We start from the raw sequence: 56,801 nt of genomic DNA, 5'->3' as shown, positions 1-56,801 counted from the left end.
GAGGCGCTCCTGCCCGGCGCCGCCTTCGCAGGGGCGCCCCTCGACGGCGGCGACCTCGACGCGGACTGCAGCCTGCCCGCCGCCGTGCGCGCCGAGAGCATCCCCTCGGGCGGCCAGACCTACCGCCTCCTCGACGGCGGAGCGATCGGCTGCTTCCCCTCCGGCGACGACGCGTACGCCCTGGTCTCGGGCACGAGCCCCGGAGGAGCGGACGTCACGGTCGTCGGCGACGCGGCCCTCCTCCGCAACAGCACCGTCGACGAGGGCGGCCGGGCCTCTCTCGCCCTGAACCTCCTCGGGGCCCGCGACCGGCTCGTCTGGTACCGCGCGAGCCTCGACGACCTCCGCGGAGAAGCGGCCGTCGATCCCGCCGATCTCGCCCCGGGGTGGGTCACGCCCGCGATCCTCCTGCTCCTCGGCGTGGGCGTCGCCGCGGCGGTGTGGCGCGGTCGGCGCTTCGGCCCCCTCGCCGTCGAGCCGCTGCCCGTCGTCGTGCACGCCAGCGAGACCGCTCGCGGGCGCGCGCGCCTGTACGCCCGCGGAGGGACGCGGCTGCGTGCCCTCGACGCGCTCCGCATCGGCACGCTGCGGCGGCTCGCCTCGATGCTCGGCCTGTCCGCCTCCGCCGGGGTCGACGAGATCGTGACGGGAGCCGCCGACCTGCTCGGCCTGGACCCGGTCGCCCTGCGCCGCCTGCTCGTCGACGACGCGCCCGCGGACGACCGCGCGCTCGTCAGCGCCTCCGACGACCTCCTCCGTCTCGAGAGCGCCGTGCGCGCCGCCCTCGCTCCGACTCCGCACCCCGCCCGACGACAGGAAGGCCCTCTCCGATGACCGACTCCACCCTCCCGCCGATCGCCGACGACGCGCTGCGCGGCGAGCTCGACCGCGTCCGCACCGAGGTCGGCCGCGCCGTCGTCGGTCAGGACGGCGCGGTCTCGGGCCTGCTCATCGCCCTGCTCGCGGGCGGCCACGTGTTGCTCGAAGGCGTCCCCGGAGTCGCGAAGACGCTGCTCGTGCGCGCCCTGTCGCTGTCGCTCGGGCTCGACACGCGGCGCGTGCAGTTCACCCCCGACCTCATGCCCGGTGACATCACCGGCTCGCTGGTCTACGACGCCTCGACCTCCGGATTCGCGTTCCGCGAGGGCCCGGTCTTCACGAACCTCCTGCTCGCCGACGAGATCAACCGCACGCCTCCGAAGACCCAGGCCGCACTGCTCGAGGCGATGGAGGAGCGCCAGGTCAGCGTCGACGGGCGGACCCTCGCGCTGCCCGACCCGTTCCTCGTCGCCGCCACCCAGAACCCGGTCGAGTACGAGGGCACCTACGCGCTGCCCGAGGCGCAGCTCGACCGCTTCCTGCTCAAGCTCGTCCTCGAGATCCCGCCGCGCGAGGTGGAGGTCGAGGTCCTCTCCCGCCATGCTGTCGGGTTCGACCCGCGCGACCTGGCCGCGGCCGGCGTGCACCCGGTGCTCGACGCGGGCCGCCTGCGCGCCGCTCAGGAGTCGGTCCGTCGCGTCGGGGCGGGCCCCGATGTGCTGGGCTACATCGTCGACATCGCCCGCGCCACGCGGGAGAGCCCGAGCGTGAAGCTCGGCGTGAGCCCGCGCGGCTCGACCGCTCTCCTGGCGGCCTCGCGCGCCTGGGCCTGGCTGAACGGCTACGGATCCATCACCCCGGACCACGTGCAGGCGATGGTCCTGCCGGTCCTGCGCCACCGGATCCAGCTGCAGCCGGAGGCCGAGCTCGAGGGCGTGCGCACCGAGGCCGTCCTCGGCGGCATCCTGCAGCAGGTCCGGGTCCCGGTCTGACCCGTGCACCTCACCGGACGCTCCGTCCTCGTCCTCCTCGTCGGCCTCGTGCCCGTCGTCCTGCTCGGCGGGAGCGCGCAGGCCGCCACCGCCGTGCTCGCGCTCTGGCTGCTCGCCTGGTGCGTCCTGGTCGGCATCGACCTCCTCGTCGCGGGGTCGCCGCGGGCGATCGTCCTGGAGCGGAGCGTCCCGGACCGGGTCCGCCTCGGTGAGCGCGTCGAAGCGGAGCTGCTGATCACGAACACCGGCCGTCGACGCATCAGGGGCGTCGTCCGCGACGCCTGGGAGCCGTCCGCGGGGGCGCTGCGCACCCGCACCGCCCTCCGGCTGCCCCCGGGCGAGCGCCGCGCGGTCACGACGGTGCTCGAGCCCCGCAGGCGCGGCGAGCGCCGGGCGCTGCACGTCACCGTCCGCTCGAACGGGGTCCTGGGCCTCGCCGGGCGGCAGGCGACGCGCTCCGCCCCCGCGACGGTACGGGTGCTCCCCCCGTTCCGGTCGCGCCGGCACCTCCCCTCGCGCCTCGCCCGGCTGCGCGAGCTCGAGGGCCGCACGAGCGTGATGATCCGCGGGCAGGGCACCGAGTTCGACAGCCTCCGCGAGTACGTCCGCGGCGACGACGTCCGCTCCCTCGACTGGAGGGCCACGGCCCGCCGCCGCGAGCCCGTCGTGCGGACCTGGCGCCCGGAGCGGGACCGCCGGGTGGTCGTCGTCCTCGACACCGGGCGCACCTCCGCGGCCCGCATCGCGGACGAGCCGCGGCTCGACACCGCGATCGAGGCGGCCCTGCTCCTGTCGGCTCTGGCGGCCGGCGCCGGCGACCGGATCGACGTGCTCGCGTTCGACCGCACCCGTCGGGCCCGGGTCCACGGCGCCACCGGCAGCGAGGTGCTCGGCCGCGTCGTCGACGCGCTGGCACCGGTGCAGCCGCACCTGATCGAGACCGACTGGTCGGCCGTGCCCGCGCAGGTGCGCGCCCTGGTCTCGCAGCGCTCGCTCGTCGTCCTCCTGACCGCGCTCGACTCGGTCGGGGCGTCCGAGGGCCTGCTCGCGGTCCTCCCCCAGCTCACGCGCACCCACACGGTCGTCGTGGCGTGCGCCGTGGATCCCGAGCTCGTCGAGATGGCGGCCGATCGGAGCGACCGCGCGGCCGTGTACACCGCCGCGGCGGCCGAGCGCTCGCTGAGCGACGCGGACCGCCTCTCCGCCGCCGTCCGTCGGCTCGGCGGCGACGTCGTGCTCGGCACTCCGGAGAAGCTGCCCCCGGCGCTCGCCGACCGCTACCTCGCGCTCAAGGCGGCCGGGCGGCTCTGAGCCCGCGTCAGGCGTCGGCGATGCTCCGGGAGCCGCCGGCCTCGCGGTCGAGGTCGCCGGTCTCGCCCGCGCGCGCCGCACGACCGCCGAGCACGATCATGTACGCGAGGAAGGCGAGCAGCGCCGCCGAGCCGATCCCGATCTTGACGAACCACGGCCACGGGGCCGGCGTCACGAAGCCCTCGATGACCCCGGCGACGAACAGCACGAAGACCAGCCCGATCGCGACGGTGAACAGGCTCCGCGCGTCCTCGGCCAGTGCCTGCCCGCGGGCGCGCGCTCCCGGCGCGATCCAGGCCCAGAAGATCCGCAGTCCCGCCGCCGCGGCGACGAACACCGCGGTCAGCTCGAGCTGACCGTGCGGGGCGATGTAGAGGAAGAAGGTGTCGCCCTCGCCGTAGTGGAACATGACGGCGACGGAGGTGCCCAGGTTCTGCGCGTTCTGCAGGATGATGTACGGCACGTAGACGCCGACGATCCCGAAGGCCACGCACTGCGCCGCGATCCACGCGTTGTTCGTCCAGACCTGGCCGGCGAAGGACGCGGCGGGGTTCTCGGAGTAGTAGTCGACGAAGTCGTTCTCGGCGAAGCGCCGCAGCTGCTCGTCGTCGCCGAGCGACGCCAGCAGTCGTGGGTCGCCGAGGATCCACACCGCGAACAGGGTCGCGATCAGCGCCGTGGCCAGCGCGACCGCGAGGGTCAGCCAGCGGAGTCGGTGCAGGGCCGCGGGGAGCGTCACGACCGCGAAGCGCGCGACCGCCGCCAGCGGGTCCTCGCCCGTCCCGGTGAGCCGACCGCGCGCCCGCGACAGCGAGACCGCGAGCCGGGCGCCCGCGGCGGTCGAGCCGGCCGTCGAGGCTATCGCGGCGAGATCGGCGGAGGCGGACTGGTACCGCTCCACGAGCTCGTCCGCCTCGTCGCCGGTCAGCCGACGCTTGCGCGAGAGCTCGTCCAGGCGGCGCCAGTGCTCCGCGCGAGCGGTCGAGAGAGCGTCGATGTCCATCTGTTTAGATGATAGCCATGGGCACCGATCGGGCGGACGACGACGACGGCCTGGTCACCGGCGAGGCGATCGCCCTCGAGGTGCCCGTCACGAGCTTCGTCCTGCGCGCGTGCGGCGCGATCATCGATCTGATCGCCGAGCTCCTGCTCGCGCTCCTGCTCTTCTACCTGGTCTCGGTCCTCGCCGGCGACGGCGGGCTCGACGCGTCGGCCACCGCGGCGGTCGGCGTCGCCGCCCTCGTGACCTCCCTCGTCCTCGTCCCCGTCGTCGTCGAGACGGCCACGCGCGGACGCTCGCTCGGCAAGCTCGCCGTCGGCGCCCGGGTCGTCCGCGACGACGGTGGTGCGATCTCGTTCCGCCACGCCCTCGTGCGCGGCCTGACCGCCGTGCTCGAGATCGTGATGACGGCGGGCGGTCTCGCCGCGGTCGTCGGGCTGCTCTCGCGCCGCTCCCGCCGCCTCGGCGACGTCCTCGCCGGCACCCACAGCCGGCTCGAGCGCGTGCCCGCGGCGGCTCCGCTGCAGGCCGAGGTCCCGGCTCCGCTCCTCGGTTGGGCGGCGACCGCCGACGTCGCCCGTCTGCCCGACGCCCTCGCGCGGCGTCTCGCCCAGTTCCTCCGGCAGCGCGGCGGCATGACCGAGCCGTCCCGCTCCCGGCTGGCCGCCTCCCTCGCCCACGAGGCGTCTGCCTTCGTGTCGCCGGTGCCCGCGGCGCCGGCCGAGGACTTCCTGCTGGCGGTCGCCGCCCTGCGCCGCGCCCGCGAGGAGCGCGCCCTGCGTCTGGCGGCCGACCGCCTCGAGCGGCTGGCTCCCGTGCTGTCGGCGGGGCCCCGGGGCTTCCCGCCGCGCACGGATCAGCCCTCGATCGACGGCTCGCGGTAGCGGATCACGCTCCAGCCGACGGGCACCGAGAGCCGCCGGTCGTGCTCCTCGCACAGGTCGTAGCCGTGCGGATCGGGTGCGGGGCTGAGCGGGCCGACCGCGACGAGGGAGTCGGCGTAGTCGTAGGTCAGCGTGACGACGGCCGGGGCGCTGCAGCCCGTCCGCGAGCACTGCCGTCCGTTCATCGCGCCCACAGTAGCAATAGGCTGGAGGCATGCCCCGTGCTCGTCGTTCCACCGCCCGTCAGGCGGCATCGGCCCGGGGCGGATCCCGCGACAGGCACGGGCGCGGCATCCGCGGCCCGGTCACCGGGCCCCACCTGCCCCTCCTGCAGACCCGCACGGACTTCTTCGAGCTGACGGTCGGCTCCGCGATCGACTACCTCCGCGGTGCGTGGCCGGACGAGCTCGCGGGCATCCGCGTCGACGTCGCGGCCACCCCCGACGTCGATCCGGCACGCCTGGCGGCCACCGGGATCGCCCGGTGGCGCGTCGACCACTCCGAGCGCCGCATCACGCTCTACCGCGTGCCGATCGAGCGCCTGGCCAAGCTGCACCGGCGCGACGACCAGCACCAGCGGCTGCTCATCGAGAGCTACGTGTTCCGCGCCGTGGCGGAGCTGCTCGGCCGTGATCCGTGGGACATCTCCCCGGACCGCTTCCGCCACCTCTAGGGCCTGCTCCCGGCACCTCCGAGCGGACTCGGCCGCTCTAGTGCGAGTACACCGTGATCGGCGACGAGAGCGGACCGGGCGGCACGATCGGGTAGGCCGCGATCCTCCCGTCGCTCGCGATCGACACCGACGCCTGCACGGGCTGATCGCTCGAGACGACGAGCTGGTCGATGCCCTGATCGACGGTGACGGAGGAGTAGGGCCCGATCTCGACCGTGCGCGAGCCCGACGCCGCGTCCAGCACGACCGAAGCGGTCGTGTCGCTCGCGTTCGCGAGGTGGAGGCGCGCGCCGGGCTCGCCGGTGCTCGCGACTCCGAACGGCGTCGAGACCGAGGTGCCGGAGGCGAACCAGGCGTAATCGGTGCCGGCCGTGCCGGTCGAGGTGGTGCGCCCCGCGGCGACGACGGGCTCGTCCGAGTTCAGGGTGATGCGGTAGGACCCCTCGGCGAGTCCGGACAGCGGCACCTCGCCGACCCGGCCCGCGGGCACCACGACCTGCGTCGATGTGCCCGCTCCACTCGGGTCCTCGTTCGCCACCTCGATCGACACGGTGCTGTCCGCCTCGCCGGGCGCGAGGATGCGCAGGACGGGGCTGCCCGCTCCCCCGCTGCCGTCGTCGCTCGACGTCTCGGCGGGAGGCGAGGCGATGCGGTAGCCCGAGATGACGGTCAGCGTCGACGGCGACGCGGAGGGCGCCGTCGTCTCGATGCCGACAGGGGTCAGTCCCGAGATGGCGGTGCTCTGCAGGCTGGCCGCGATCTCCCCGCCGCGCGCGGTCATCCGCACCACGGGCTGCACGACGTCGGGAGCGAGACCGGCCAGGGGCAGGGCGCGGACCGTTCCGGCCGGAACGACGATCCCGGACGCGCCCGTGGCCTCGAGGGGGCCGTTCTCGCCGTAGAGCGCCAGATCGACGGTGGCCGCGACCTCGCTCGCGTTCGCGAGCACGAGCACCGAGGTGGAGCCGATGTCGGTCGATCCGCCGACGATCCAGCTGTCAGCCGAGGGCTCTGCGCAGCCGAGCGCGCTCAGGCCCGACACCGTCTCGTTCGCGATCGACTGGGTGGTCGCTCCGCCGGGAACCGGATCGGACTCCGCGGGGACGAGGAGACCCGTGACTCCGCTGCCGGGCGCCGCCAGATCGGGCTCGTCGAGGGCCGTCGAGCTCTGGACGACGTCGTCGGGCCACACCGAGGTGCCGGAGCCCTCGAACGCTCGGAGCTCCTCCGGCTGCGTCGCGTCGAGCAGATCGCCGCCGCAGACGAGGGTGCTGTCGGCGGCCACGGGTGTCACGACCACGCCGTCCGCGGCTCGCGTCGCGTCGGGCAGCGGGAGCAGCTGGGGCAGGACGACCGCGGTCGCGGCGAGGACGACTCCGGCGACGCCGGCCGCGGTGCGCAGGGCGCTGCGGCGGCGGCGGGCGGCGGAGGCGCGGCGATCGCGGGGCGGTGCCGGCGCCGCCGTCGCGACGGAGCCGGTGGTCGCGGCTCCGGGCCGGCGGTTCGAACCCGCGCGGGCGCTCCGACGGTCGGCGCGGGAGGAGCGGCCCGAGGGCGGGGTGGCGGGCATGCTCGTCTCCTGGTCGCGGGGGTCAGACATCGTCGGTCCCGTCGTCGAACTGGCCGGTGGCCTCGCCCGGTTCGTCGTCGATCCCGGCCACCGGCGCGCCGGAACGGCCGCGCTCGAGCGAGAGCCCGGTGGGGACCGCCAGGAGGAGCGCGACGAGGAGGATCAGCAGGAGGCCGGCGGTGTAGGCGATGCCGAACGGACCGACGACGTCCTGCGGGGCGGCCTGGGCGCGGCCTCCCTCGGGATCGACGGCGCTCCAGAGCAGGCCGTAGCGGGTGTCGCCGACGGCTGAGAACGCGGCGTTGCCGTCGAGCGAGACCGCGGCGCGGGCACGGACGGCCGAGGCCGCGTCGCCCGCGTCCTCGCTGCTCGCCTCCGTGAGGACCACGAACCGGACACCGAGCTCGTCGAGCGCCGACGCCACGTCGTAGCCGGTGCGCGACACGAGGTTGCCCGCGAGCTCGTCGATCTCGTCGGTGCTCTCGGCCCCCGTCGCGGCGAGCGTCGACTGCAGGTCGAGCGTCGCTCCGGCGCCGCGCTCGAGACGGGCGAGGATCCCGCCGTCGGCCTGCGGCACCAGCACCACGGTGCCCACCCGCGGGTCGTTCTGCGCCTCGGCGGCCACGTAGGCCGGCAGCGAGCGATCGGAGGTGCTCGCGATGGACGAGGTCCCCTGAGGGAAGGCGAGGGCGAACGGGCCGACCGCGAGTGCGGCGGCGACCGTGACCACGAGCGCGGGCGCCAGGCGGAAGGACGGCAGGGCGCCGAGCGAGAGCGAGAAGCCGATGACCAGACCGAGCCAGTACAGGCTGAGGGGCGATCCGCTCCACACGGCCACCGGCTCGGAGCCCGCCGTCGCGACCTGGATCCCCTGCGCGAGGGAGGCGGTCAGCAGTCCGGCGGAGGCGACGCCCACCCCGCCCAGGGCGGACAGGTTGTTCGGCAGGAGCAGGGAGGCGAGCGCCGCCACGATCAACGGCAGCACCAGCACGGCCGTCGCCAGCGGCGCGGCGGCCTCGGTGATCCCGATGTGCGACAGGAGGTCGATCCAGCCGGCGGTCAGCGCCGACGGCACGCCCGCGAGCAGGGAGAACAGGGCGGCGCGTGCCGACGGGAGCGGGACTCCGGGGTCGGCGAGGATCGCGAGCCAGTCCCCGCGGGGTGCGTGGGCAACGACGAGCGGGAACAGCAGGGCGGCCGCCGGGATCGGCAGACCGGCGAAGCGCCCGACGCGCCGACCGGAGGTCGCGAGGATCACGATCCAGATCGCCAGGAGCGGCAGGGACAGGATCGGCGCGCACGCCACCACCGCCGCGGCCAGGAGCGACGCGGTGGCGGACGCCGACCACGAGCGGTAGGCGCCGAAGCCCGCGAAGAAGAGCCAGGGCAGCAGCACGTGCACGAGGATCGGGCCGGGGCGCCCGTCGGACTGCGCAGCGGCGAACGCGGGAGCGAGGATCCAGACGAGTGCGCCGAACGCCCGCGCGAGGGGCCGCGGGGTGATCCGGGCGATCATCAGCCAGGCGCCCATCGCAGCCAGCGGGAACGCCGTCAGGTACAGCAGCACCATCGCGTAGCTGGGCGACCAGAAGGTCAGCGAGCCGAGGACGGCGAGGACGCCGGCGAAGGGGTCCGCCGCTCCGATGAAGCCCGAGCCGAGGTCGCGCCAGCCGTACGCCGCGTTGCGCCACAGCTCGCCGACCGTCGGCGACAGGGTCAGCAGACCGCCGCCGCTGAGGGCCGGAGCCGCGATCAGCGGGGTGTAGACGATCAGGCCCGCGAGCGCCGCGACGAGGACGACCCACACTCCTCCGCTCTGGAAGAAGTGCAGCGGGTGGCGGTCGCGACCGGCCTGCACCCGCACGGCGTCGTGCCGCACGGAGCGCAGCTGCCGCACGGTGTCGAGCGGGATGCGGAGCGGCGCGATCGACTTCCAGCCGACGTTCTTCGAGGAGCGGAGGATCCTGCGGGCGCGGAGCACCTTGGTGCCGCCGAACGCCACGACGACGGCCGCGAGCAGCTCGCCCCCGACGAGCCCCGGCTGCTTGCGCAGCAGCCGGACGACCGCCCGGCCGACGGCGAGCGGCACGAGGGAGAGCCAGTGGAGGACCAGGAGCGCCACGGGCGCGTAGGCCAGGCGGCGGTGCAGCTGGGCGGTGCGGTGCTGGCGCGCCCGGCGGCGCTCGCCTCCGTCGATCCGGCGGCCGTCGGGGCGCTGCAGGCCGATGCGGGCGGTGGTGACCCGCGCGTCCGGCACCCGGCTGACGCGGTGCCCGGCGAGGCGGGTGCGGATCGAGAAGTCGAGGGCGTCGTCGACGACCGGGAGCCCCGGATCGAAGCCGCCGAGCTCCTCCCAGAGGCTGTGGCGCACGAGCATGCCGCCCGCGGCGACCGAGAGCACGTCGGGGTTGGCGTCGTGCTGGCCCTGGTCGAGCTCGTCCTCGACGAGGTGGACCGTGGTGCCGTAGTTGGTGATCGACTCGCCGTAGCTGCGGATGTAGCCCGATCGCGTCCAGTCCATGACCTTCGGGCCCGCGACCGCCACGGACGGTGCGACCTCGACCGCGCCGAGGAGGGCGGCCAGCGCGCCGGGCTCGGGTGCCGAGTCCTGCGCGAGGAGCCAGAGCCACTCGTCCTCCCCCGCCGGAGGCTGCATCACGCGGACGGCGCGAGCCACGGCCTGGCCGAAGGGGAGGTTCTCGGCGACCTGCACCAGCTGCGAGGGACCCCAGGCGGCGAGCAGCTCACCCGTGGTGTCCTTCGATCCCCCGTCCACGAAGACGGTGGCGTCGGGCTGCCGGGTCTGGGCTCGGAGCGCCGCGAGGGTGCGTTCCAGATACGCGGCGCCGTTGCGCGCGACGAGGACGGCGGTTACTCGGGGATACATCGCGGACCACCCTAGGCGATGGTGGCGGAGCACTCGCCAGCGGCTCGCCGCCCCACTGCGAGGGCGCGGATCGAGCGCGCCCGGGTAGGGACTGCCCTACGCGCGCCGGCGCAGCTTGCGGCGCTCGCGCTCGGAGAGCCCGCCCCAGATGCCGAAGCGCTCGTCGTTCTCGAGGGCGTACTCGAGGCACTGCGAGCGCACCTCGCACGAGGTGCAGATCTTCTTCGCATCACGCGTCGAGCCTCCCTTCTCGGGGAAGAACGCCTCGGGATCGGTCTGCGCGCAGAGGGAGTCCGCCTGCCACGAGAGGGCGCCGCCGGGCGCCTCGGTCTCGGAGTCCAGGCCGGGTCGGACCCCGGGCACGCCGAGACGCACCGGGTCGACGAACCAGTCCTCGGGAACCCCTGCGCGGCCGGCCGCTCCCCGGAGCTCCCCGGAGGCGTACCGACCGCCGCGGTCGGAGAGGGTGCCGCCGGGTTCCGAGACTCCGCGTCCTGAGACGCTGTCGGGAATTGCCATGCCGTCTCCTACCCCGCCGGTTCCGATGATCGGCGACCCGCTCCTCCCGGAGGCGCCGCCCACGTAATTACACCGGTGTCATTCCCGCAGGTCAAGTCGCAGACTGTAAACCCTCAACAACCCGTGGAGGGTTCACGACACTCCGGCGTGTCGCAAGCGTGACGCCGGAGTGCCGTTCCTCAGGCGGTGGCGGCGCTCCGGGCTCGCCAGGCGCTGTCGACCATGTCGGAGAGGGAGTGGCGCATCCCCCAGCCGAGGTCGCGGCCAGCCCGCTCGCCCGAGGCGACGATGCGCGGCGGGTCGCCCGGGCGGCGCGGGGCGGTCTCGGGCTCGAAGTCGATGCCGGTCGTCTCGGCGATGGCGCGCATGATCTCGCCGACCGACGCGCCGTCGCCGCTGCCGAGGTTGTAGACCGGCTCGATCGGCTCGCCGGCCGCCAGCCGGCGTGCCGCGGCGACGTGGGCGAGGGCGAGATCCGCGACGTGGATGTAGTCGCGCACGCAGGTGCCGTCGGGCGTGGGGTAGTCGGTGCCGTAGATCTTCGGCGTGCGGCCGGCCAGCAGCGCCTCGAAGACCAGGGGGAAGAGGTTGTGCGGACTCGTGTCGTACACGTCCGGGTAGCCGGAGCCGACGACGTTGAAGTAGCGCAGCGACGCGTGCCGGACGCCCCACGCGCGTCCCGCGTCGGCGAGCAGCCACTCGCCGATGAGCTTGGACTCCCCGTAGGGCGACTCCGGGCTCTTCGGGGTCTCCTCGGTGACGAGGTCGACGTCGACCGCGCCGTAGACCGCCGCGCTGGAGGAGAAGACGATCGAGGAGACGCCCGCGCGCTCCATCGCCGCGAGCACGCGGAGGGTGCCCGTGACGTTCTGCTCGTAGGTGTGCAGCGGCTTCTGCACCGAGACGCCCGCGTACTTGAAGCCGGCCACGTGCACGACGCCCTCGATCGGGTGCTCCGCGAAGACCTGGTCCAGCAGCGCCTCGTCGAGGATCGAGCCGCGGTGGAAGGGGACCCCCTCCGGCACGAACGAGTCGTGACCCGACGACAGGTCGTCCACGACGACCGGGTCGATGCCCTGCTCGGCGAACGCGCGCACGACGTGCGCCCCGATGTATCCGGCTCCCCCGGTGACCAGCCATGCCATGTGCGACTCCCTCGATCGTCGGCGGCCCTGCTCGGCGCCGTCGCTACTTTAGCGGCGACGTCGAACCGCGCCGATCTGGCGGGATGTGATTGGTCCGCGATATCCTGCCGCCGTGCTCCGCTCCGTCGCCCTCGTCGCCCTGCCCGGTCTCGCCCCGTTCGAGTTCGGGGTCGTCTGCGAGGTGTTCGGCATCGACCGCACCGCCCAGGGCGGACCCGCGTTCGACCTGCGCATCGTGACGACGGATCCCGGGCCGGTCACTACGAGCCTGGGCTTCGACATGATCGTCGAGGGCGATCTCTCCGGCGCGGAGGACGCGGACCTCCTCGCGATCCCGGCCCTCCCCCGCGGTCCGGTGGACGAGCGCGTGCTCGACCTGCTCCGGCGGGCGCACGCCCGGGGCGCGTGGATCCTCAGCGTCTGCAGCGGGGCGTTCGTGCTCGCCCAGGCGGGGATCCTCGACGGTCGACGCGCCACGACGCACTGGATGCACACCGACGAGCTCGCCGAGCGGTTCCCGTCGGTCCGGGTCGACCCCGACGTCCTCTTCGTGCAGGAGGGGCGCATCGTGACCAGCGCCGGCACCGCCGCGGGGATCGACGCCTGCCTGCACATCGTGCGGGAGGAGTGGGGCGCCGGTGCCGCCAACGTGGTCGCCCGCAGGATGGTCGTGCCGCCGCAACGGCACGGAGGCCAGGCGCAGTACATCCGAACGCCGATCCCGGAGGCCCGGGCGGACTCGTTCGCGGAGGTCACCGAGTGGATGCTCGACAACCTCGACCAGGAGCTCGCCGTCGAGACCCTCGCCCGCCGCGCCCTGATGTCGCCGCGCACCTTCGCGCGGCGTTTCCGCGCCGACCTCGGCACCACTCCGCTCGCCTGGCTCAACCGCCAGCGCCTGCTGCGCGCGCAGCAGCTGCTCGAGGAGACCGATCTCACCCTCGAGACGATCGCGGGACGCGTCGGGTTCGGCACGGCGGCCGTGATGCGCCACCACTTCGTGCGCGTGCTGCAGACGACGCCCGCGGCCTACCGCCGCACGTTCGCCTGTGCCGAAGCGTCCTGATCCTGCGGACGGAGGGCTACTGCGTGGCCACGAAGAGCGTCCCGCGGCCGCTCACCGAGAGCGTCCCCTCGGACGGCGTGACGAAGACGCTGCCTCCGCGCTCGAGACGCGTCCGGCCCTCCGCACCCTCGAGGACGAAGGATCCCGCGGTGGCGATCGCGATCGCCGGACCGTGCAGCTCCAGCTCCACCGCGTCGTCCGACACCGGCTCCACGACCGCGAGCACGAAGTCCGGCACGTCCGGTCGGTAGATGCGGACGCCGGGCGCGACCTCGTGAGCCGGCAGGTAGGGCACCGGCAGCGGCGAGAACTCGAGCACATCGACGAGCTCGGGCACGTCGATGTGCTTGGGCGTCAGCCCGCCGCGCAGCACGTTGTCGGACGCCGCCATCAGCTCGACTCCGGTGCCGTGGAGGTACGCGTGGATGTTGCCCGCGGGAAGGTAGAGCACCTCTCCGCGCGCGAGCCGCACCCGGTTCAGCAGGAGCGACAGCACGATGCCCGGATCTCCCGGGTAGCTCTCGGCGAGGTCGGCGACGGTGCGGGTCTCGAGGCGGTCGTCCCCGTCGGCGGCGCCCACGACGGCGTCGATCAGAGCCGACACCTCGCGGCGGTCCCCGTCGCCGAGCAGCCACGACACGGCGCGGCGGAGCACCTGCTCGGCGTCGCCGTCGAGAGTCGCGGCGAAGGTGCGGATGACGGCGGCCTGCTGCTCGGCGGCGCGCTGGGAGAGCTCCTCGAGCAGCGCCTGGGCCTGGGCGGGATCGCGGAAGCCGCACAGCGCGTCGAAGCTCTCGGTGAGCGCGTAGATCAGCTCGGGCTTGTGGAACGGGTCCTTGTAGTTCCGGTCCGCCGCGTCGCGCGGGATCCCGGCCTCGTCCTCCTCGACGAAGCGGCGGCGCGCGGTCTCGGCCGACGGATGCGCCTGCAGCGAGAGCGGGCCGCCCGCGGCGAGGATCTTGAGCAGGAACGGCAGGCGGGGAGCACCGGAGACCGGGTCGGTCGAGCCGTGCGATCCGGCGAGCGCCGCCTCCGGCTCCCGCGCGATCCAGTCCGCGAGGGTGTCCGCGCCGACCGACGCGGGGTCGAGGATGCGGGAGGGCGATCCGGGGTGCGCCCCGAGCCACAGCTCCGCCTCCGGACCGCCCGACGCCGGGGTGCCGAGTGCGTCCGAGATGCCGGTGAGGGACCCCCAGGCGTAGTCGCGGGGGGTGTTGCCGATCGGGATGAACACGGGCCGGGCCTTTCCGTCCGGGGAGCAGGGAAGGAGCCGCGCGCGTACCGGGGCCTGCCGGGGCCGCTCCGCCCCGACGCTAGCAGGATCCACAACGACGACCGCCGGTAGCGGAGCCTCCCTTGGCGCTCCCCTCCACCGTTCGTGCCGTCAGGGACCCGCGTTCGTACGCTGGCATCAGCCGCGCCGCCGCCGCTTAACCAGTGGGGGCGGTCCGGCTCGAACCAGGGAGCGACGGAGCACATGGACAACACGATCTTCGAGACGCTGGCAGCCGATTTCTACGGCTTCGCCGGCGGTCTCTCCCCCGCCGAGAAAGATCTCCTGGTGGGCCTCCGCGCCTTCCTCGAGGAGCAGGTGCGCCCGATCGCCGACGACTACTGGGAGCGCGCCGAGTTCCCGCGCCACCTCGTGCCGGGGATCCACGCGACGGGCGCCGTCGGGCTCTCGTGGCCCGGGACGCGCGCGATCGAGAACTCGGCCGTGTTCCGCGGCTGGGTCGCTCTCGAGCTCGGCAGGGTCGACGCGGGCATCGCCACCTACGTGGGCGTGCAGAACGGACTCGTCATGGGCACGGTCGGCGTGACCGGATCGGACGAGCAGCGCGCCGAATGGCTGCCCAAGCTCGCCTCCGGCGAGGTCATCGGCGCCTTCGGGCTGACCGAGCCCCACTCCGGCTCGGACTCGGCCCAGGGGCTGCGGACGACGGCGCGCCGAGACGGCGACGACTGGATCCTCGACGGGGAGAAGCGCTGGATCGGCAACGCGACCTTCAGCGACGTCACCGTGATCTGGGCCAAGGACGCGGAAGACGGGCAGGTCAAGGGCTTCCTGGTGCCCACCACGACTCCGGGGTACCGCGCCACGGCGATCGCCCGCAAGCAGAGCCTGCGCACCATCCAGAACGCCGACATCGTCCTCGAGGGGGTGCGCGTGCCGGAGTCGCTCCGCCTGCAGAACGCGAACTCCTTCCGCGACACCGCGAAGGTCCTCCGCCTCACCCGCGCCGAAGTGGCCTGGCAGGCGATCGGAGTCGCCATCGGCGCCTACGACGCAGCCCTGCGGTACGCCCGCGAGCGCGTCCAGTTCGGCAAGCCCCTCGTCGGCCACCAGCTCGTGCAGGACCTCCTCGTCAAGAGCATCGGCAACATCACCGCGAGCATCGCCCTGGCGACCCGGGTGTCCGAGATGCTCGACGCCGGCGAGCAGCGCGACGAGCACTCCGCCCTCGCGAAGGCCTACACGACGGCGCGCATGCGCGAGACCGTGGCGTGGTGCCGGGAGGTGATGGGCGGCAACGGCATCGTCCTCGACTACGGGGTCGCCCGCTTCTTCGCCGACGCGGAGGCCCTGTACTCCTACGAGGGCACGCGCGAGATGAACACCCTGATCGTCGGCCGCGCGATCACCGGCACGGCGGCGTTCGTCTGAGCCGGAGCGCCGCGACCGCTCTCTAGACTGATCGCCATGCCCCGACGCGTCGCGCCCTCCGCTCCCCGAGCGCTCGCGGTCGCGATCCTCACGGTGCTGATCTCGGGCCAGGCGCTGCGCAACCTCGCCGGCTGGTGGGGGTGGGGCCTGGTCGTCGGAACGCTCCTGATCGCCGCCGTGGTGCTCGTCGTGCGCGAGCGGCCGCGGCTGCTCTGGAGCCGGACTCCCAAATCGCTCCTGGCCTTCCTCGCCCTGGTCGTCCTGTCGCTCCTCTGGACGGCGTACCCCGGCGCGAGTGCGATCGGCGTCACCGCGCAGCTCGCGACGACCTTCGGAGGCGTCGTCCTCGGTCTGACCCTGGGCGCCGGCGCCTTCGTGACGGCCCTCGGACGGGCACTGCGCATCACGGTCGGCCTCTCGCTCCTGTTCGAGCTCGTCGTGGCGGTCGTCGTGCGGCAGAGCGTGCTGCCGCTGGTGATCGACCTGCCCGCATCAGGTCCGATCCCCGACGCGTTCTACTGGTCGCAGGCGGCGCTGTTCACCGGCGAGCCGATCCAGGGCATCGTCGGCAACCGCAATCTGCTCGGCTTCGCCGCGCTGCTGGGCCTCGTCGTCGTCTTGATCGAGCTCGCCGCGCGCACGGTCGGCCGCCGCTGGGGCGTGCTCTGGGCGCTCGTCTTCGCCGGGACGCTGCTGCTGACCCGCTCCTCGACCGTGCTGCTCTGCCTCGTCGCCGTCGCGCTCGCCGCCGCCTTCGCGCTCTGGGCGCGCCGCCGCGGCGAGGACGGGCGGCGACCGGTCTACGTGACCGCCGCGGCCGTCGGCGCCGTGCTGGTCGTCGGAGTCGCGTCGGGCTGGGGTGCGCTGCTCGCCCTCCTGGGCAAGAGCGAGGACGCCACCGGGCGCCTCGACATCTGGAGCGCCGTCTGGGACCTCGCCGCCCAGCGCCCCGTGCTCGGGTGGGGATGGGTCAGCTACTGGGCCCCGTGGGCCGCTCCGTTCGACACGCTCGCCGAGCGCAAGGGCGTCCTCTACCTCCAGGCCCACAACGCCGCGCTCGACGTCTGGTTCCAGCTCGGAGTCGTGGGGCTCGTGCTCTTCGCCGCCCTCACCGTCTCGACGCTCTGGCGCTCCTGGTTCCGCGCCGTCGATCGGCCCCGCCGCAGCGCCACGGCAGCGCTGCCCTACTCCGCGCTCTCGCTGGCCCCGCTGCTGATCGTGGTCGCCCTGCTCGCGCAGTCCCTCGCCGAGAGCCGCCTGCTGATCGAGAGCGGCTGGCTCCTGCTCACGGCCCTCGCCGTCCTGACGAAGCAGCCCGCGAACGAGGCGGAGGAGGCCCTGTCGGCCGAGCGCGTCGCCGTCGCGGGCGAGCGTCCGGGGCGATGACGGACCGGCGGCCCTCCGCTCTCCCGCCGTACCTCTCGGACGCGGTGGCGTCCCCCCGGTTCGCCGCCGCCCTCGCGCAGTCGACCCTCGTCGTCGTCCTGTGCGCCCCCGCGGTGCGCGGCATGATCGGCTGGCCCGGGTACATCGCCGGCATCGCCACGCTCACGGTCCTCGCCGCGGCGATGCTCGTGCTGCGCCGGGGCACCCTCGACTGGGAGGGGCTCCTGCCGACGAGCATCCTGGTGTTCCTGGGCTGGATCGCGTTGAGCGTGCTCTGGAGCGGCTACCAGTGGGCGACCGTCTCGAGCGTCGCCTATCAGCTCGCGCTCGCGTTCCTGGCCATCGCGATCGGAGTGACGCGCGACATCATCCAGATCATCCGCTCGGTCGGGGACGTGCTGCGCTTCGTGCTCGCGGCGTCGATCGCCGTCGAGGTGGTCGCGGGCGTGCTCATCGATCGTCCCCTGCGCTTCCTTGGCATCGAGGGGCAGCTCGAGGTGGGAGGCCCGATCCAGGGACTGGTGGGCACGCGCAATCAGCTCGGCCTGGTCTGCCTGCTCGCGATCGTGACCTTCGCGGTCGAGCTGATGACCCGCTCCGTCGCCCGCGGCCCGGCGATCGCGTCGCTCGTTCTGGCCGGCGCCACGCTGCTCTTCACCCGCTCGGCGGTCAGCGCCGGGGTGCTGGTGGTCGCGGCCGTCGTCGCGCTCGCCCTGCGCTGGGTGCGCCGGGGCGACAGCGAGCACCGGCGCACCCGGCAGTACGTCACGCTGAGCGTCGCCGTCGGCGCGGCACTCGCCGCGTGGATCTTCCGCTCGCGGATCATCGAGCTGCTCAACGCCGGCAGCGAGTTCGAGTTCCGCCTCACGCTCTGGCAGCAGGTCGGACGCTTCGTCGACCTCGCCCCGCTGATCGGCTGGGGCTGGGTGGGCTACTGGCGCACGGAGCTGTACCCGTTCACCGCGATCGACTTCCTCTCGGGGCGGCCGCACTCCTCCAGCCTGAACGCCCTGTTCGACCTCGCCCTGCAGGTCGGCGTCGTCGGAGCCGTGCTCTTCACGGCGCTCGTCGGCCTCGCGCTCTGGCGCTCCTGGCTGATCGCCTCCGAGCGCAAGGCCGTCGTGCACGTGTGGCCCGTGATGGTCCTGACCGTGCTCGTCGTCACCGCTCTCGCCGAGAGCTCGATCCTGCTGGACGCGGGCTGGCTCCTCGTCGTGGTGTGCGCGATGCGCGCGGCGCAGGGCCTCAGCTGGCGCCGCCTGCTCCGCCCGCGCGACTGACCCGGCGGCGGGCCACGGAGCGGAGCACCTCGAGGTGCTCGGCTCGGCAGCTCTCCCAGTCGAACTCCGCCGCTCGGGCGATGCCGAGCGGCGCGAGCTCCTCCCGACGCGCGATCGCCTCGACGATGCCGTCGGCGATGGAGCGGGGGTCGAGCGGATCGACGTACACCGCCGCGTCGCCGCAGATCTCGGGCAGCGACCCGGCGTCGGCGGCCGCGACCGGGCAGCCGGACGCCATGGCCTCGATCGGAGGGAGGCCGAAGCCCTCGTAGAGGCTCGGGAAGGCGAGGACCGCCGCCCGTCGGTACAGCTCCGCGAGCTCCTCCGGAGCGACGTGGCCGCGCCACTCGACGAACTCGGGCAGCTCGCCCAGCCGGTCCAGGTCGCCTCCGGTCAGCACGAGGCGCAGGTCGTGGCCATCGGCGCGGAGCAGCCGCATCGCCTCGAAGAGCCGGGCGTGGTTCTTGTGCGGCCACGCCCGGGCCGGGAAGAAGACGAAGTCCTCCCGCTCCCCCGTGTTCGGACGGAAGCGGGAGGTGTCCACTCCGAGGTGCGAGACGTGGATCCGCTCCGCCGGGATCCCGAGGAGCTCGACGATCCGCCCCTTGGTGAACTCGCTGATCGTGATCACCGCGTCCGCGCGACGCGCGGTCGACTCGTAGGCGACCCGGCGGAACATGCGCTCCACGCGCGGGAAGAGCTCGGGCAGGTCGCGGTGCTGCAGGTCGAACAGCATCTGGACGTGCCCCTGGCGCCTCGACGGCCACGGCAGCGGCACGGTGAAGGGGAAGTACAGGGTCTCGTCGCGCGCGAGCCTGCGGCGCAGGCGAGCGGTCCGGAGCAGCGCCTGCAGCATGCCGATCGCCCGCCGGCGGTGCCCCGCGCCGCTGACGACGCCGTCGGCGACGAGCTCCGCGACGCCCTCGCTGAACCCGCGCGCGTTCTCGGGCACGAGGACCTGCACGCGCAGATCCTCCTCCCCAGCCCGAGGCACGAGGAGGCGCGTCAGAGCACGGGCGTAGGTCTCGCCTCCCCCCATCCCGCCGGGGTCGACGGTGAGGACGGCGAGCGTCACGGGGAGCTGGTCGGGCATGGCGTCCAATCGGTGTCTCGACCGGCCAGGATAGCCGCGCTCGGCCCCGCCCCGCCGGTGCCGATCCGGACCTCCCCGAGGCCCGTGGGTAGTATGTAGCCCGCTGTCATCGACCCACGACGAAACGGACCACCACGTGCCCCGCGCTTTGATCACCGGAATCACCGGCCAGGACGGCCTCTACCTCGCCGAGCTGCTGCTCTCGAAGGGCTACGAGGTCTTCGGCCTGGTCCGCGGGCAGAACAACCCGAAGTACGAGCTCGTGCGCCGCGTCGTCCCGGAGGTGACGCTCCTCACCGGTGACCTCACCGACGTCTCGAGCCTCGTCCGCGTGCTCGCCGTCGCCCAGCCCGACGAGGTCTACAACCTCGGTGCGATCTCGTTCGTCGCCTACTCGTGGGAGAACGCGTCGCTGACCTCCGACGTCACCGGCAAGGGCGTGCTCAACATCCTCGAGGCGACCCGCCTCTACGCCGGCGACGACATGTCGCGCGTGAAGTTCTACCAGGCCTCCTCCTCCGAGATGTTCGGCAAGGTGCAGCAGGTGCCGCAGCGCGAGGAGACCCTGCTCTGGCCGCGCTCGCCCTACGGCGTCGCGAAGGTCTTCGGTCACTACATGACCATCAACTACCGCGAGTCCTACGGCATGCACGCCTCGTCGGGCATCCTCTTCAACCACGAGTCGCCCCGCCGCGGCCCCGAGTTCGTGACGCGCAAGATCAGCCTCGCCGTCGCCCGCATCAAGCTCGGCCTGCAGGAGACCCTGGAGCTCGGCAACCTCGACGCGAAGCGCGACTGGGGCTTCGCCGGCGACTACGTCGACGCGATGTGGCGCATGCTGCAGCAGCCCGAGGGCGACGACTACGTGGTCGCGACCGGCGAGACCCACGAGATCCGCGAGTACCTCGACATCGCCTTCAACCACGTCGGCATCGAGGACTGGACCCCGTACGTCACGCAGAACCCCGCGTTCATGCGCCCGGCCGAGGTCGATCTGCTCATCGGCGACCCGGCGAAGGCGCGCGACGTCCTCGGCTGGGAGCCCAAGGTCTCCTTCCCCGAGCTGGTCGCGATGATGGTCGAGAACGACCTGGTCGAGCAGACCGCGCTGATCAGGTAGTCGTGCCCTCCGCTCTCGTCACCGGGGCGAGCGGCCAGGACGGGGGCTACCTCGTCGAGCGCCTGCTCGAGGACGGCTGGGACGTCTCCGCGCTCGTGCGCGGGGACGACTCCGCACTCTCTTCGGCCGTCCGGCCCTTCGAGGGGGACCTCCGTGACGCCACCGGCCTCGGCCGCATCGTCGCGGAGGCGGCGCCGGACACGGTCTTCCACCTCGCCGGGCTCTCCTCCGTCGCGCTGTCCTGGCAGGAGCCCGTGCTCACCGCCGAGGTCACCGGCACCGCCGTCGCCGCGCTGCTCGAGGCGTCCCTCTCGCTCCAGGAGTCGAGCGGGCGCCCGGTGCGCTTCGTGCAGGCGTCGTCGTCCGAGATCTTCGGAGCCGCGACCGAGAACCCGCAGACGGAGTCGACCCCGATCCGCCCGGTATCGCCGTACGGTGCCGCCAAGGCGTTCGCCCACCTCCTGGTCGGCGTGTACCGCGGACGCGGCCTGCACGCCTCCTCCGGGATCCTCTACAACCACGAGTCGCCCCGCCGCCCCGACGCCTTCGTGACGCGGAAGATCACCGCCGGCGTCGCGGCGATCGCCGTCGGGGCCGCGAGCGAGCTGTCGCTCGGCAACCTCGACGTCCGTCGCGACTGGGGCTGGGCCCCGGACTACGTCGACGCGCTCGTGCGGGCGTCCCGCGCCGACGAGGCGGGCGACTACGTCGTCGCGACCGGAGTCTCGCACTCCGTCCGCGAGTTCGTCGCCGCCGCGTTCGCCGCGGCCGGCATCGCCGACTGGGAGCACCTCGTCGTCCTCGATCCGCGCTTCGCCCGGCCCGTGGACGCCCCGGAGATGCGCGGCGACGCCTCGCGCGCCCGCTCCGTCCTCGGCTGGGAGCCGACGGTGGCTTTCGAGGAGATCGTCGCGCGGATGGTCGCGCACGATCTCGACCTCGCCCGACGCGCCGTCTGAGCCGCCGGCCCGCCGTCTCCCGGGTCGTGGAGCGGACGGAACGTACAATGATCCAGCTGCCGTGACGGCAGTGCTATGGCTGGGAGACCGATGAGCAGCAAGAAGTCGACGATCACGCGAGCGGCGGACCGCGTCGACGCGATCGCCCAGGAGCCCTTCCATCGCAGCGGCACGCAGCCGGGCGGTGGGAAGGCCGGCGGCTTCGTCGCGGCGCTGATCGACATCCTCCGCCACCGCGAGCTCCTCCGGCTGCTCGTCAACCGCGAGCTCAAGCAGCGGTACAAGGACTCGAGTCTCGGCTTCCTCTGGACGCTGATCCGCCCGCTCGTGATGCTCGCGATCTACTACATCGCGATCGGCCAGTTCCTCTCGGCGGCGCGCAACGTGCCGGAGTTCGCCATCTTCGTGTTCTCGGGCCTCACGATCTGGGGGCTCTTCGCCGAGATCGTCAGCAGCGGAACGGTCTCGATCCTCAGCAACGGCGGGCTGATCAAGAAGGTCTACCTGCCGCGCGAGATCTTCCCGGTCGCCACGATCGGCTCCGCCCTGTTCAACTTCGCCGTCCAGTTCCTGGTCCTCATCGTCGGGGCGATCCTCCTCGGCGGGATCGACGTCAACTGGAACCTCCTCTACATCCCGGCGGCCATCGCGGTCGTGCTGATCTACGGCCTCGCACTGGCCCTCGCGCTGTCGGCGCTCAACGTCTACCTCCGCGACGTGCAGTTCCTCGTCGAGGTCGGCATCCAGATCTTCTTCTGGCTCTCGCCGATCGTCTACGCCTGGGCCTTCGTGGTCGAGTCCGTCCCCGGCTGGGTCGCCCAGCTCTACCTGCTGAACCCGATGACGAACGCCGTGCTGGCGTTCCAGCGCGCCATCTGGTCGGCCGGATCACAGACGGTGAACCTCGGCACGGAGGACGCGCCGATCATCGTCGGGCCGCAGCCGTGGCCCGGTCACTTGGAGCTCCGCCTCCTGCTCATCTTCCTCGTCGGGGTCGTGCTGGTGTGGATCGCCCACCGCATCTTCCGCCGCCTCGAGGGCAACTTCGCTCAGGAGATCTGATCCCATGACACTCGAATCAGAGGTGTCCGTCCCCGACTCCGCGACGATGCCCACCATCATCCGCGTGCAGAACGCGTCCAAGCGCTTCGTCATCCGCAAGGACAAGAGCATCAAGGAGCGGATCGTCAACTTCGGGCGCGGCCGCCAGCACCGCGACGACTTCTGGGCGCTGAAGGACATCGACCTCGAGATCCCGCTGGGCTCGACGGTCGGTCTGATCGGCGCCAACGGGTCCGGCAAGAGCACGCTGCTGAAGCTCATCGGCGGCATCATCCAGCCGACCACCGGCACGGTCGAGCGCCGCGGCCGCCTGGCCGCCCTGCTCGAGCTCGGAGCGGGCTTCCACCCCGACCTCACGGGTCGAGAGAACGTGTTCCTCAACGGGGCGATCCTGGGGCTGTCCCGCAAGGAGCTCGAGGACAAGTTCGACTCCATCGTCGACTTCTCCGAGATCGCCGACTTCATCGACACCCAGGTGAAGTTCTACTCCTCGGGCATGTACGTGCGGCTCGCCTTCGCGATCGCGATCCACACCGATCCCGATCTCCTCCTGGTCGACGAGGTCCTGGCCGTCGGCGACGAGCCGTTCCAGCGCAAGTGCATGGATCGCATCCGCGCCTTCCAGCGCGCCGGCAAGACCATCGTCCTCGTCACGCACTCCCTCGAGCAGGTCGGCGAGCTGTGCGACCGGACCGTCGTGCTCGAGCACGGGAACGTGATCTACGACGGCGAGACCGCCCGCGGTCTCGAGGTGCTGCGCAACGGCTTCGAATCCTCGCGCCAGGAGCGCGTGGAGCGCGAGACCGCCGAGGCCATCGTCGAGGCGGAGGAGACGGGCGAGGAGCCCGAGCAGATCCAGCCCGCCGAGATCGTGAGCATCGAACTCGACGGCGGCACCCTCGAGGAGGGCAACCGCACCCTGCGCCCCGGCGACGACCTCCGCGTCTCGGTGACGCTGCGACCCCTGAGCAGCACCCCCCTCGAGAACTGGTTCGTCGGGATGGGCGTGGACACCCCCATGGGGCAGATCGTCTTCGGCACCAACACGATGCGCCTGGGCTTCGAGCACCCGCCGCTGACCGAGCAGACGACGATCGTCTTCGACCTGCCCGACATCCGCTTCGGCGGCGGCACCTACGCCGTGCACGCCTCCGCGTCCACCCTCGGCAACGGCGAGTTCACCCGCGTGCCGGTCGGCGCGCGGTTCACGGTCGAGCGCAGCGACAAGCGGGTCGGCCTCGTGAGCGTCGCCGCCACCGCGACGGTCGGCGGAGTCACGCGGGCGTGAGCCGTCCCGTCCGCCTCCGCGTCGATGCCACTCCGCTCGCCGCGACGGCGATGACGGGCGTCGGGCACGTCCTCCTCGAGACGGTCCGCGCGCTCACCGACGAGCGCTTCGCGGACCGGATCCAGCTGAGCCTGTTCGCTCCGCTGTCCGAGCGGGCGGCGGTGCGACGTGCGGTCCCGGCCGGCGTCCGCGTCGTCGGAGTCCCGCTCCCCCGCCGCCTGTTCGGACTGCTGACCCGGACGCCCGTCCCGATCGACCTCCTGATCGGAGGCGGCGTGTACTTCTTCCCCAACTTCCGCAACTGGCGGACGCTGAGCCCCTCGATCACGTTCCTCCACGACGTCTGCTTCGCCGCGGAGCCGGCACTGGTGCCCGAGGAGCGGAGGCGGTTCCTCACCGCCCACGTCGCCGGCTGGCTCCGTCGCACGAGCCTCGTCGCGACCGGGACGCCCTCGGCCGCCCGCGAGATCGAGCAGCTCCTCGGGGTCGGCGCCGAGCGCCTCCGGGTCCTCCCCACGACCGTCGACTCCGCCGTCTTCCGGCCGCGCTCGCGGGAGGAGACGGCCGCGGTCGCCGGAGCGCTCGGCGTCGAGCGGTACGTGCTCTTCGTCGGCGCCCGCGAGCCGCGCAAGAACCTGCCGCACCTGATCCGCTCCTACGCCGCAGCGGAGCGGCCCGAGGGCCACTCGCTGCTGCTCGTCGGTGCGACCGGATGGGACGACGACGAGATCGTCGAGGCGGTCGAGAGCGCGACCCGGGCCGGTGCCGACGTCCGCGTCGTCGCGCAGCCGGTCTCGGACGAGATGCTCCCCGCCCTGATCTCCGGTGCGGATGCGCTGGCGCTCGTCTCGCACCACGAGGGCTTCGGGCTGCCCGCGCTGGAGGCCGTCGCGTCCGGCACTCCGGTGATCGCATCGGACATCCCCGGCATCCACGACGCGCTCGCGGGCCACGAGGACGCCGCCGTGTTCGTCGGCCCCGGCGACCGGGACGCACTGGTCCGCGCCCTGGAGGACGTGATGCGCCGATCGCGGCGAGTGGATCCCGGCGCGATCCGTCCGTGGACCGACGCCGCGGAGGCCCTGGTGACGGCCGCGGAGCAGCTCGAGCGATCGCGTTAGCGGGCGGTCGGAGGACCGCCCGCCGGGGCGCTCAGCGGGCGTCCGTGGCGACGAACTCCCACAGCTCGGCGGCGTACTCCGCCCACGAGGAGTTGTCGCGACGCGACGCCTCCCCGCGCAGGCGTTCGAGCAGCGCGTCGTCGGTCAGGAGCTCGCGCATGCCCCGGGCGATGTCGTGGTCGTCCCGGGAGTCGACCGTGACGGCGCCGCCCTGCGAGGCGATCTCGGCCATGCTCCCGTACCGGGCGGTGAGCACCGGGGTGCCGACCGCCAGCGACTCGGCGACCGGCAGGCCGAACCCCTCGTTGAGCGACGGGAAGACCGTGAAGCGGGCGAGCCGGTAGGCGCTCCACAGGAGCTCGTCGGTGATCGCCGAGAACGAGGCGACCTCGCGCCCCTCGATCCGGAGCCGCTCCAGCTGGGCGTCGAAGCCCTCGCTGTTCCACGCGTTGCCGCCGATGAAGACCAGGCTGAACTCGTGGCCCTCCCGCCACAGCAGCTCGGCCGCGTGCAGCACCGCGAGGTGGTTCTTGCGCGGCTCGTGGCTGCCGACGCAGACCACCAGCGGGAGGTCCCCGGTGACCAGCTCCGCCGAGGCCCGGGCGAGGGAGGCGTCGTCGACGCTGCCCGCCTCGGACGGGAGGAGGATCCGCTGGATGTCGGGCCCCTTCCGGCCGACTCCGGCCAGCATCTCGCGCCAGCCGCGGTACTCGACGGCGGCCGCCTCCGAGATCGTCGCGACGCGGTCCATGTGGCTCACCGCGACGAGCGTCCGCGAGAACGCGGCGCTCATCCCGATGTGGGCCGTCTCGGCGGTCGTCAGCGGGACGCAGTCGAAGCCGATCGTCGACGTGCGGTTGCCGCTGAACTCGGCGAGTGCGGCGATGCGGGACGTGCGCTCGTCCTCGGTCGCCAGCTCCGGCAGCACGTAGCGCGAGCGCCAGGGCACCAGGATGTCGCTGCTGGGGTCGGCCTTCGCGTCGGGAACGGTGCCGTAGAGCGCGTTGCGCCGCAGCGGCGGGTCGAGCTCGCGGAGGGTGCGGTCGGCGCCGTCCCAGCCGACGAGCACCATCTGGTGCTCCTTCGACCACTCGGCGATGGACTTGCGGACCACGCGCTGGATGCCGGTCGCGAGACCGGTCCGGGCGGTGTGGTGGACGTCGACGACGACCGCCGCGGTCACGACGCGCACACGCGGCATCTGCAGTCGGTTGAGGATGAAACCGTTGGCCCGCTCGCGCAGCAGCGAGCGCAGCAGAGCCCGCGCGCCGTCGAGCCGCACCAGCCGCACGGCGTCGATGACCTCGTCCCGGACGGGCAGGGAGCCGGTGACGACGGAGAGGGTCAGCCAGATCTCCTCGGTGGACGGCGCCTCGAGGACGCCGGCGAGCTGACGGACCAGACCGTCGAGCTCGGCCTCGGGGGCGAGCTCGGGCGCGAGAGTCTCGAGGAGCACGCTCAGGCGGTCGACCGCCACGGACTTACGCACGGCTGACCGCCTTCTCCTCGTCGGCGCCCACCAGGACGCCCCACAGCTCCTCGGCGTAGTCGTCCCAGGTGCGGCGGGGCCGCGCGAGGGCCTCCGCACGCAGCTGCGCGATCTTCTCGTCCGACTGCAGCAGCTCGCGCATGGCCGCGTGGATCGCATCGTCGTCACCGGGATCGACCGTCACGCAGCCTCCGTCGGCGGCGATCTCGGCCAGCGAGCCGATGCTCGAGGTGAGAGCGGGGACACCGAGGGCGAGCGCCTCCGCGACCGGCAGGCCGTAGCCCTCGTGGGTCGACGGGAAGACGAGGAACCGGGCGTTCTCGTACGAGGACACGAGCTTCTCGTCGCTCGCACCGCGCCAGAGCTCGACGCTGCGGCCGGCCTGCTGGGCCTCGCGGATCCGCACGTCGAAGACCCGGGTCGACCAGTCGTTCCCGTTGCCGATGAAGCGGAGCGTGAACACCAGTCCCTCCCGCCAGAGGCGCTCGGCCGCGTGCAGGACGGCGAGGTGGTTCTTGCGCGGCTCCGTGCTGCCCACGGCGAGCACGAGCGGACCGACGGTCGAGGGCGCCAGCGAGGCGTCGACCAGGTTGGGACGATCGACGGGCAGGGCGACGGTGTCGACCTGCGGACCGGTGAGCCCCTGTGCCGGGAGGGCGTCGACGAACCCGCGGAACTCGTCCGAGGCGGACTCGCTGATGCCGGCGACGCTGCTCGCGTGCTTCACCACCGACAGGTAGTTGACGAAGCGCGCCGTCTCGATGCCGGGCACCGTGTCGGCGCTGACCACCGGGATCGCGTCGTAGCCGATGAGCCCCACCCGGTTGCCCGAGTAGGCGGCGAGCGAGGCGTACGGTGCGCACAGGTTCAGCCCGGGCACCTCGGGGATCAGGACCGTCGACCGGAACGGCACGACGAAGCGGACGACCTCGGGGTCGCCGTCGCGCCACGGCTCGGAGCGGATGTTCTCGTAGTCGATGACCCGCGAGAGCTCGATGTCGCTGAGTCGCCGCATGGCCATCGAGCCGTTGACCCAGGCGATCGGAGTGACGTCGTGGTGGCCGTGCCACCGGCGCATCGTGTTGCGCACGACCCGCTGGATCCCGGTCTGGTGAGCGTGACGGGCGCAGAAGTCGACGTCGGCGATCACCGCGTCGGTGACGATCTCGAGGCGCGAGCCGAGGTCGGCGTAGCCGGTGGAGGCCCGGGCGCCGGCCGACAGGAAGACCCGGAGGGCCTCGTGCGGCTCGCAGAGCTCGAGCGAACGGCGGAACCAGAGGAAGAAGTGCTCGACCGGGAAGACCGCGAGGAAGGAGGTGAGCGCCAGCCAGGTCAGGTCGTCGGACGCGCGCTCCTTCGTGCGTCGGGCGATCGCGTCCAGCATCGGACCGGGACCTCGGCCCGCGAGGGCCTCGATCTCGTCGGTCTCCAGGAGGAAGGGCGCGAGCTGCTCGAGGCGCTCGAGGAGGAGTGCGCGGCGCAGAGGCGCGTCGAGGTCCTCGGCGCTCATCCGCGACGCCCGAAGCGGCGCTGCGCGTACCGGACGGAGTGCCCGACCGCACCGCGGAGTCCGAGCTGCGACGCGCGGATCTGGAAGAGGCGGACCGCCCGCAGGGGCTTGGTGACGCGCCACGACAGGGTCTGCTCGAACGGGGCGGACGCCACGACTCCACCGACGTGCATGTGCTTCAGCCACGCGTCGAGGGGATCGTTCAGGAGGGCGTCGCGCTCGGCGCGCAGCTCCTCGAGGGTCTCGACCCGCGGGCTGCGCGGTGCGGCGACCGTCTCGGCGACGTCCCCCGCGGATCCTGCTTCTGACTTCTCGTCGCCCGCTCGAAGGCGCGGGTCACCGCTCACGTCTGTCACCCCGACAGTGTACTCGGAGCCGCGCACGGGCTCGGGGAGCGCGCCGCCGGGCTCAGATCGGTCGGCGGATCGGAGCGGTGTCGTTCACGGCCGACGCGTCGTCCTCGAAGAGCGCCGCGGCCGCGATCTCGGCTTCGCGCGACTCGACGACTCCGCCCGAGCGGTGGTGCCCGAAGACCCAGTACCGGTAGAGGACGAAGCGGAATCCGGTCGCGAGTGCGAGGCCGATCACGTTCGCCGAGATGTTGTCCGCGACGAGGTTGTCGAAGCCGAGGACGTAGTGGGAGATGTAGAGGGGCAGGAGGTTGACCGCCATGCCCGCCACGGCGACGGTGCTGAACTCGGCGAGCTCGCGGACGTAGTTCGCCCGACGGTGCTCCCGGAACGTCCAGTACCGGTTCCCGACCCAGGTGACGACGGTCGCAGCGGCCACCGCGACGACCTTCGCTCCGAGCGGACCCGAGAGGAGGTGGTCGCCGCTGAGGCGCAGCAGGTTGAAGACCGCGACGTCGACGATCAGCCCGAGGAACCCGACCACGCCGAACTTCAGGGCGTAGGCGATCAGGCTCCGGTAGGCCGCCCTCAGGCGCCCCGGACGAGCAGCTCCGCGTTCCTCGGCTCCTCCCACGTCAGGCGGCGGAACTCTGAGGCGGGCGGGTGCGCGAACCCTCGCGCAGACGGATCCTGGCGAGGATCCAGAGCGCCTCGAAGCCGTCCTTGACGGTGATCTTCTTGCCCTCCTCGCGCGTGCGCGCCTTGTAGCTGATCGGCACCTCGTAGGGGCGGTGTCCCCGGGCCAGCAGCTTCGCGGTCACCTCCGCCTCCATGCCGAAGCCCTTCTCCTTGATGCCGAGCGAGCGGTAGAGCTCCAGCGGCATGAGCTTGAAGCAGGTCTCGACGTCCGAGACGTAGGCGTTGAAGAGGATGTTCGTGACGAGGTTCACGCCCTTGTTCCCGATGACGTACCAGTACGAGAACGACGTGTGCGAGCCGAAGGTGCGGCTGCCGTAGACGAGCTGCGCCTCGCCGTCGAGCACCGGCTGCAGCAGCGTCGGGATCTCGCTCGGGCGGTACTCCTCGTCGGCGTCGCAGATGATGACGTAGTCACCGGTCGCCTCCTGGACCGCACGGCTGATCGCCGCGCCCTTGCCCTGGTTGACGCGCTGGTGGAACACGCGGATCCGCGGGTCCTCGAGCGCGTCGAGGATCTCCTTCGTGCGATCGACGCTGCCGTCGTTCACGATCACGAACTCGATCTCGACCCCCTCCTGGAACCGGATCGCGAGGACGCGGTCGACGGCCTTCTGGAGGGTCGCCTGCTCGTTGTAGACGGGCATCAGGATGGACAGCTTCACGGGTCGGTGCTCTCTCTACTTCGCGGCGAGGACGTCGGTCGACGCGAACCACTCGATGGTCCGCGCGAGTCCGTCCTCGACCGGGATGCTCGGCTGCCAGCCGAGGATCTCGCGGGCCTTGCTGATGTCGGGCTTGCGCCGCTCGGGGTCGTCGATCGGACGGGGTCCGTAGGAGATGCGGGAGTCGCTGCCGACGAGGGCGACGATGCGCAGGGCGATCTCGCCCAGCTCGAGCTCGTCGACCGATCCGATGTTGATCGGCCCGGGGTCGGCGGAGTCGGCCATCAGCAGGACGCCGGCGACGAGGTCGTCGACGTAGAGGAGGGAGCGGGTCTGCGTGCCGTCGCCGTGCATCGGGATCGAGGACCCGGCCATCGCGGCCTTCACGAACGCCGGCACCGCGCGGCCGTCGTCGATGTCCATGTGCGGCCCGTAGGTGTTGAAGATCCGGATCACGCCGGTGTCGACGCCGAAGTGGCGACGGTAGGCGAAGGTGATCGCCTCCGCGTACCGCTTCGCCTCGTCGTAGACGCTGCGCGGACCGTGCGGGTTCACGTTGCCCCAGTACTCCTCGTGCTGCGGGTGCACGTGCGGATCTCCGTAGACCTCGGACGTGGAGGAGAGGACGAAGCGCGCGCCGTCGCGCTTGGCCACCTCGAGCAGCGCCTCCGTCACCGAGGAGCCCGCGTGCAGCGTCTCGATCGGGTGCGCGAGGTAGCGCGGAGGCGACGCCGGCGAGGCGAAGTGCAGCACGACGTCGAAGGACCCGGGGATCGCCGCCGCGTTCACCGCGTCGTCCTCGACGAAGGTGAAGGCGGGGTGCGATCGGAACGGGTCGACGTTCCGGCCGGTCCCGGTGAGCAGGTTGTCGAGCACGACGACCGAGTGGCCGCGGCGCAGGATCTCGGCGGTGAGGTTCGACCCGAGGAATCCGGCACCCCCCGCGACGAGGAATCGTCTGCTCATGGTGCTCCAGCCTTCCGGTCCGCTCCTCGCCGGTGCGAGAACCGGACGACTTTAGCACGCGCTCTCACCGTGGAGACGGCGCCGGGCGGCGGCTCGCCGCGGCGGATGGTCTAGGGTGGTGGCCGCCCGGAGGGGCTGCCCGCAGGCCGCCGGGAGCCGCTCGCAGGGCGGGAGGATCGGATGTCACTGCTCGTCGCACCGGAGAAGGACCTCGCCCGGTCTCGAGCGGGACGGCGTTCGGGCGGCATCGCGTTCCTGGGCCTGTTCGCGGCCGGGCTCGTGGTGCGGATCGCCTACGTGCTCTCGGCGGCGCACCAGCTCGACTCCGACCACGCCGTCGTCTACCTGATGGCGAAGCACGCGCTCGAGGGCGAGTTCAGCCCGTTCTTCTGGGGCCAGAGCTACGGGGGCTCCCTCCTCTCGCTCTCGGTCGCGGGAGTGATGGCGGTCGTCGGGACCGCTCCCGTGGTCATGCCCGTGGTGTCGGTGCTCTGGATGGCGGGAGCGGCGCTCCTCCTGCGCATGATCGTCGCGCGCAGCGTGGGCTCGGTGGCGGGGAACGTCGCAGGGATCCTGTTCTGGTTCCCCGGGCTCGACATCCTCGTGGGCAGCACTCGCGACCCCGGCTTCTACTCCACGTCCCTCGTCATCGGCCTCGGCGTCGTCGCGATCGCGGTGTCGGCCCGCCGCCCGCAGCACATCCTCCGGTGGATCGGCGCGGGCCTGCTCTGCGGACTCGCTCTCTGGACCTCGCCCATGGCGCTCGCGTTCGCCGCGCCGGGTGCGGTCGGGCTCCTCCTGCGCGGCGGGCTGCGCCCGCTCAACTGGCTCACCGCGGCGGTGGCGGCCGCGATCGGCGCCTCGCCCTGGCTCGTCGCGGCCGCGTCGGCCCCCGTCACCCGTCCGGCCGGTGCCGCGACGGGGATCCACTGGGAGAGCTTCGCCACCGTCTTCACGAAACTGCTTCCCGCGGCGTTCACCCCGGCCGCGGGTCCCCTCATCTCGCAGGTCATCGCCGCCCTCGCCGTCCTCGCGATCCTCGCGATGGGCCTGGTCGGCGCGATCCGCCGTCGCGGCGGGGTCGTCATGCTCGCGGTGGCCACCGTGCTGGTCGTGGGCGTCCTCGTCTACGGCTCGGGAGTCGAGCTCCAGGCCGACTCACGGCGCTACGCCGTGTTCCTCGCCCCGGCTCTCGCCGCCGCCCTCGGCTGGGCCGTCTCGTGGTTCCGTCCGGCGGCCTGGGTCGCGATGCTGGCCGCTCCTGCGATCACCGTCGCTCTCGTCGTGCAGGCGACCGGCGGCTTCCAGTGGCAGAGCTCGCGCTTCGACCCGCGGTTGACGGAGGTCGGCACCGCACTGCAGGAGCGCGGGCTCGAGCACGTCTACGCGAGCTACTGGATCTCGTACGCGCTGTCGGCCGCGACCGAGGAGGACGTCACGGCGGCCGCCCTCGTGAACCGCCGGTACACCGCCTACGAGACCGCCGCGGCCGAGGCGGACCCGCTGGCGTTCGTCGTCAACGCCGACCAGGCGAACGACGTGCTGCTCGCGGGCCTCGCCGAGCAGTACGGAGGCTCGCGCTCCGAGCTGGACGGCTATGCGATCTGGACCTTCACCACGCCGTTCGATGTCTACGCCCAGGGGTGGCAGATCGTCTGAGCTCCCTCGGCACCGCCCCGTCCTCTCCCTCACACTAGGAGCACATGCAGACCACGACCCCCGCCCCGCCCGCCGAGCGACCGGCAGCCCGAAGCCGCTCCTCCTGGCGGCTCGTCGGCACGGAGGTGGCGCTCGCACTCCTCGCCGGACTCGTCAGCGCGGCTCTCGCCGTGCTCGCCTGGCGGATCTCGCCGTCCGACCTGGGACTGCGCTGGGCGACCGGGGGCGCGGACCAGATCCTGCACTACTCGATCTTCACGAGCGCTGCGCAGGTGTTCCCGTTCCTCCCGAACGAGGAGCTGGGGTTCCCCGCTGCGCAGAACCTGTTCTTCGCTCCGCTCTTCGACCCCTGGTCGGCCGTCCTGGTCTCCGGTCTGGCCCTCGTGCTGCCGGACGGCGTCTGGGCGCTCAACGTCTACAACCTCCTGGCCTTCGTCGGCACGGGAGCGACCGCCTACCTCTTCTTCCGGGGGCTGCGGCTGCACCGGGCGACCTCCGTGGTCGTCGCGGTCGTCTTCGCCGTGCTGCCGTACCACTTCGTCCAGCTCGCGCTCGGCCACCCGTTCCTCGCGAACTACTGGGCCGTGCCGCTCCTCGGTCTCCTCGTCCTGGTCGTCGCGGGGGGACGCGCGGATCCGTTCGCGGAGTGGATCGACTCGGCGGGGAGCCGGCGCCTGCGCCTGGCCCGGCGGCTCGTCCCCCTGCTGCTGCTCTGCTGGGCGACCGCTTTCACGCAGTCGTACTACTTCGTCTTCGCCGCCCTCGTGGTCGGTGCCGTCTGGTTCGTCCGCCTCGTCGTCGCCGCGGCGACCCGGACGTGGCGGTCGATGCTGTGGCCGACGGTCACCGTCGGCGTGCTGCTCGCCTCGATCGGTGCGCAGCTGGCGGTCCTCTCCCTCGACCTCGACGAGCGGTTCGCGAAGTACTTCGCCGGACGCACCCCGCAGGAATCGGAGTTCTACGGCGGGAAGATCATGGATCTGCTGCTCCCGGCGCGGTCCAGCGGCTTCGCGCCGCTCTCCTCCCTCTCGAACGACTACGCCGGGACGACCGGGATCCTGCAGACCTCCGAGAGCGCGAGCACCGCGCTCGTCGTCTCGGTCGCCTACGTGGTGATCGTCGTGGTCGTGCTCGCGCGGCTGCTCGCTCCGCGTCGGAACCCCGACACGGCCGAGGACGCTCCCGGTCTCCTCGCCGACGAGCGCGTCGGCGCGCTGTCGACCGCGTTCGTCGTCGCCCTGCTCTTCTTCACGACTGCGGGTCTGGGAGCGCTGCTCGCCTACTACGCCTCCCCGGAGATCCGTGCGTGGTCGAGGTTCTCGATCGTGCTCGCCCTCCTCGCGCTCGGCGTCGCCGCGATGGCGTTCGAGGCGGTGGTGCGCCGGACCGCCGTCCGCGCCGTGGTGCTGGGGCTCGTCGCCGTCGTCGCGGTCGTCGACCAGCTCGGCGGAGTCGACGCCGCCCTGCCGATCGACGCCGTGCCCGACACCGCCCTCCGCGAGTTCGCGGCCGAGGTCGACGACGCCCTTCCCGTGGACTGCGGGATCGTTCAGCTGCCGCTGAAGGACTTCCCCGAGACCGGAGCGATCGGCGCGATGGGCGACTACGACGAGAGCCTCCCCTACATCTACAGCTCTCGCGACGACCTGCGCTGGAGCTACGGAGCGGTGGTCGGCACGCGCAGCGCCGAGGGCTGGAACGACGCGACGACCCCCGCCGCCTTCCGCGACGAGGTGGACGAGTCCGGGGCCTGCGCGGTCCTGGTCGACACGGCCGCCTACACGGAGGACGTCGGCGCCTGGCGGTCCCTCGTCGACGCGGTGGCCGAGGCGGACGATCCCGCACTGGACTCGACGGACGGCCGGTACGAGCTCTTCCTGCTCGAATGAGCGGCGATCAGCGCGGCACCGCGAAGACGAGCCAGCGCCCCGAGGTCGACGACGCGATCGGGACGAGTGATCCGCTCGCCGCCAGGACGTCCTCCTGCCACGCGCCCGCCTGGTCGGTGTAGCCGGCCGTGTCGACGTAGATCGCGCACGCGCCGCTCGACTCGACGGCGGCGGCGAACTCCCCCGGGGTCGCGGCGCCGCCGAACACCTCGAAGCCCGTGGTCCCGCGGATCGAACCGTAGCTCCACTCCAGCTGTCCGTCCTCCGTGTAGAGGTAGGGCAGCGCCTCGTCGTAGTCGGCCATCGCGCCGATCCGGCCGCTGTCGGGGAAGCTCTTGATCGGCAGCTGCACCACGCCGCAGCCGTCCGGCAGCGCCTCCTCGACCTCGTCGACGAGGGCCGTCATCTCGACGTCCTCCGTCGGCTGCAGCGGCACGAAGCGCGCCACTCCGGCGAGCTGATCCGCGATCACGACGACGATCACGGCCGCGACGACGACCGGTCGCAGGATCCGGCCCCGGAGGCGCACGAGGATCACGGCGACGGCCCCCAGCGCGAAGAGCACGAGGACGATCGACAGACGCGACCAGGCTCTCAGGGTCGTCGTGGCGAAGACCGCGATCGCCATGCCGAGACCGGTGATCACGTAGAAGAGGAGCGTCCACAGGGCCGCCATCGCCATCACGCGGATGCGCTCGTCCGACACCAGCCGGCCGAACGCCGTCGCTCGCAGTGCCCGGCCGCCCGCGAGTCCCACCAGGGGCAGAGCGAGGAGAAGGACGCACAGGCCGGCGATCCCGATCACCGGCATGCCGGGCGGCTCGGTCGCCTCGGCCACCGCCGTCGCGTTCTCGTACATGTTGGTCAGAGCGCCGATCTTCGGGAGCTCCGTACCCTGCCAGGGCAGGAACAGCGTCAGGATCTTGCCGGCGAAGGTCTCGGACTCGCCCGGCCCCCGGCTCTCGAAGTAGCGCGCCGTCCGCTCGCCGTAGCCGGCGCCGAGCAGGAGCAGCTCGACCCCGACCAGCCCCGCCAGGGCGAGAAGGGGCAGAACCCGCAGGAGCGCCTCCCGGACCCGCGCCCTGCTCGCGAGAGCGGCGAGCGCGCCGAGGAGCCACACTCCTCCGAGCACGAGCAGGCTGAAGACGTAGTAGTACCCGCCCGAGCTCGCGATCAGGAGCGGCAGCACCAGCACCGGCACCGCGCCGCGGAGCAGTCGCGCACGCCGACTCGTCCCGCGCGCGATCCAGGCGCGGAAGGGATCCGTCCGCTCGCCGGCCACCGTCAGCACCAGGATCCCGAGCAGCGGGATCGCCCAGTAGTTGGCGAGGAACGCGTGCCCTGCTCCGAGCCGGAGGAAGTGGTACGGAGCGAGGCTGAAGACCACGGCGATGAGCGCGGCCGTCCAGGGCGGCGTGCGCAGGGCTCGGAAGAACGCGTACCCGGTGAGGGCGACGAGCGCGAAGGTGAGGAGGTGGAAGACGTTCAGCAGCACGAAGCCGTCGCGGATCACGAGGGCCAGCGCGGACGCGATCAGCGCTGACGCGACGTCGAACTGGGTGGTGAAGAACGCGTTGAAGCCGTCCGGGAAGCCGAGGGCGCTGTTCTCGGCGAACGGGAAGCTCTGCGTCGCACTGCGGAAGAGCAGGTAGTGCAGGATCTGGTCGTCGCCGCCCGCCTGCCAGCGCTCCGACAAGCCATCGGGCGTCACCCGGAGCGCGAGGGCCGCGGCGACGGTGCTGACCACCGCGGCGACGACGGCCCAGCCGAGTTCGGGCAGGAGCCGGCTCCGACGCGCGGTGCGCTCAGAAGCCATGCTCGGACCTCTCGACGGCCAGGCTCGACGCGATCCGCTCGTTGAGCGCGTCCTCGCCCGCGGTCCCGGCGTAGTCGTAGACGTCGAAGGTCGGGCACGCGGTCACCGCGCGCGGCTCGCCGAGGTGCGCGAGCGCGAGCGCCGCCCAGTCCGGGTCCCGGTCGGCGAGGACATAGCTGAAGGTCGTGTCCTGGTACGCCGCGGCGTTGTTCATCCAGAGCTGGACGCTGAAGTCGAAGTTCACCTGCTGCACGTCCACCTCCTCGCCTCCGTAGAGCTCGAGGGCGCGGGTGGTCCAGAAGGACCCGACCCCCGAGAGGTCGCGTCCGTCCAGCCAGTCCTCGAGGCAGGCGCGTTCCGGAGTGCTCCCGGCCGTCGCCGCCGCCGCGGTCACGGGAGGCAGCGCGACGACGGCCGGGACGGCGACCGCCAGGACGACCAGGGCTGCACGCACCCGGCTCGCCACTCGGGACCGGGCCCGACCCTCCCGGAACGCTCGCGCCGGCCGCAGTCCGGCGAGCGGGAGCACCATCAGCACCGGGAACACCGCGAGGGGCAGCAGGTAGCGGCTGACGAGGCTCCCCGTGATGATGAGGCCGAGCAGGAGGGAGGCCGCGGCGACGAGGACGAACGTCGAGATCACGACGCTGGAGTCGCGGACGGCGAGAGTCCGCTCCGGCCGCACCTGCGTGGCGAGCGCGACCAGCAGGACGGCCGCCGCCGAGAGCAGGAGGAGGCCGACGACGAGGATCTCGAGCTTGCCGGAGGGCGCGGCGCCGACCTCGCGCATCTGGAGGAGGAAGCCGTCGACGGCCGTTCCCGCCCGCTCGAGATGGAGGTAGGTCGAGGCGTCGACGGCGACGAACCGGATGAGGAGGCCCCGCGCCGCCATCCCGGCCCCGGCGGAGACGACGAGGACCGCCGACAGCAGAGCGGCGACGCGCCAGGCCATCCGGCGGAGCACGAGCACGACCAGCAGCGTGGCGACGGCCGGAGCCGTGAACTGCAGTGCGAAGAGCGGGTTGGACAGCGTCGTCGCCGCCGAGACGACGGCGGCGCCGAGGAGCGGGAGGACGAGCGCGCGCGGACGGCGGGTGCGTGCCGGATCGAAGCCGCCGGTCGCCTGCCCCAGCAGAGCGAGCACGAGGACTGCCGAGAGGACGACGCCCGAGTAGTAGGTCGTGAAGAGGATGCCGCTCGCGAAGGCGCCGCCGTTGATCAGCCCGCGCCCCTCGGTCGCGACGAGCAGCAGGACGATCCCGGTCGCGACGACGGCCGCGGCGACCCGGCGGAGGGGTCGCTCCCCGGCGAGGACGGTCGCTGCCAGCCAGCGCAGCGCCAGGTAGAGCACGGCTATGTTGACGAACGCGCTCACCACGAGCGACGCCGCCGATCCTCCGCCGGCCAGGACGAGCCCGACGAGGTAGAGCGGCAGCTCCGGGAACAGGAGCAGCTGGCTCGTCATGACCCACTGCATCGGCTCGCCGCGCTGCACCGACTGCACCAGCAGCGGAAGGGCGAGCGAATCCCCCTCCGAGAGCAGGTACGTCCACCACGGCGTCCCGGCGAGCCGCTGGAGGACGAGGAGCGTGGCCGCGAGGACGAGCAGGAGCCCCGCGCTCTCGCGGCCGATCGCCGTCCAGATCCTGCGAGTCCGAGGAGCGGGCTGCGTGGTCATCGCCCTCGGCTCCGTCCGAACCGGATCCGCAGCACCAGCAGGAGGTTCCGCAGGAGGGTGTTCCCCGGGATCTTCGAGGTGCCCTCCGTGCGGTCGAGGAACACGATCGGGATCTCGCGCATGCGCCGCGCCGCCGCCAGCGTGCGGTGCTTGAGAGCGATCTGGAAGCCGTACCCGGTGGCGTCGACCGTCTCGAACGAGATGCGGCGGAGCAGGTCCGCGCTGAAGAGGTTGTAGCCGCCCGTCCAGTCGGTGAGACGCCGTCCGAGGAGCAGACGGGTGTAGATGTTCCCGCCCCTGCTGAGGATCTTGCGGTCCAGCGTCCAGTCGGGGGTGCCCCCGCCCGGGATGTACCGCGACGCCACGACGAAGTCCGCGCCGTCGCGCACCTCGCGGAGGAAGTCGGCGATGTACGTCGGATCGTGCGAGAGGTCGGCGTCCATCTGCAGGATGTGGTCGGGGGCGTCGTCGCCGTCCAGGATCCGCCCGAACGCCCAGATGTACGCGGCGCCGAGACCCTCCTTGGTCGCGCGCTCCAGCACCTCGACCGTGAAGGTCGGCGTCGCGAGATCGGCGCCCAGAGCACGCGCCTTCGCGGCGGTGCCGTCCGGCGACGAGTCGTCCACGATGACCGAGCGGATCCGCGTGGCGGGCTCGGCCGCGGCGACCGCAGCGATGCGGCGCAGCAGCTCGCCGATGTTGTCGGCCTCGTTGTAGGTGGGAGTGACTATTGCGAGGGAGAGCATCTGTATCCGTTTTCGTTGCGGGAGCGCGCACCGTCCTGGGGTGGAAGCTGTGGAAGGCTACCAGCGCCGTCCTGATCCGCCGCCGGAACCGTGCCGCGCGCACCGCGATTCCCAGCCGGTCGCGCGCCCTCCGGGCGCGGTCCGCGGGCAGGACGCAGGCGTGTCGTATGCTGACCCCCGCGCGGTCCCCGATCGCCTCTCCGGCCGCACCCCGCCGGGGCCCACGACCTGGAGAACCGCACGAGCATGGCACACGACACCAGGCCCGCCGTCCGCCCGGCTCCCCCCGTCGGAACGGAGCAGCGGCCGCGTCGCTCCCCGCGCCGGCGCCTGCTGATCGAACTCGGCCGGACCGCGCTGACCGCCGTGATCGCGACGGTGCTGGGCGTCCTCGCTCTGCGCATCACTCCGTCGGACCTCGCCCAGCGCTGGACCGCCGGCGGCAACGACCAGATCCTGCACTACACGATCTTCGGCAGCGCCCAGGACGTGTTCCCCTACTTCCCGAATGCGCAGCTCGGCTTCCCCGCCTCGCAGAACCTCCTGTTCTCGCCGCTGTTCGACCCGTGGTCGGCGCTCTTCGTGGCCCTGATCGGACCCTTCGTGCCGAACGGCGTCTGGGTCCTCAACCTCTACTACGTGGCGGGCTTCGCCGGGATCGGCGCCACCGCCTACCTCTTCTTCCGCGCCCTGCGGGTGCGCCCGGTGATCGCGACGGTCTTCGGCGTGATCGGTGCCGTCCTCCCGTACCACTTCGTCCGCATCGACTACGGCCACCCGTTCCTGGCGAACTACTGGTCGGTCCCGCTGATCGGGATCCTCGTCCTGGTCGTCGCGGGCTCTGCGACGGATCCGGTCGCGCGCCTCGTCTCGGGCGTCTCCTCGCCGCGTCGCCGCCGGATCGTCACCGCCGCCCTCCTCGTCGCGCTCACCGCCGGCGTCGCCTGGACCGTCTCCTACTACTACGTGTTCGGCGCGATCGTCCTCGGTGCGACCTGGGCGGTGAGCGTCGTGGTGGTCCTGCTCGGGCGCCGTCCGCTCCGGAGCCTCGCCTGGCCGACCTTCACCCTCGCCTCCCTCGGCGCTCTGATCGTCGTGCAGATCGGGGTGCTCTCGCTCGACTTCGACGAGCGCTACACCCAGTACTTCTCCGGCAGGACCCCGCAGGAGTCCGAGTTCTACGGCGGCAAGCTGCAGCAGCTCCTGCTGCCCTCGACCACCAGCGGCGTCCCGTTCCTCCGCGACCTCGCCACGGACTACCAGGCGCAGACGCAGATCCTGGTCAGCGGGGAGAACCCCTCCACGGGTGTCGTCGCCGCCACGGCGATCGTCCTGGTGCTCGCGGTGATCCTCCTGCGCATGTTCGCCGGGTCGTCCCTGCGCCGCCGCGAGGGTCAGCCCGCCGTCCTCCGATTCCTCGACGACCCGCGGGTCGGCGCGCTCTCGGTCGCGTTCGTCTTCGCGCTCCTGTTCTTCATCGTGGGCGGTCTCGGCACGATGCTCGCGTACTACGTCAGCCCCGAGATCCGGGTCTGGTCGCGGCTCGCGATCGTCATCGACTTCCTCGCACTGGGCGTCGCCGCGATCCTCGTCGACATGCTGGCGAAGCGGATGCGCGCTCTCGTGCCGGTGCTCGCCCTCGTCTCCGTCATCGCGGCCGTCGATCAGCTCGCCGGTGTGAACTCGACCATCCCGCTCGAGCCGACGGAGGACGCGGTGCTGCGGCAGTTCACGGCGGCGATGGACGAGCAGCTGCCCGTCGGCTGCGGCGTCGCCCAGCTTCCGTTCAAGGGCTTCCCCGAGACCGGGCCGATCGGCGGCATGGGCGACTACGACGAGGGACTCCCCTACGTCTACAGCACCGACGACGACCTGCGCTTCAGCTACGGCGCCGTCCGCGGCACCCGCGCCGGCGACGAGTGGAACGCGGCGACCACCCCCGAGGGCTTCGCCGCGGAGTTCCGGGACGCCGACGCGTGCGCGATCCTCGTGGACACGGCCGCCTACCCGGACGACCCGCAGGTCTGGACGGCCCTCGTCGGATCCGTCACCGACGCGTCGAGCCCCGAGCTCACGAGCGAGGACCCCGAGCGGCGCTACCTCCTCTTCGTCCCCTGATCGGTGACCATCCGCTGAACGTCCGACGTCCTGTTCCTGAGGACGCGGCCGCGCCTCGGGGGGCCGATCCAGGTGGCGTGGGTAACGTGACGATCGTCGTGCCCGACCGGGTGCCGTCGGGACCACGCGGAGGAGCACCTGTGCCACGTTGGCTGCAGTCGCAGACAGTTCGATTCCTGATCGCGGGGTCGCTGAACACCGCGCTCGACTTCGTGATCCTGAACGCTCTGTCGCTGCTCGTCGGCCTGCCGACGCTGCTCGCGAACGTCTTCTCGGTGCTGGTGGGGATCACCGTGTCCTACGGCCTCAACCACTACTTCGTGTTCCGGAACGCCGGGCGGCCCTCGTTCAGGACCTTCGCGAAGTTCTTCGCCGTGACCGGATTCAGCTCGCTCGTGCTGCAGTCCGTGATCATCTACGGCTTCGAGGTGTTCTTCGACACGCGGTTCGGGACGTCGCTGCTGTTCCTCCCGAGCGACGGAGAGAACGCCTTCCTCGCGATCAACGTCGCCAAGGCGGCCGCGGTGTTCGTCGGTCTGGTCTGGAACTACTGCCTCTACAAGTTCGTCGTCTTCCGCGCCCCGGCCGCCGGCGCCCTGCCGGCGCCCGAGGCCCTCTCGCCCGCGGCCGTCGCGGTGAGCACCGAGCCCCTGGACACGGTGCGCTGACTCTCCGCGAGGCCGCTCGGGCTGCGTGCTAGCCTCGATGAGTTCTTCCGACGGAGCCTTCGCCCGTCGACACCGCACCCCCGGAGGCTCCCATCTCTCGCTCGACGTTGCCCATCGCGGTCGTCGTCGTCACCTACTTCTCGGGTGAGGTCCTCCGCGCCTGCCTCGAGTCGATCCCGGAGGCCACGGAGCACGACGTCCACGTCGTGGTCGTCGACAACGCGACGACGGACGACTCCGTGCGCCGCGTCGTCGAGATGCGCCCGGAGGTCGTCTTCCACGAGACGGGCGAGAACCTCGGTTACGGCAAGGCCGTCAACTACGCCGTCGACCGGCTGGGCCCCGAGTACGAGTGGATCCTGGTGACCAACCCGGACACGGTGTTCCTGCCCGGGTCCATCGACGCCCTGTACGCCGCCGCCGCCGCTGACTCCCGGATCGGATCGATCGGCCCGCGCATCCTCGACTCCGACGGCACCGTCTACCCGTCGGCGCGGGCGCTGCCCTCCCTCGGCACCGGAGTCGGCCACGCGCTCTTCGCGCACGTCTGGCCGGGCAACCCGTGGTCGGCCCGCTACCGCCGCTCGCGCGCCGTCGGCACGCTCGAGCACGGCAGCATGACCGCGGGCTGGCTCTCGGGAGCCTGCGTGATGGTCCGGCGCACCGCCTTCGAGCAGATCGGCGGCTTCGACGAGCGGTACTTCATGTACTTCGAGGACGTGCAGCTGGGCGACTCGCTCGGTCGCCGCGGCTGGACGAACGTGTACCTGGCCGACGCCCTGGTGTCGCACCTGGGCGGGCACTCGACCCGGCTCGCCTCGGCGCGGATGCTCGCCGTGCACCACCGGAGCGCCTACCTGTACCTCGCGCAGAAGTACGGCGCCTGGTACCAGGCGCCGATCCGCTTGGCCGTGCGGCTCGGTCTCGGCGCGCGCGTCGGGCTGATGCGCCTGCGGCCGAGGCGCTGAGCCGCGCCACTGAGCCGTTCAGAAGACGACGCGTCAGCGACCCAGCTCGAGGAGCCGGGTGAGATAGGCGCCGTAACCGCTCTTCGCGTAGGTGGTGGCGTGCTCCGCCAGCCCTTCGTCGTCGATCCAGCCGTTCCGCCAGGCGATCTCCTCGATGCACCCGATCTTGAAGCCCTGACGCTGCTCGATCACCCGCACGAACTCCGTCGCCTCGATCATCGAATCGACCGTGCCCGTGTCCAGCCAGACGGTCCCCCGGTCCAGCACCTGCACGTGCAGCCTGCCCGCGAGGAGGTAGCGCTCGTTGACGGTCGAGATCTCGAGCTCCCCCCGCGCCGACGGCCGGATGGTCTTCGCGATCGCGACGACGTCGTTGTCGTAGAAGTACAGTCCCGGGACCGCATAGCTGCTCTTGGGCGCCGCCGGCTTCTCCTCGATCGAGACCGCTCGGAATCCGTCGTCGAACTCGACGACGCCGTAAGCACTCGGGTCGGCGACCTGGTGCGCGAAGATCACGGCGCCCTGCACGTCGCCGTTCGCCGCGAGTGCGGTGCCCAGCGCTGTTCCGTGGAAGATGTTGTCGCCCAGCACGAGAGCGACCGAGTCGTCGCCGATGAACTCCTCCCCGATCAGGAACGCCTGCGCCAGCCCGTCCGGCGACTCCTGAACGGCGTACGAGATGGACATACCGAGACCCGCTCCGTCGCCCAGCAGCGCTTTGAACTGATCGTCGTAGTCGGGCGTGGTGATGACGAGGACCTCGCTGATCCCGGCCATCATCAGAGTCGACAGCGGGTAGTAGACCATCGGCTTGTCGTAGATGGGCATCAGCTGCTTCGAGATGCCCTTGGTGATGGGCCACAACCGGGTGCCGGTCCCGCCCGCCAGGATGATCCCCTTCACCGCGCGGCCTCCGCCCGGTCGAGATCCGCGTACAGAGCCCGCGCCTCGTCCCAGGTGGGCAGGATGCCCTGCGTCTCCGCCTCGTCCAGGCCGGGGGCGTCCCTGTCCTTGGGCGAGAGGAGGAGCTCCCCCGCTTCGTCCGGGAAGCGCAGCCCGATGCGCTCGTCCAGAGGATCGACGGCCTTCTCGCGGGCAGGATCGTACGGCGCGCTCACGAGGTAGGACACGACGGCGCCTTCCGTCAGCGCCACGAACGCGTGCCCGATGCCCTCAGCGAGGTACACCGAGCGGTGGTCCACGTCGTCGAGAACGACCGAGTCCCACCGGCCGAACATGGGCGACCCGATACGGAGGTCGATGACGTAGTCGAGCACGGCGCCCGAGAAGCAGGAGACATACTTCGCCTGCGACGGCGGGATCTGAGCGAAGTGCACGCCGCGCACAGTGCCGCGCCGGGAGACGGACGTGTTCCCCTGTCGCAGGACGAGCGGGTGCCCCACTGCCTCGGCCAACCGGTCGAATCGGTAGAACTCGAAGAAGACGCCGCGGTCGTCGGGGAACCGGCGGGGGGTGATCTCGAAGGCGTCGGGGACATCGAGCTCTCGGATCTGCACGGAGGCCAGTGTAATGAGCGCGTGCTGAACGGAGTCCCCCGCACGGGCGGCTCCGGTGCGCCCTCGCCCCCTCCCCCGCGCCCCTCCGGCATGATGATCGGGTGACCTTCCTCCTCACGGGCGCCGCAGGAATGCTCGGCACCGACCTCCGCACCGCCCTCGGCGACCGCCCCGTGACAGCCCTCGGCAGGCGCGATCTGGACGTCACCGACCTCGACGCCGTCCGCGCAGCGGTCGCCGGGCACGACGCCGTGCTCAACTGCGCCGCGTACACGCGTGTCGACGACGCCGAGACCGACGAGGACGTGGCGCGCCGCGTCAATGCTCTCGGCGCGCAGAACCTCGCGCGAGCGGCGGCCGAGATCGGTGCGGCGATCGTGCAGGTCTCGACCGACTACGTGTTCGACGGCTCCGCGACCTCCCCCTACGGCGAGGACCACCCGCGTCGGCCGATCTCGGCGTACGGGCGCACCAAGGCCGAGGGCGAGGAGCTCGTGCTGGCCGCGAATCCGGAGCGGGGCTACGTCGTCCGCACCGCGTGGCTCTACGGCGAGCACGGCGGCAACTTCGCGAAGACGATGGTCCGCCTCGCGGGCACTCACGAGACGCTGAGCGTCGTCGACGACCAGCGCGGGCAGCCGACCTGGACGGGCGACCTCGCCGCCCGCCTGGTCGAACTCGTCGACTCCGGGGCGCCGGCGGGCGTCTACCACGGCACCAACGCCGGAGAGACGACCTGGTACGGCTTCGCCCGCGCGGTCTTCGAGAAGGCCGGGCTCGATCCCGACCGGATCCGCCCGACCGACAGCAGCTCGTTCGTCCGCCCTGCGCCGCGCCCCGCCTACTCCGTCCTCGGACACGACGGCTGGGGCCGAGCGGGCCTTCCTCCGCTGCGCTCCTGGGACGAGGCCCTCGCGGCCGCACCGATCGAGGCGGTCCGACCGTGAGCACCGTGCTGCGCGTCGTCGTCGACCAGATGCTCGCCCGAGTGCCCGGCGGCATCGGCCGCTACACGCAGGAGCTGACGCGCGAGCTCATCGCGACCGCGCCCCGCGACTGCGAGGTCGAGGCCGTCGTGTCTGCGCATCCGCCCGAGAAGGAGGAGGAGCTGCGGCATCGGCTGCCCGGGCTCGCGCGGGTCCACCGGCTCCACCTGGGCCGCCGCGAGCTGTCGCGCGCCTGGCAGTACGGCATCGGCATCCCCGCGGGCGGAGGCATGATCCACGCCCCGAGTCTCTTCGCACCGCTGCGGAGCCACGAGAGCCGCGACGGCGAGCAGATCGCCGTGACCATCCACGACACGGTTCCGTGGACCCACCCCGAGACCCTCACCCCGCACGGGGCGAAGTGGCACCGCGCCATGGCGAAGCGGGCGCGCAAGCACGCCGACGCCGTCGTCGTCCCCACTCACGCGGTCGCGCAGCAGCTGTCCGAGGTCCTCGACTTCGGCGACAGGCTGCGGGTCATCGGCGGAGCGGTGGGCTCGGGTCTCGTGCTCCCGGACGACGCCGAGGAGCGCGCCGTCGCGCTCGGGCTGCCGACCGAGTACGTGCTGAGCGTCGGGACCCTCGAACCCCGCAAGGGGCTCGTCTCGCTGATCGCCGCGTTCGGCGGCGCCTCAGCCCCCGCGATCCCGCTGCTGATCGTCGGGCCGACCGGCTGGGGCGAGCTCGACATCGCCGCCGTCGCCGACGAGCAGGGACTGGACGAGCACCGCGTGCGCGCCCTCGGCGTGCTGAGCGACGCCGACCTCGCCGTGGTCCTGGACCGTGCCACCCTCTTCGTGTACCCCAGCATCGCGGAGGGCTTCGGCCTGCCGGTGCTCGAGGCCATGCACTTCGGCGTGCCGGTCGTCCACTCGGACGACGCGGCCCTGCTCGAGGTCGCGGCCGACGCCGGAGTGGCCGTCGAGCGCGGCGACGCGAAGGACTACCCGGAGCGGCTGGCACTGGCGATGAGCAGCGTCCTCTCGGACACCGCGCTCCGCGAGCGGCTGTCGGTGGCCGGGCGCGACCGCGCGCGGGCGTTCAGCTGGCGGGACTCGGCCGAGCGGGTCTGGGCGCTGCACGCCGAGATCTGAGCCGTGGCCGCGAGGGCCTGTCGGGATCGTGCTCGACGGGCCTAGTTCCCGGAGTCGTCCGGGAACAGCGCCTCGTGCACCATCGAGCGGACGACGTCGTAGTCCGGGTCCTCGGGGTCGACGGTCGGCGGAGTGAGCTCGACGCTCTTGATCGGCTGCGACCTCGTCTTCAGGCCGAGCTGCACGAAGTATCCGAGCATCCCCTGCGGCACGTCCGTCTTGATCACCTGCGAGCCCGCCTCGGCCACGTCCTGGAACTTCGAGAGCACGTTCGCCGGCTCGAACTGCCGCACCAGCGCCTCCTGCACCTGGCGCTGCCGCTCCATCCGGGCGTAGTCGTCCGAGGTGATGCGGGAGCGCGCGTAGGCGAGGGCCTGCTCGCCGTTGAAGTGCCAGTCGCCGGGCTCGATCCACTGGTTCACGCCGTAGGGCACGCCGTCCGAGTCGAGGAGCCCGCCCAGCGGCAGCGGCTCGTCGCCGTCGTAGGTGATGTCCACTCCTCCGAGCGCGTCGATCAGCTGGGCGAAGCCCTCCATGTCGATCAGCGCGTAGTACTGGATCGGCAGGTCCAGGATCGACTCGACGGCGTCCCGCATCGCCTCGATGCCCGGCTCGCTGCCCTCGGCGACCGCGTCGGGGTAGAGCTCCGGGTTCTTCAGCTCCACCTCGGTGTAGATGGAGTTGAGCTTGCACACGCTGACGTTGCAGTCGCCCCAGTTGTAGCCGTCCGGGTAGAGCTCGTGCATCGGGCTGTCCTCGGCGAACGGGACGTCGCGGAACTCGCGGGTCACGCCGATGATGGTCGCCGCACCGCTGGACGCGTCGATGCTGACGACCGAGATGCTGTCGGGACGCAGCCCCTCGCGGTCCTCGCCCGCGTCGCCGCCCAGCAGCATGATGTTGTACCGGCCGTCGACCGGAGCCTCCATCGCTCCTCCGCCGAAGATCGAGGAGAGCGTGCCGCGGGTGACGCCCAGGAGGTAGGTGCCCGCACCCGCGGTGCCGACCGATACCGCCATCAGCGCGATCGTCGCGAACGCCAGCACTCCGCGCATCCTCGGCCGCACCCGCACGACCCGGATCAGCCGCAGGGTGTCGAGGGTGAGCACGAACCAGACCACCGCGTAGATCACGAGCGCGGCCTGGAGCGCCAGCATCGACAGGTCGAAGGTCGCGAGCGTGTAGAGACCGGTCGGGAAGACGAAGTAGAGCACGACCGCGAGCAGCAGCGCGGTCCAGAGCGCGAGGGTGAACGCCAGTCCGAGGCGGCCCAGCCGGCGGTTGCCCGCGAGCACCTGGGCCGATCCGGGCACCAGGAAGTTGCCGACCAGCAGCCACCAGGCCCGCCGCGTCATGAAAGTGCTGGAGCGGACGTCGGGATGCCGCAGCGGCAGGGACACCGCCGTCACAGGCTCGCCACCAGGGCGTCGTTCTTCGCGGCGACCTGGGTCTCGAGGTCGGCGGCGAACGCGACGAGGCGCTCCGAGAGCACGTCGTCGGCCGTGGCGAGGATCTTGACGGCGAGGAGGCCGGCGTTCCGGGCTCCGCCGATGGACACGGTCGCGACGGGGACACCCGCGGGCATCTGCACGATCGAGAGGAGGGAGTCGAGGCCGTCCAGGCGCGCGAGCGGCACGGGCACGCCGATGACGGGCAGCGGAGTCACGGCCGCGAGCATGCCGGGGAGGTGGGCCGCGCCGCCCGCACCGGCGATGATCGCCTTGAGGCCGCGGGAGCGGGCGTCGCGGCCGTACGCGATCATCGCCTCCGGGGTCCGGTGGGCCGAGACGACTCGGACTTCGTGGGCCACGCCGAACTCCGTCAGCGTCGTCGACGCGGCCTGCATGACCGACCAGTCGGAGTCGGAGCCCATGACGACGCCGACGACGGGCGCGGATCCGTTCACGAGCGCGTCCGCGCTCACGTGGGGTCTCCGGCGGGGGCGGGGGTCGTCAGTCGGCTCGTCACGGCCACCATGGTACGTGTCAGTCGGTGAGAAGCGCCGCCGCGGCTCGCGCCTCGTAGACGACGCTCTCGAGCTCGTCGCCGGTCGCGTTCACGTGCCCGACCTTGCGGCCGGGGCGGGGCTCCTTGGAGTAGTTGTGCACCTTGACGCCCGGGTGCTCCGCCAGCACGCGCGGGTAGCGATCGGTCAGCGACTCGCCCTGCGGTCCGCCGAGCAAGTTCACCATGACGGTCCACGGGTCGCGGCAGCCGGTCGCTCCGAGCGGCAGGTCGAGGACCGCGCGCAGGTGCTGCTCGAACTGCGAGGTGGTCGAGCCGTCCATGGTCCAGTGGCCGCTGTTGTGCGGCCGCATGGCCAGCTCGTTGACCAGGATGCGGTCGTCGGTCGTCTCGAAGAGCTCGACGGCGAGGACGCCGGTGACGCCCAGGCGCTCGGCGATCGACTCGGCGATCTCCGCCGCCATCGCGGCGACGCGTCCGGCGGAGGCGGGGGCCGGGGCGAAGACCTCCGCGCAGACGCCGTCGCGCTGCACGGACTCGACGACCGGCCAGAGAACCGTCTCGCCGGAGGGGCGGCGGGCGACGAGCTGCGCGAGCTCACGCCGGAAGTCGACGAGCTCCTCGACGAGCAGGGAGCCGCCGCGACCGTCCTCGGCGAGCGCCTCGAACCAGTCGTCGGCCTCGGCGGCGCCGCGGACGACCCGCACGCCCTTGCCGTCGTAGCCGCCGCGGGCGGTCTTGACGACGGCACGGCCGCCGTGGTCGTCGAGGAACGCGGCGAGCTCGTCGGCCGAGGACACCTCCGCCCAGTCCGGGACCGGCAGGCCGAGATCGGAGAGCCTGCGCCGCATGAGCAGCTTGTCCTGCGCGTAGAGGAGGGCGTCCGGGCCCGGGTGCACGGGGATCCCGCGGGCGACGAGCTCGCGCAGGATCGGCTGCGGGACGTGCTCGTGGTCGAAGGTCACGACGTCGACGGTCTCGGCGAACGCGAGCACCACCGCCTCGTCGCGGTAGTCGCCGACCTGCGTCGCCGCGAGCGCCGCGGGAGCACCCTCGGTCTCGGCGAGCACGGCGATGTCGATCCCCAGCTCGACGGCCGCGGGGATCATCATCCTGGCGAGCTGGCCGCCACCGATCACGCCGACGCGCATGGCGCTCCTCCGTCTCCGCCCGCTGGCGCGGGGCGGCTCCATGGTACCGACGCCCTCACTCGGGCTGCACCGGGTCCTCCCACGCCGGAAGCGGCCGGGGCGACGCGGCGATGGCGTCGCGGAGCACGATCGCGGCGAGCCCGGGATCGGGCAGGTCGCGCAGCACGAACACCTCCGCACCGTCCTGCTCGATCACGACGTCCGCGCACCGGGCGAACCGCTGGGCCACCGACCGCGCGACCCGGACGCTCATCCGCGGATCGAACACGACCTCGGCGCGCCGGACGCCCACGAGACCGCGCCGCGCGTGCAGGGCGCGCGTGGTGATCCGGTAGCGGATCCCCGCCGAGCGCAGCGCCGAGGGGGCGCAGAGCAGGAGCACCAGGACGGCCGTGCCGATCGCGATGATCCAGCGCTGGAGCCCCAGGTCGAACTGCGCGGCGAAGTAGAAGCCCGACCAGGTGAGGAGGAGGAAGCCGGCGACCGGGGCCACCGCCTTCCTCGCCCGAGGGGTCAGCCGCGCGAGCTCGAGCTCGGGGGCGTCCGTCGTCATCGCCCCCGCCTCACTGCCGCAAGTGGGTGACGTCGCCCGCCGAGAACGCGCGCGGTCCGTCCGCGAGCTCGACGACGAGCCGACCGTCGGAGTCCAGCTCACGGGCGGTCCCCTCGTGCACCGAGCCGTCGGGGAGCTCCACGCGCACGCGGAGGCCGAGTGTGCCGCAGCGCTCGCGCACGGCGGCGGCGGTGCCGGCCGCCTCGGCGTCGCGCAGCGAGAGCAGGGGTGCGAGCAGGGCCGAGAGCTCGGTGAGGTAGGCCGCGAGGACCGCGTCGGCGTCGGTGGTTGGGGCGCCGGCGAGAGCGAGCGAGGTCGCGGTCGGCACCGGGAGCTCCTCCTCCGTGAGGAGCAGGTTCACGCCCGTTCCCAGGATCACGCGCCCGTCGGGGAGCCGCTCGGCGAGGATGCCGGCGGTCTTGCGGCCGTCGAGGAGCACGTCGTTGGGCCACTTCACGGCGACCGGGACCTCGACCAGCGGGGCGAGCGCCCGGGCGAGCGCCGCGCCCGCGACCAGCGGCAGCCATCCGGAGGCGCCTGCGGGCAGTTCGGAGGCGTCGACCAGGATCGAGACGGCGAGGGTCCGACCTGCCGGCGCCTGCCACACCCGGCCCAGGCGGCCGCGACCGGCCCGCTGGTCGTCCGTCGCCACCACCGAGAGGTGCGGCCACTGGTCCGGCGCGCGGGTGGCGTGCTCGCGGAGGACGTCGTTCGTCGAGCCGGCGTGCTCCTCCCACAGCACCTTCGGGGACACGGAGCGGGAGAGCGGGAGCTGCATGCCGCCACGGTACTCGCGCCCTCTCCGAGGAGCCCGGAGGCGGGCGTCGTTGTGCGGATCCTCCCGCGGGGCAGGCCGCTCCCTGTGCCCTCACGACAAGGGGGGCGCCCCCGCCCCCGCCGGTAAGGTGAGCGGGTGACCGCGAACATCGAACGTCCCGCGCCCGACATGTACACGACCGCGGGGAAGATCGCCGACCTCAAGGCCCGGTACCACGAGGCGGTCACCGCGAGCGGTGAGGCCGCGATCGAGAAGCAGCACGCCAAGGGCAAGATGACCGCCCGCGAGCGCATCGACACCCTCCTGGACCCGGGCTCCTTCGTGGAGCTGGACGAGTTCGTGCGCCACCGCACGCACGCCTTCGGCATGGAGAAGAAGCGCCCCTACGGCGACGCGGTCGTCACCGGAACCGGCACCATCCACGGTCGCCAGGTCGCCGTCTACTCGCAGGACTTCACGATCTTCGGCGGCTCGCTCGGCGAGGTCGCGGGCGAGAAGATCATCAAGGTCATGGACCTCGCGCTGAAGACCGGCGTCCCGATCATCGGCATCCTCGACTCCGGCGGAGCCCGGATCCAGGAGGGCGTGGTGGCCCTGGGCAAGTACGGCGAGATCTTCCGCCGGAACACCGCGTCCAGCGGTGTCATCCCGCAGATCTCGATCATCTGCGGGCCCGCGGCCGGAGGAGCGGTGTACTCCCCCGCCCTGACCGACTTCGTGATCATGGTCGACAAGACCAGCCAGATGTTCGTGACCGGCCCCGACGTGATCAAGACCGTCACCGGCGAGGACGTCGGCATGGAGGAGCTGGGCGGGGCGCTCACCCACAACAAGATCTCGGGCGTCTCGCACTACCTCGCGAGCGACGAGAACGACGCCCTCGACTACGCGCGGACGCTCCTCTCCTTCCTCCCCGACAACAACCTCTCGCAGGCCCCCGTCTTCGACACCGAGGTCGACCTCGAGACCACCGACTCCGACCGCTTCCTCGACACGGTCATCCCGGACAGCCCGAACCAGCCGTACGACATGCGCGTCGTGATCGAGCACATCGTCGACGAGGGCGACTTCCTCGAGGTGCAGCCGCTGTTCGCCCCCAACATCGTGATCGGCTTCGGCCGCGTCGAGGGCCGCTCGGTCGGCATCATCGCCAACCAGCCGAGCGCCATGGCCGGCACGCTCAACATCGAGGCCGGCGAGAAGGCCTCGCGGTTCGTGCGCTTCTGCGACGCGTTCTCGCTCCCGATCCTCACGCTCGTCGACGTGCCCGGCTACCTCCCCGGGACCGATCAGGAGTGGACCGGCGTGATCCGCCGCGGCGCCAAGCTGCTCTACGCCTACGCCGAGGCGACCGTGCCCCTGGTCACGGTGATCCTCCGCAAGGCCTACGGCGGCGCGTACATCGTCATGGGCTCCAAGCAGCTCGGCGCCGACATCAACCTGGCCTGGCCGACCGCCGAGATCGCGGTCATGGGCGGCCAGGGCGCAGTCAACATCCTCTACCGCAACGAGATCAGGAAGGCGGAGGAGGCGGGCGAGGACGTCGCCGCCGTGCGCACCCGTCTCGCCAACGAGTACACCTACAACGTGGCGAGCCCGTTCCTGGCCGCCGAGCGCGGAGAGCTGGACGGCGTCATCGAGCCGTCGGCCACCCGCGTCTCCGTGATCAAGGCGCTGCGGGCGCTGCGCACCAAGCGCGCGAACCTGCCCGCCAAGAAGCACGGCAACATCCCGCTGTGATCCGGCGGCCGTCCTCCTGTTAGCGTGGGCGGCGACGACGGCATCCGCTGCGGAGTGACGGAGGGAGCGGGCATGGCGACCGACTCCCTCTCGACCCTGTCCTCCTCGTACGCCGACGAGTTCCCCGTGCGCGGCGCCGCCGTCTCGACGATCGGCTCGTCGTTCGGCGGCGAGACCGTCTCGGCGAGCGACGACGTCGCCGCCCGCCTCGACGAGATCCAGCTCGACCTCGGCGAGGGACCCTGCTGGGACGCCGCGCGGCGCCGCACTCCGGTGCTCATCGACGACGTGCGCGACGCGGCCGAGCGCTGGCCGCTGTTCGCGGCCGAGGTCGGTCGGCTGCCCCTGGACGCGGTCTACGCGTTCCCTCTGCGCGTCGCAGGGCTCGACGTGGGCGTGGTCGACCTCTACAGCGCCTCCGCCGGTCCGCTCCCCGCTGCGGTCATCGAGCGGATCCGCTCCCGCACGCCCGGCACGGCGCTGCGGGTCGTCGCCCACGTGCTCTCGGAGAGCGGCACCGGCGCGAGCAGCAACGCTCACTCGCGCCGCATCATCCACCAGGCGACGGGGATGATCCTCGCCCGGCACGGCATCTCGGCGGAGGAGTCCCTCCTGCTGCTCAGGGCCCACGCGTTCGCGCAGGGCCGCCCGGTCGCGGAGGTCGCCGAGGAGATCGTCGACCGCCGCACCGGGTTCCCCCCTCCTCCCCTCGAAATCTAGGATCGACTGCATGGCGGCCCGCTCACGGGAGCACGACCTCATCGAGACGTTCGTGACCCTCTCCGACACCCTCGTCGACGACTACGACACGGTGGAACTCCTCCAGACCCTCGTGGACCGCAGCGCCGCGCTCTTCGAGGCCGCCTCGGCGGGCATCGTGCTGCGCGACGCCGGGGGCGTCGCCGAGGTGCTCGCGTCGACCGACGAGGACTCCCGCCTGATCGGGCTGCTGCAGCTCCGGGAGGAGTCCGGGCCCTGTATGGAGTGCCTCACGACGGGCGAGGCCGTGGTGGTGCCCGACATCCGCGACGTGCGCGAGGGCTGGGCCCCCTTCCGCGACCGCGCTCTCGAACTCGGACTCCGCTCGGTGCACTGCGTCCCGATGCGCCTGCGCAGCGAGTGCATCGGATCGCTCAACCTCTTCCGCTCCGAGCCGGGCACGCTGCCGGCCGACGACGTCGCCGTCGCGCAGGCGTTCGCCGACGTCGCGACCATCGGGATCCTGCACCAGCGGGCGCTGCTCGAGAGCGACACCGTGCGCAACCAGCTGCAGCACGCCCTCAACAGCCGCGTGCTCATCGAGCAGGCCAAGGGCGCGGTCGCCTACGCCCGCGAGATCTCGACCGACGAGGCGTTCCAGATCCTGCGCCGTCACGCCCGCTCCCACTCGACGGCGCTCACCCTCGTCGCGAGCCGGGTCGTCGCGGGCGAGCTGCGGCTCTAGGCGGTCCGGGCGCTCCTGTCCCGGGGATCGGCCTGCGCGCCCGCTCGCGCCCGCCGTACAGTGGTGAGGGCGCACCCCGGTCCCCGGTGCCGAGCCCATCGCTCACGGGGAGAGGTCACGACCACGAAGGTTCTGCGCTACGCCGGAGGCTCGCTCGTCGTCGGGGACGCCGTCGCTCACGCCGTGCTCGACTACGCCCGTCGGCTCGCGGTCGCCCGGACGGCCGACACGATCGTCGTGCCCGGTCTGACCGAGAGCGGAGGACCGGACGAGGCGGAGCTCCTGCTCGGGCCGACCAGCCAGCTCGCCTCGAGCGCGGCCGGAGGCCCGGAATCGCTGCCCGGCGACGCCGCGACCCTCGCCGATCCCGCCGCCCGACGCGTGCCGGTCGGCTCTCTCGTCCAGCCCGTCGTCGGCGAGCAGGACCCCGACGACTTCCCCGACCTCGACTTCGAGATCTGGTCGGCGGCCGACGGCGCATGACGACTCAACCGGCGCTGCGGACGGGTGCCCCGTGCTCCTCCGGCCGCGCGCCCAGCGTCCGGGCGAACGCCAGTGCGTCGCGCGCCGAGAGGTCCGGGAGGTAGGCGCGCGCCAGCGCCGTGCCGATCTGCGGCAGCCGCATCGCATCGGGGTAGGCCAGCCAGAGCCCCTCGTAGCGCGGATGGAACTTCGCCTTGAACCGGAAGAGCGACGTGAATCCGTAGGCAGGCTCGAGCGTCCGCGCGAGGAAGTCGAGCAGGCGCGAGAGCACGGTCGGCTCGGGCGGCGCCTCCCCTTCGGCGACGGGCGCGGTGGCGAGCGGAGCACCAGACAGCGAGACGAACTCGGCACCGTCCTCCTTCGCGCGCAGGGCCGCGGAAGCGATCAGGAACTCCATGATCCCGGGCATGGCGTCGTCGGAGCGGCGCATGAAGTCGAGCGTCCATCCCACGATCCGGCCGTCGCGGCGCACCGGCAGCCAGCTGGTGACGCCCTGCAGCACGCCGTCCGGTCCCACGGCCAGCAGGAGGGACACCTCCGGGTCGCGGGCCTCGTCGAGACCGCCCAGGGTGAAGCCCATCTCGGGGAGGGCCTTCTCGGCGACCCAGCGCTCCGAGAGGTCGACGATGCTGTTCGCGGTCGCGAGCGACAGCTCCGGCCAGGTGGTCCACACCGCCTCGATGCCGAGCTTCAGTCCCCGGTTCAGCGGGTAGCGCACCTTCTGCCACTGCTTGCCGGTCAGCTCGAAGCCGGCGAGGTCGATGACCGTCTCCTCGCCGACCGACACCGGTGACCAGCCAAGGCGGTCGAACACGGGGAGGAGGTCATCGTGGACGCTGTAGAACACGGGCGACCAGCCGTGCTCGTCGCAGTGCCGGAGGAAGCCCGCGACGACTTCGTCGCGACGCTCGGGGGCGCACGCCGGATCCGAGAGCGCGATCGCGATCCCCCCGACGACCCGGTAGGCCACTCCCCCCTCGCCGTCCGGAGCGATCCAGTGGTCGTTCCCCTGCCAGGTGCCCTGGTGGCCGAGACTGCCGGCGCCGTGGCGCGCGAGGATCCCGCGGTACACCGCTCCGTCGCCGCGGGCCCGTTGCGCGTAGGTGGCGCGCAGGAGTGCCAGCACGGCGATCACGACGAGCAGCCAGAACGCCGGCCCCACCCAGTCGGACACGACGCGGGCGAGCGGATCGCGCGGCACCGGGAGCCGGCCGGCGCCCCCGAGGAAGCCGACGGGCACGAACCGCAGGAGACCTCCGACGAGGAGCCGTCCCCCGTCGACGGCGGGCTCGAAGCTCGTCCGCGCCGCGAAGGCGACGGCCAGGTAGCCGCCCAGACCTGCCGCGAAGGCGGCACCGATCGCGCGCGACCAGCGGCGGACCGCGGCGCGCGGCGCGAGCACGCGGAAGTGCCGTCGTCCGGCGAGCAGGAGCGCGATGACGGCCAGCGGGACGAGGACCGTGGTCGCGACCCAGAGCAGGTACTCGGCGTGGTGCTCGAACTCCGGATGCCGCGCCGCGTGCTGCAGCGACAGCATGTCGAGGACGACGATCGCCCCGTTGACGCCGACGGCGAGGACGAGTCCGAGACGTCGGCCGGACCGCAGACCGCGCGCGGCGACCAGGAGCAGGATCAGGGGCACGAACGTGAGCAGGATGACTCCCGGCGACACGAGGCTCAGCTGGACGTGGTGGGTGCAGTGGCGGGTCAGCCGCGCGCAGGGGTCCTCGAGATCGCCCGTGCCGGTGAACGCGCTCTGCAGGAGGCGACCGAGGAACGAGAAGGGGCCGTAGCCCGAGTCGGACAGGACGGCGACGAGCGGACCGATGGCGGTGACGGCCACGACCGCCGCCAGCAGGCCGCGCGACTCCCGGTGCGAGCTGGGTGCGTGCCGGTGCGGGCGGACGCCGGCGACCGGGCCCGCGAGCACGGCGCCGAGGCCCAGTCCCGCGACTCCGGCGAGGAGGCGATGGACGTCGGCGGGATCACCGGCGTACAGCACGAACATCAGCACGACCGCGAACACGGTGACCCGCAGGCGTCGACGCCAGAGGGCGCCCATGAACGCTGTGGACGTCAGCAGTGCGCCCACCGCTCCGATCAGCGGGTCGAACGCGGTGTCGCCGATCGTGTCGCTCGCCCACCACTCCCCCGCGGCCGCACCGACGACCTGGAGGAGCACGCCGACGACGATCCCGATCGCTCCCGTGACCACGAAGGCCAGCACCGTCCGCCACGATCCGAGGCGGCGCTCGGCGATCACCAGGAGCAGCAGGACGAGCACCGCTTCGAGCACCAGCTGCAGAGGACCGGCGGCGATCACGAGCGCGGTGACCGCGGTCCACGGGCGGCCGCCGAGGAGGGAGCCGGATCCGGCGGCCCACCACGCGGCGGTCGTGGCGGAGGCGGGCCCTGCGAGGGTGCCGACAGCGGCGCTCGCGGCGATCACGAGGAGCACCAGCCCGACCGCGGCGGGCGACCGGCGGGCGCCGGCGAGCAGACCGCGGACAGCGGACGCGGTGTGCGGGGGGATCCACGACGGCATCGGGCGGTGCTCCTGGTTCGACGACGGTCGGTCGTCGCTCCGGCGGCGTCCGGCGTCAGCATAATCACCTCGCGCCGAACGCCCGCCGCACACCATGCGGTACCGTCGCGGGATGAGCGAACAGGACTCCGCCCCCTCCGTCGTCATCTCGACCCCCGGGCTCGACGCCCGGCAGATCGCCGCGGTGACCGCCGTCGTCACCGCCCTGGCGGCACAGGGCGCGGACGAGGTCGAGGAGTCGCAGGAGCTGGTGAGCGGCTGGAACGACCGCTCCCACGCCGTCCGGGCGCCCCTGCACGCGGCACCGGGCGCGTGGCGCTCCTTCGCCGGCTGACCGCCCTCTGCGTCCGAGGGGACCTGCGGCGGTGGAGAAGATGAATTTTGTACCCCGATTAGTCCCCTAAAGTGACGACTATCAGGGCCCTTCCGATCTGAGCATGATTATCCGTGTTAGGTGTTCACTCCTCGGAGGGGGCACCGCCAATCA

At 72.4% G+C, this 56,801-nt stretch carries 51 protein-coding genes (1 of these 51 running past the window's edge); 26 read left to right on the top strand and 25 right to left on the bottom strand.

The window, feature by feature from the left end; genetic code table 11:
* The 3 genes in view from ASF46_RS05725 to ASF46_RS05715 are tightly spaced (at most 3 nt apart) and all read left to right on the top strand, a layout consistent with a single transcriptional unit that may run on beyond the window.
* Positions 1-834, top strand: the 3' portion of a protein-coding gene (locus tag ASF46_RS05725) for a DUF4350 domain-containing protein (RefSeq protein ID WP_056866734.1). Its footprint begins 378 nt before the window's first position; 834 of the gene's 1,212 nt are visible here — the last part of the coding sequence; its start codon lies beyond the left edge, outside the window; the stop codon is at positions 832-834.
* Positions 831-1,811, top strand: a complete 981-nt coding sequence (locus tag ASF46_RS05720; RefSeq protein WP_056866733.1) for an AAA family ATPase — start codon at positions 831-833, stop codon at positions 1,809-1,811. The genes ASF46_RS05725 and ASF46_RS05720 overlap by 4 nt, the downstream gene beginning before the upstream one ends.
* Positions 1,812-1,814: 3 nt before the next feature.
* A complete protein-coding gene (locus ASF46_RS05715; RefSeq protein WP_056866732.1) occupies positions 1,815-3,122 on the top strand; it encodes a DUF58 domain-containing protein in 1,308 nt (435 codons plus the stop codon).
* 7 nt (positions 3,123-3,129) lie between these two features.
* On the opposite strand, the gene ASF46_RS05710 is transcribed toward ASF46_RS05715, so the two are convergent.
* Complete coding sequence (locus tag ASF46_RS05710; RefSeq protein ID WP_056866731.1) at positions 3,130-4,125, bottom strand: stage II sporulation protein M; 996 nt, start codon at positions 4,123-4,125, stop codon at positions 3,130-3,132.
* A 17-nt stretch (positions 4,126-4,142) separates the two neighbouring features.
* Between ASF46_RS05710 and ASF46_RS05705 the strand changes: the two genes are divergently transcribed.
* Positions 4,143-5,006: an RDD family protein gene (locus ASF46_RS05705; protein ID WP_200919666.1), complete on the top strand. Its 864-nt coding sequence runs from the start codon at positions 4,143-4,145 to the stop codon at positions 5,004-5,006.
* On the opposite strand, the gene ASF46_RS05700 is transcribed toward ASF46_RS05705, so the two are convergent.
* Positions 4,979-5,191 (bottom strand): DUF3499 family protein, encoded by a 213-nt coding sequence (locus ASF46_RS05700; RefSeq protein WP_056867465.1) that lies wholly within the window; start codon positions 5,189-5,191, stop codon positions 4,979-4,981. The two genes, ASF46_RS05705 and ASF46_RS05700, sit on opposite strands and share 28 nt — an antisense overlap.
* Before the next feature lie 29 nt (positions 5,192-5,220).
* On the opposite strand from ASF46_RS05700, the gene ASF46_RS05695 reads away from it, so the two are divergent.
* Entirely contained in the window at positions 5,221-5,679 is a 459-nt protein-coding gene (locus ASF46_RS05695; protein ID WP_056866729.1) for a metallopeptidase family protein, read from the top strand.
* Between the two features lie 37 nt (positions 5,680-5,716).
* Here the strand turns inward: ASF46_RS05695 and ASF46_RS05690 are convergent, their stop codons facing one another.
* From ASF46_RS05690 to galE, 4 genes are all read right to left on the bottom strand, one after another.
* On the bottom strand, positions 5,717-7,249 hold the full coding sequence (locus ASF46_RS05690; protein ID WP_056866728.1) for a DUF5719 family protein: 1,533 nt from the start codon (positions 7,247-7,249) through the stop codon (positions 5,717-5,719).
* A 22-nt stretch (positions 7,250-7,271) separates the two neighbouring features.
* On the bottom strand, positions 7,272-10,136 hold the full coding sequence (locus tag ASF46_RS05685) for a glycosyltransferase family 2 protein (RefSeq protein WP_056866727.1): 2,865 nt from the start codon (positions 10,134-10,136) through the stop codon (positions 7,272-7,274).
* Between the two features lie 96 nt (positions 10,137-10,232).
* Positions 10,233-10,511, bottom strand: a complete 279-nt coding sequence (locus ASF46_RS19575) for a WhiB family transcriptional regulator (protein WP_274703330.1) — start codon at positions 10,509-10,511, stop codon at positions 10,233-10,235.
* A 323-nt stretch (positions 10,512-10,834) separates the two neighbouring features.
* Entirely contained in the window at positions 10,835-11,800 is a 966-nt protein-coding gene (gene galE, locus ASF46_RS05675; protein WP_056866726.1) for a UDP-glucose 4-epimerase GalE, read from the bottom strand.
* 112 nt (positions 11,801-11,912) lie between these two features.
* Between galE and ASF46_RS05670 the strand changes: the two genes are divergently transcribed.
* Positions 11,913-12,866 carry a GlxA family transcriptional regulator gene (locus ASF46_RS05670; RefSeq protein WP_056866725.1) on the top strand — a complete coding sequence of 318 codons (954 nt, stop codon included), beginning with the start codon at positions 11,913-11,915 and terminating at the stop codon, positions 12,864-12,866.
* A gap of 16 nt (positions 12,867-12,882) precedes the next feature.
* On the opposite strand, the gene manA is transcribed toward ASF46_RS05670, so the two are convergent.
* Complete coding sequence (manA, locus tag ASF46_RS05665) at positions 12,883-14,100, bottom strand: mannose-6-phosphate isomerase, class I (protein WP_056866724.1); 1,218 nt, start codon at positions 14,098-14,100, stop codon at positions 12,883-12,885.
* Between the two features lie 243 nt (positions 14,101-14,343).
* On the opposite strand from manA, the gene ASF46_RS05660 reads away from it, so the two are divergent.
* The 3 genes from ASF46_RS05660 to ASF46_RS05650 are packed head-to-tail and all read left to right on the top strand — an operon-like array spanning position 14,344 to position 18,197.
* The gene (locus ASF46_RS05660) at positions 14,344-15,531 is read left to right on the top strand and encodes an acyl-CoA dehydrogenase family protein (protein WP_056866723.1); all 1,188 of its coding nucleotides are present in this window, start codon (positions 14,344-14,346) and stop codon (positions 15,529-15,531) included.
* 36 nt (positions 15,532-15,567) lie between these two features.
* Entirely contained in the window at positions 15,568-16,917 is a 1,350-nt protein-coding gene (locus ASF46_RS05655) for an O-antigen ligase family protein (protein WP_082485268.1), read from the top strand.
* Positions 16,914-18,197 (top strand): O-antigen ligase family protein, encoded by a 1,284-nt coding sequence (locus ASF46_RS05650; RefSeq protein ID WP_056866722.1) that lies wholly within the window; start codon positions 16,914-16,916, stop codon positions 18,195-18,197. The genes ASF46_RS05655 and ASF46_RS05650 overlap by 4 nt, the downstream gene beginning before the upstream one ends.
* On the opposite strand, the gene ASF46_RS05645 is transcribed toward ASF46_RS05650, so the two are convergent.
* Positions 18,163-19,290 carry a glycosyltransferase family 4 protein gene (locus ASF46_RS05645; RefSeq protein ID WP_056866721.1) on the bottom strand — a complete coding sequence of 376 codons (1,128 nt, stop codon included), beginning with the start codon at positions 19,288-19,290 and terminating at the stop codon, positions 18,163-18,165. The two genes, ASF46_RS05650 and ASF46_RS05645, sit on opposite strands and share 35 nt — an antisense overlap.
* A gap of 136 nt (positions 19,291-19,426) precedes the next feature.
* Here ASF46_RS05645 and ASF46_RS05640 point away from each other — a divergent pair, with 136 nt between their 5' ends.
* The 5 genes from ASF46_RS05640 to ASF46_RS05620 all read left to right on the top strand — a co-directional run bounded on the left by ASF46_RS05640 (position 19,427) and on the right by ASF46_RS05620 (position 24,840).
* Positions 19,427-20,410, top strand: a complete 984-nt coding sequence (locus ASF46_RS05640; protein WP_055788154.1) for a GDP-mannose 4,6-dehydratase — start codon at positions 19,427-19,429, stop codon at positions 20,408-20,410.
* Between the two features lie 2 nt (positions 20,411-20,412).
* Entirely contained in the window at positions 20,413-21,369 is a 957-nt protein-coding gene (locus ASF46_RS05635; protein ID WP_056866720.1) for a GDP-mannose 4,6-dehydratase, read from the top strand.
* A 90-nt stretch (positions 21,370-21,459) separates the two neighbouring features.
* Positions 21,460-22,431, top strand: a complete 972-nt coding sequence (locus ASF46_RS05630) for an ABC transporter permease (RefSeq protein WP_056866719.1) — start codon at positions 21,460-21,462, stop codon at positions 22,429-22,431.
* A 4-nt stretch (positions 22,432-22,435) separates the two neighbouring features.
* Positions 22,436-23,719, top strand: coding sequence for an ABC transporter ATP-binding protein (locus ASF46_RS05625; RefSeq protein WP_235576859.1), 1,284 nt, complete (start codon positions 22,436-22,438; stop codon positions 23,717-23,719).
* The gene (locus ASF46_RS05620; RefSeq protein ID WP_056866718.1) at positions 23,716-24,840 is read left to right on the top strand and encodes a glycosyltransferase family 4 protein; all 1,125 of its coding nucleotides are present in this window, start codon (positions 23,716-23,718) and stop codon (positions 24,838-24,840) included. The genes ASF46_RS05625 and ASF46_RS05620 overlap by 4 nt, the downstream gene beginning before the upstream one ends.
* A 31-nt stretch (positions 24,841-24,871) precedes the next feature.
* Here the strand turns inward: ASF46_RS05620 and ASF46_RS05615 are convergent, their stop codons facing one another.
* From ASF46_RS05615 to ASF46_RS05590, 6 genes are read right to left on the bottom strand one after another with little or no spacing between them, the layout of a single operon-like run.
* Positions 24,872-26,329, bottom strand: a complete 1,458-nt coding sequence (locus ASF46_RS05615) for a glycosyltransferase (protein ID WP_162240163.1) — start codon at positions 26,327-26,329, stop codon at positions 24,872-24,874.
* A complete protein-coding gene (locus ASF46_RS05610) occupies positions 26,322-27,839 on the bottom strand; it encodes a glycosyltransferase family 4 protein (RefSeq protein WP_056866716.1) in 1,518 nt (505 codons plus the stop codon). Before ASF46_RS05610 ends, ASF46_RS05615 begins: the two co-directional genes overlap by 8 nt.
* Positions 27,836-28,195, bottom strand: a complete 360-nt coding sequence (locus tag ASF46_RS05605) for a hypothetical protein (protein ID WP_157602243.1) — start codon at positions 28,193-28,195, stop codon at positions 27,836-27,838. Before ASF46_RS05605 ends, ASF46_RS05610 begins: the two co-directional genes overlap by 4 nt.
* A 52-nt stretch (positions 28,196-28,247) precedes the next feature.
* Positions 28,248-28,823: a GtrA family protein gene (locus ASF46_RS05600; protein ID WP_082485267.1), complete on the bottom strand. Its 576-nt coding sequence runs from the start codon at positions 28,821-28,823 to the stop codon at positions 28,248-28,250.
* Position 28,824: 1 nt separating this feature from the next.
* Entirely contained in the window at positions 28,825-29,550 is a 726-nt protein-coding gene (locus ASF46_RS05595; RefSeq protein ID WP_056866714.1) for a glycosyltransferase family 2 protein, read from the bottom strand.
* A gap of 15 nt (positions 29,551-29,565) precedes the next feature.
* Positions 29,566-30,516, bottom strand: a complete 951-nt coding sequence (locus ASF46_RS05590) for an NAD-dependent epimerase/dehydratase family protein (RefSeq protein ID WP_056866713.1) — start codon at positions 30,514-30,516, stop codon at positions 29,566-29,568.
* A gap of 180 nt (positions 30,517-30,696) precedes the next feature.
* Here ASF46_RS05590 and ASF46_RS05585 point away from each other — a divergent pair, with 180 nt between their 5' ends.
* The gene (locus ASF46_RS05585) at positions 30,697-32,175 is read left to right on the top strand and encodes a hypothetical protein (protein WP_056866712.1); all 1,479 of its coding nucleotides are present in this window, start codon (positions 30,697-30,699) and stop codon (positions 32,173-32,175) included.
* A 44-nt stretch (positions 32,176-32,219) separates the two neighbouring features.
* Positions 32,220-34,064 carry a hypothetical protein gene (locus ASF46_RS05580; RefSeq protein WP_056866711.1) on the top strand — a complete coding sequence of 615 codons (1,845 nt, stop codon included), beginning with the start codon at positions 32,220-32,222 and terminating at the stop codon, positions 34,062-34,064.
* Positions 34,065-34,071: 7 nt separating this feature from the next.
* Here ASF46_RS05580 and ASF46_RS05575 read toward each other — a convergent pair whose 3' ends face one another.
* Genes ASF46_RS05575 through ASF46_RS05565 form a run of 3 tightly spaced genes read right to left on the bottom strand, consistent with a single transcriptional unit; the run spans position 34,072 to position 38,304 of the window.
* Positions 34,072-35,880, bottom strand: coding sequence for a hypothetical protein (locus ASF46_RS05575; RefSeq protein ID WP_056866710.1), 1,809 nt, complete (start codon positions 35,878-35,880; stop codon positions 34,072-34,074).
* Entirely contained in the window at positions 35,870-37,558 is a 1,689-nt protein-coding gene (locus ASF46_RS05570; RefSeq protein ID WP_056866709.1) for a hypothetical protein, read from the bottom strand. The genes ASF46_RS05575 and ASF46_RS05570 overlap by 11 nt, the downstream gene beginning before the upstream one ends.
* Positions 37,555-38,304 carry a polyprenol monophosphomannose synthase gene (locus tag ASF46_RS05565; RefSeq protein WP_056866708.1) on the bottom strand — a complete coding sequence of 250 codons (750 nt, stop codon included), beginning with the start codon at positions 38,302-38,304 and terminating at the stop codon, positions 37,555-37,557. Before ASF46_RS05565 ends, ASF46_RS05570 begins: the two co-directional genes overlap by 4 nt.
* Before the next feature lie 246 nt (positions 38,305-38,550).
* Here ASF46_RS05565 and ASF46_RS05560 point away from each other — a divergent pair, with 246 nt between their 5' ends.
* The 3 genes from ASF46_RS05560 (at position 38,551) to ASF46_RS05550 (ending at position 42,058) form a co-directional block, all read left to right on the top strand.
* Positions 38,551-40,422: a hypothetical protein gene (locus ASF46_RS05560; RefSeq protein ID WP_056866707.1), complete on the top strand. Its 1,872-nt coding sequence runs from the start codon at positions 38,551-38,553 to the stop codon at positions 40,420-40,422.
* 140 nt (positions 40,423-40,562) lie between these two features.
* On the top strand, positions 40,563-41,090 hold the full coding sequence (locus tag ASF46_RS05555; RefSeq protein ID WP_056866706.1) for a GtrA family protein: 528 nt from the start codon (positions 40,563-40,565) through the stop codon (positions 41,088-41,090).
* Positions 41,091-41,197: 107 nt separating this feature from the next.
* Positions 41,198-42,058, top strand: a complete 861-nt coding sequence (locus ASF46_RS05550; RefSeq protein ID WP_235576858.1) for a glycosyltransferase family 2 protein — start codon at positions 41,198-41,200, stop codon at positions 42,056-42,058.
* 33 nt (positions 42,059-42,091) lie between these two features.
* On the opposite strand, the gene rfbA is transcribed toward ASF46_RS05550, so the two are convergent.
* The gene (gene rfbA, locus ASF46_RS05545) at positions 42,092-42,961 is read right to left on the bottom strand and encodes a glucose-1-phosphate thymidylyltransferase RfbA (protein WP_056866704.1); all 870 of its coding nucleotides are present in this window, start codon (positions 42,959-42,961) and stop codon (positions 42,092-42,094) included.
* Positions 42,958-43,575, bottom strand: coding sequence for a dTDP-4-dehydrorhamnose 3,5-epimerase family protein (locus tag ASF46_RS05540; protein WP_056866703.1), 618 nt, complete (start codon positions 43,573-43,575; stop codon positions 42,958-42,960). Before ASF46_RS05540 ends, rfbA begins: the two co-directional genes overlap by 4 nt.
* 101 nt (positions 43,576-43,676) lie before the next feature.
* On the opposite strand from ASF46_RS05540, the gene rfbD reads away from it, so the two are divergent.
* The gene (gene rfbD, locus ASF46_RS05535; protein ID WP_157602240.1) at positions 43,677-44,522 is read left to right on the top strand and encodes a dTDP-4-dehydrorhamnose reductase; all 846 of its coding nucleotides are present in this window, start codon (positions 43,677-43,679) and stop codon (positions 44,520-44,522) included.
* Positions 44,519-45,655 (top strand): glycosyltransferase family 4 protein, encoded by a 1,137-nt coding sequence (locus ASF46_RS05530; protein ID WP_235576857.1) that lies wholly within the window; start codon positions 44,519-44,521, stop codon positions 45,653-45,655. The genes rfbD and ASF46_RS05530 overlap by 4 nt, the downstream gene beginning before the upstream one ends.
* 41 nt (positions 45,656-45,696) lie before the next feature.
* On the opposite strand, the gene ASF46_RS05525 is transcribed toward ASF46_RS05530, so the two are convergent.
* From ASF46_RS05525 to ASF46_RS05505, 5 genes are all read right to left on the bottom strand, one after another.
* Positions 45,697-47,055, bottom strand: a complete 1,359-nt coding sequence (locus tag ASF46_RS05525; protein WP_235576856.1) for an LCP family protein — start codon at positions 47,053-47,055, stop codon at positions 45,697-45,699.
* Between the two features lie 5 nt (positions 47,056-47,060).
* Positions 47,061-47,528 (bottom strand): 5-(carboxyamino)imidazole ribonucleotide mutase, encoded by a 468-nt coding sequence (purE, locus tag ASF46_RS05520; protein WP_056867459.1) that lies wholly within the window; start codon positions 47,526-47,528, stop codon positions 47,061-47,063.
* A 112-nt stretch (positions 47,529-47,640) separates the two neighbouring features.
* Positions 47,641-48,771 carry a 5-(carboxyamino)imidazole ribonucleotide synthase gene (locus ASF46_RS05515; RefSeq protein ID WP_157602237.1) on the bottom strand — a complete coding sequence of 377 codons (1,131 nt, stop codon included), beginning with the start codon at positions 48,769-48,771 and terminating at the stop codon, positions 47,641-47,643.
* Between the two features lie 55 nt (positions 48,772-48,826).
* Positions 48,827-49,324, bottom strand: a complete 498-nt coding sequence (locus tag ASF46_RS05510; protein ID WP_056866702.1) for a PH domain-containing protein — start codon at positions 49,322-49,324, stop codon at positions 48,827-48,829.
* Between the two features lie 10 nt (positions 49,325-49,334).
* Positions 49,335-50,102, bottom strand: coding sequence for a biotin--[acetyl-CoA-carboxylase] ligase (locus ASF46_RS05505; protein WP_056866701.1), 768 nt, complete (start codon positions 50,100-50,102; stop codon positions 49,335-49,337).
* 168 nt (positions 50,103-50,270) lie between these two features.
* On the opposite strand from ASF46_RS05505, the gene ASF46_RS05500 reads away from it, so the two are divergent.
* The 4 genes from ASF46_RS05500 (at position 50,271) to ASF46_RS05485 (ending at position 53,769) form a co-directional block, all read left to right on the top strand.
* A complete protein-coding gene (locus ASF46_RS05500; protein ID WP_055788093.1) occupies positions 50,271-51,842 on the top strand; it encodes an acyl-CoA carboxylase subunit beta in 1,572 nt (523 codons plus the stop codon).
* Positions 51,843-51,866: 24 nt separating this feature from the next.
* Positions 51,867-52,562, top strand: coding sequence for a GAF and ANTAR domain-containing protein (locus tag ASF46_RS05495; protein ID WP_235576855.1), 696 nt, complete (start codon positions 51,867-51,869; stop codon positions 52,560-52,562).
* A 10-nt stretch (positions 52,563-52,572) separates the two neighbouring features.
* A complete protein-coding gene (locus tag ASF46_RS05490; RefSeq protein ID WP_056866699.1) occupies positions 52,573-53,286 on the top strand; it encodes a GAF and ANTAR domain-containing protein in 714 nt (237 codons plus the stop codon).
* Between the two features lie 183 nt (positions 53,287-53,469).
* A complete protein-coding gene (locus ASF46_RS05485) occupies positions 53,470-53,769 on the top strand; it encodes a hypothetical protein (RefSeq protein WP_157602234.1) in 300 nt (99 codons plus the stop codon).
* 4 nt (positions 53,770-53,773) lie between these two features.
* Here ASF46_RS05485 and ASF46_RS05480 read toward each other — a convergent pair whose 3' ends face one another.
* Positions 53,774-56,314: a bifunctional lysylphosphatidylglycerol flippase/synthetase MprF gene (locus ASF46_RS05480; protein WP_056866697.1), complete on the bottom strand. Its 2,541-nt coding sequence runs from the start codon at positions 56,312-56,314 to the stop codon at positions 53,774-53,776.
* Between the two features lie 112 nt (positions 56,315-56,426).
* Here ASF46_RS05480 and ASF46_RS05475 point away from each other — a divergent pair, with 112 nt between their 5' ends.
* Positions 56,427-56,648 carry an acyl-CoA carboxylase subunit epsilon gene (locus ASF46_RS05475; protein WP_056866696.1) on the top strand — a complete coding sequence of 74 codons (222 nt, stop codon included), beginning with the start codon at positions 56,427-56,429 and terminating at the stop codon, positions 56,646-56,648.
* Positions 56,649-56,801 lie beyond the last annotated feature (153 nt).

The sequence above is a fragment of the Rathayibacter sp. Leaf296 genome (genome assembly GCF_001423045.1).
Classification (GTDB): domain Bacteria; phylum Actinomycetota; class Actinomycetes; order Actinomycetales; family Microbacteriaceae; genus Rathayibacter; species Rathayibacter caricis.
The sequence above is the reverse complement of the archived record's forward strand: the minus strand, read 5'-3'. Positions and strand labels throughout refer to the sequence as shown.

What these genes read in the sequence shown, in the direction of transcription:
- ASF46_RS05720 (WP_056866733.1), top strand. Translation starts at nt 831, where the DNA reads ATGACCGACTCCACCCTCCCGCCGATCGCCGACGACGCGCTGCGCGGC.
- ASF46_RS05710 (WP_056866731.1), bottom strand. Translation starts at nt 4,125, where the DNA reads ATGGACATCGACGCTCTCTCGACCGCTCGCGCGGAGCACTGGCGCCGC.
- ASF46_RS05705 (WP_200919666.1), top strand. Translation starts at nt 4,143, where the DNA reads ATGGGCACCGATCGGGCGGACGACGACGACGGCCTGGTCACCGGCGAG.
- ASF46_RS05700 (WP_056867465.1), bottom strand. Translation starts at nt 5,191, where the DNA reads ATGAACGGACGGCAGTGCTCGCGGACGGGCTGCAGCGCCCCGGCCGTC.
- ASF46_RS05695 (WP_056866729.1), top strand. Translation starts at nt 5,221, where the DNA reads ATGCCCCGTGCTCGTCGTTCCACCGCCCGTCAGGCGGCATCGGCCCGG.
- ASF46_RS05690 (WP_056866728.1), bottom strand. Translation starts at nt 7,249, where the DNA reads ATGCCCGCCACCCCGCCCTCGGGCCGCTCCTCCCGCGCCGACCGTCGG.
- ASF46_RS05685 (WP_056866727.1), bottom strand. Translation starts at nt 10,136, where the DNA reads ATGTATCCCCGAGTAACCGCCGTCCTCGTCGCGCGCAACGGCGCCGCG.
- galE (WP_056866726.1), bottom strand. Translation starts at nt 11,800, where the DNA reads ATGGCATGGCTGGTCACCGGGGGAGCCGGATACATCGGGGCGCACGTC.
- ASF46_RS05660 (WP_056866723.1), top strand. Translation starts at nt 14,344, where the DNA reads ATGGACAACACGATCTTCGAGACGCTGGCAGCCGATTTCTACGGCTTC.
- ASF46_RS05655 (WP_082485268.1), top strand. Translation starts at nt 15,568, where the DNA reads ATGCCCCGACGCGTCGCGCCCTCCGCTCCCCGAGCGCTCGCGGTCGCG.
- ASF46_RS05650 (WP_056866722.1), top strand. Translation starts at nt 16,914, where the DNA reads ATGACGGACCGGCGGCCCTCCGCTCTCCCGCCGTACCTCTCGGACGCG.
- ASF46_RS05645 (WP_056866721.1), bottom strand. Translation starts at nt 19,290, where the DNA reads ATGCCCGACCAGCTCCCCGTGACGCTCGCCGTCCTCACCGTCGACCCC.
- ASF46_RS05630 (WP_056866719.1), top strand. Translation starts at nt 21,460, where the DNA reads ATGAGCAGCAAGAAGTCGACGATCACGCGAGCGGCGGACCGCGTCGAC.
- ASF46_RS05625 (WP_235576859.1), top strand. Translation starts at nt 22,436, where the DNA reads ATGACACTCGAATCAGAGGTGTCCGTCCCCGACTCCGCGACGATGCCC.
- ASF46_RS05610 (WP_056866716.1), bottom strand. Translation starts at nt 27,839, where the DNA reads ATGAGCGCCGAGGACCTCGACGCGCCTCTGCGCCGCGCACTCCTCCTC.
- ASF46_RS05590 (WP_056866713.1), bottom strand. Translation starts at nt 30,516, where the DNA reads ATGAGCAGACGATTCCTCGTCGCGGGGGGTGCCGGATTCCTCGGGTCG.
- ASF46_RS05585 (WP_056866712.1), top strand. Translation starts at nt 30,697, where the DNA reads ATGTCACTGCTCGTCGCACCGGAGAAGGACCTCGCCCGGTCTCGAGCG.
- ASF46_RS05580 (WP_056866711.1), top strand. Translation starts at nt 32,220, where the DNA reads ATGCAGACCACGACCCCCGCCCCGCCCGCCGAGCGACCGGCAGCCCGA.
- ASF46_RS05575 (WP_056866710.1), bottom strand. Translation starts at nt 35,880, where the DNA reads ATGGCTTCTGAGCGCACCGCGCGTCGGAGCCGGCTCCTGCCCGAACTC.
- ASF46_RS05570 (WP_056866709.1), bottom strand. Translation starts at nt 37,558, where the DNA reads ATGACCACGCAGCCCGCTCCTCGGACTCGCAGGATCTGGACGGCGATC.
- ASF46_RS05565 (WP_056866708.1), bottom strand. Translation starts at nt 38,304, where the DNA reads ATGCTCTCCCTCGCAATAGTCACTCCCACCTACAACGAGGCCGACAAC.
- ASF46_RS05560 (WP_056866707.1), top strand. Translation starts at nt 38,551, where the DNA reads ATGGCACACGACACCAGGCCCGCCGTCCGCCCGGCTCCCCCCGTCGGA.
- purE (WP_056867459.1), bottom strand. Translation starts at nt 47,528, where the DNA reads ATGGGCTCCGACTCCGACTGGTCGGTCATGCAGGCCGCGTCGACGACG.
- ASF46_RS05515 (WP_157602237.1), bottom strand. Translation starts at nt 48,771, where the DNA reads ATGCGCGTCGGCGTGATCGGTGGCGGCCAGCTCGCCAGGATGATGATC.
- ASF46_RS05510 (WP_056866702.1), bottom strand. Translation starts at nt 49,324, where the DNA reads ATGACGACGGACGCCCCCGAGCTCGAGCTCGCGCGGCTGACCCCTCGG.
- ASF46_RS05505 (WP_056866701.1), bottom strand. Translation starts at nt 50,102, where the DNA reads ATGCAGCTCCCGCTCTCCCGCTCCGTGTCCCCGAAGGTGCTGTGGGAG.
- ASF46_RS05500 (WP_055788093.1), top strand. Translation starts at nt 50,271, where the DNA reads ATGTACACGACCGCGGGGAAGATCGCCGACCTCAAGGCCCGGTACCAC.
- ASF46_RS05490 (WP_056866699.1), top strand. Translation starts at nt 52,573, where the DNA reads ATGGCGGCCCGCTCACGGGAGCACGACCTCATCGAGACGTTCGTGACC.
- ASF46_RS05480 (WP_056866697.1), bottom strand. Translation starts at nt 56,314, where the DNA reads ATGCCGTCGTGGATCCCCCCGCACACCGCGTCCGCTGTCCGCGGTCTG.
- ASF46_RS05475 (WP_056866696.1), top strand. Translation starts at nt 56,427, where the DNA reads ATGAGCGAACAGGACTCCGCCCCCTCCGTCGTCATCTCGACCCCCGGG.